The sequence below is a fragment of the Rhizobium sp. RAF56 genome, assembly GCF_052113965.1.
Taxonomy (GTDB): Bacteria; Pseudomonadota; Alphaproteobacteria; order Rhizobiales; family Rhizobiaceae; genus Rhizobium.
In genome coordinates this window covers 1-44869 of the sequence record NZ_JBFRDU010000039.1, presented here as the reverse complement: position 1 = coordinate 44869, position 44869 = coordinate 1, and the positions used below count along the sequence as shown (strand labels likewise).

Here is a 44869-nt window from a genome sequence, read left to right as displayed (position 1 = left end):
GCTCAACGATGTCGAGCCGCTGGCCTATCTCTCAGACGTCCTCACAAGGATCATCAACGGTCATCCAAATAGCCAGATCGACGACCTGCTGCCGTGGGCCTATGCCCCAAAACCCGAAATCAAAGCCGTGGCCTGAAAACACCGCTTACAGTGTGTCGCGGTAGAGCTCAGCAGCATATTGCGAGCCACGATCGGAATGGTGGACCGCGCCCGGCAGCGGCTTTCGTCGATCAATGGCTGCCATCAAGGCTGCAAGTGGCAGCCGTGCGTCGATGGACCGACCGATAGCGTAACCAACGATCAACCGCGACCAGGAATCAAGAATGATGGCGACGTAGATGAAACGGGTCGGCAAGGAGACATAGGTGATGTCGCTGACCCAAAGCTGGTGGGGACCGCTCGGGATGATGTCCTTCGCCAGGTTCGGGAAGATCGGGCCGTCGTGCTCACTGTCAGTCGTGGCGACGAACCGCCGCCTGATCTTCGGCCGCAGATCGTGTTCACGCATGAGGCGGCGAATCTTCTTGTGGTTCACTATAAGGCCTTGCTGTCGCAGGGCCGCACCGACGCGCCGGTAGCCGTAGAACTCGAACTCGTCGCAGATCGCGAACATCGCTTCGATGATGGCGGTATCGTCGGCCGTCCTTTCCGGGCGGTCGTACTAGGTCGAGCGTGCAATGCCCATCAGCCGGCATCCTTCGGTGACGGAGATGCCAGTGGCCCGGTGATCACGGATGTAGCCCCGCTTCTCGGCCGCGGTGCGCTTTTCAGAGCCCCCTTTAGAAACTCCAGTTCCAGCGCCTGTTTTCCGACGAGACGTTTGAGCGCGGCGATTCGGGCTTCGTATTCCTGGATGAGGTCGACGGCCTGAGCGTCTTCATCGAACGCGCCTTCCTCATACTTTCGGACCCAAATCCGGATAAGGGTGCGCGACACCTCGTGGCGTTTGGCCAGACCATGCAGCGTCTCGCCCGCGATAAACTCCTGCGCGACCTGCCGTTTGAACTCGATACTGTGACTACGATGTCTTGCCATGGGTTCCACTTTCGGAAACCCGACAACTCTGGTCAATTCGTCAAGCCTATTTGTCCACCCTCAGGGGCGCACTCCAGACAGGCACATCGATGGACACGTTGAAGACCCGACCCGAACAACATCGTGAGGCGACGACCTCCGAAAGGACCATGACCCGGCAAGGATGTTGCAGGCGCTTGACGACATCCGCAATTAAAGGGCCGATTGACAATCCCTGGGAAAAGGCAGTGGCGATGAACATGGAGACGACGGGTCGCTCGCTCTTTCCAGCATGCGCCAAGGCATTTCGCATGAAATGAACCCCGCAGCGTTGCCAAGAGAACCTTGGAGACGGCGGCCTTTAAGCCTTCATGTGCCTCCGAGACGACGAGCTCGCAGACCGCGCCCGGAAAATTTGCGCAGGAACTCAGTCCAAATCGGCTCGGCACCTCCCGGCGTCCGTCGGGGGGTGGTTCAGGCAAGCCACAAATGCTGCCGTAGCAGTCTAGTCTAGCGCCAATAGGCCTCGTCGGCGAGACTTGGAACGGTGTTTGCTTCCGACTCGGCGTCAGGTGCTGATTGAACGTTTGTGTAGTCTTCGCACAGTGTCATTAGCCAAGTTTCTGTCTCACCCGTCGCGGGATTACGAATCGTGCGCGCATAGGCACGGTCAGGGCTGCCCCTCCCCGCCGATGAAACCTCCATTTCTGGGCTGAAACTGAATGTCCCATCGACCGGCGGACCACAGCGGTCACGCGCGTAAAGCGCTTGGGCCAGCGGGATTGCGCCTATCTTATTGCGTGGATTGGTCCAATCTTGCCGTGCCCATTTTTCCCAACGGGCAAGGCCGAATTCGCGAGTCCAGTAGGTTTGTTCCATCTGCTGAGATTCCCCCTGCGAACGTTGACTACGGGCAACCTTTGCAAAGTGGTCGGAGACGATGGAGACCAGCCGTCGTCCGGATTTGTAGGTAACCTGAGTGACCGCCCACGTCGTCAAGGCCCGGCGATATTGGATGGCGCAGGGCCCCATGTGATCGGAGGCGGCACCTCTGAGTAGTTTGCTTTCGAAAACGCCATAACCGGTCGACCCGAGAGGGGGTACGGCGGTGGGCGCGATCACCCAGCCCCGGAAAAATCGCTCTGAAGTGTCGGAATGCTCCAGGCAGCCCGAGGATTCGAACACGGAGAGCATGACGGGGCTGTAGCTCCCCATGATGAAACCATAGCCGTTGTCTCGCCATTGGATCGACGCGCCATTTCCGGCTAGCGCATCGCCCGCGCAATTGTCGGATCGATTCCGGATCGTCGTGCTCACAATTCGCGTATTGCTACCACGAACTAATGGAAGGTTAAGTTTTGAAATCGAACCTTGGCGGCAATTTGCTGCAGGTGCCGCGAAATTGCCGAGCCGGTAGGGCGGTATTTCCCCGGGTTTTACATTGCGATGATGGCGACACTCGCGTTCGCCCGGAACTGCATTGACTATGCGGCCATCGGCTTCGGTGCATACATCCATGACCATGAAATCATAGATATCCCCCAGCGCCTCTTGAGCGTTCACCGGACGGCGAGGTAGAAGCACCATGACGCAGATGAATGAGAAAAATAGAAGGAGGATAGGCTGGCGAAATCTCATCGGTGTTTTCCGACCGCTCGATCATCCAAGTGTTCCAGCTGAACGCCTTCGAATATCAGCGTACCGATATCCCTGTCGCTGTGACTGAAGACTCTAAACTCATACGAGCATTGCTCCTTTACATCGAATTGCAATGTCGCGATGTCGAGATGTCCCAAATCCAGTTTTGCGGCGGCCGCAATACCGGTGGCGGGAGTATACACGTCGAGCGTAACCAACGCGGCGTTTCTGGGAGGGAGCGAGAAGAATCCATTGCGGCCGCGTTTGAACTTCATGAGGAATGTTACGCGCCATCGCCCCTCCGCCAAAGGGAGATGCGGGCCGAAAATCACATGTCCTTGTCCTTCCAAAGGCACTAGGCGCAGTTGGGATCTGAGTACGGGCGGATCGCGGTAGTTAAAAGCGTTATGTGGGATAAAAAACGGACGATATGCGAGGATCGAGGTCGTGAGTTTATCGCGCTCAGTATCGGAAAGTCCCGGGAGACGTCTATCTCTTAAAAGCACCGCGATGCAGGGATCATCGTCCGAAGCTATAGTCAGCGTCGTTCCACCCAAGCCAAACATCTCCACCTGCACAGCGGAGTCGCTCATGTCGAAAAATCCTTTGATATCCGCGATTGATAGCTTCTGGATTGCCCAATCGGGGCGCAGCGCCATCTCGGTTGTGAAGATGACACCTTGTCGTTCAGTGACCACGCTCACCAATTCGCGGAAGGCCGTTCGGGGATCATGGGAATTTGCGAGGTCAATTTGACGCGGAAGAATCTCCTGCAAGAGGGCCTCGCGAAAAAGGGCCGGCAAATCCGCTTCGTAACCGGCAAGGGGAGAGAGTTTGGTTTCCACGCGCGGACCACCAAAGCGATGGGGAAGCAAATCCTCGTGGAAGTATCCGTTCAATAGCAAGCGGTCGTCGCTGGATAACTCCGCCAAGGCATCGCGGATGTCGTTCACGTTCTTAAGTGCCGCTTCTAGGCTGCGGGCGGCGCGGGCAAGCGCCTGAGCGTCGCTCCCATACCATGGCAAGCGCTGCTTGGGCGGATCGACGCTAGCCTCCGCCAGGATTATTGCCATTTGTGGCCCGTCACCTTGTTTCACAAGACAATCTCTGAGAAGACGCCATAGAAATAGAAGTACTTTTTCACGCGGGGGTGGGACCAATGAAGACGCTGCCGACAACGCGTCTGGCACCATTCGGACATCCGCAAGATCAGTAGTTAAGCCCCTGCGAGCATAGATTGGATCTCCCCATACCAGTACGGGTATCCCAGCGAGTAGCGCCTCCAGGCCGACATTCGACGAATGCGTTGCGACGGCGTCCGAGAGATCAAACAGATCGTGAATGCTAACATTCGAGACGACACGAACCCGGTCAGAGCCAGCACTGCCTCGGCGATTCATTGAGGATTTGGGATGGGGCTTGAAAATTGCCCGCCAACCGTCCGGCATGCAGTCGATCAGTGTGTCGTAGATGGCATGCAGGTCTGGATAGCCGCGCAGGCTAATTGTGACATTGGCGTCGTGGGCGATTTGTCCAGGAATGAAAAGAATAGGTTTCGCCTGCTCTTTCGCCCACGCGCGGAGTTCGGCAAGTTCCTTCTCATCCGAGATCTGCGGATATTTAGAAAGCCGATTTTCCCTCCATCCGCGCGCGAACGCGGCCGTTTCGTCAAGCTCATCTTGGCCACCCTCAAAAAAAGATTGGCTTTTGGCGAACCGGTCGAAGCGGCAATCGCCGCGGAAGAAGTGTGGTGAGTAGGGATCCGCGAAGTGAAAGCCCGGGAAAAACGGGCTTTCCCAGTAGACGTAAGGAATACGCCTGTGGGCAGCCATCACGGCGAGAATGCGTGAAACCACTTCCGCCCCATGGGCGATGAAAACCACTTTGGGCGCAAGTCGCCTCATCAAATCATCGGCGATGAGCGCCAAGCCACGAAGATGTTGGCTCCACACAGACTCCATCAGCACCGTATCAGTTCTGATATCCTTCGCTGCTAGGCTGTGAGCGGAGAGGTCGATGAGATCGAGAGAAAAGCCAAACTTTTGGTGAAAGGCATAGTCCGATAGTCTTGGCGAGGCCTCGAAACCACCGGGAAGAAGGAAGACACTATCCTCGCCGTGCAACGCTTCTCCATCATCCCAGTAGGGAACAATTAGCGGGTCTTTGCCCGCGCCTCTAAGCGTATCACAAAGTAGACGAGTGTTCTCCGCCGACTCGGCGCCGGGCAGGCGGAAGACAAGGATTTTTTCCATCAGGGCGACCTAGCAGTATGCGAGCATGCATTTTCTCATTTGGAAGCCGGCATAGAAAGCATAAATCAATTCGCGGCTTATCCCCCTAGACAAGCCGACTGTAATGACACTCTTGGGCGGCTCCTGCCGAAATTTCCGTCTTCGAATAGTGGATCTACGCGTGATCGCGAATGCTAAAATAGACGAGCGTGGAGACAATCCACATTGCGACTGCCGCAACAAATACCAAAATTGTATCAATAGCTCCGTGCGGATATGCGGCCGTCTCCGGCATTCCGGGATGGACGTAAGTCGCAAGATAGATCTGGTTGTTGCTGGCCTGCATGCGCGCCGCTTCGTAGGCGGTCAGTGTCGATTGATAGAGCTTCATGGCGATGTCGGTATCGGCCTGGAGCTGGTCATATTTGGCGACCAGCTGCGCGTCGTCGAGCGTCCCGCCGTTTTCCGGCTCTTCGGCGCTGCCGATCTGAGCCTGCAACTGATCGATCTGCTGCTGCGCCGCGGCAATCTGGGTTTTCAGAAGGCTGAGTTTGGGTGAAGATGGGCTCATATAGCTGCTCAGCGAAGCATATTCCGCCTTGAGCTCGGCGAGGTTGCCACGCATCTTGGCAGTGAGCTGGATCTTTTCGTCGGCTTCCCTGCGAGCGTCGAGGGTTTTTTGACCCGCGCGCAGTTCCGTCTGCTGCGCCCGAACGTCCCTCAATCGCATTTCGGCGCGGTCGAGTTCCGTCTTGGAAAACGCCATTTGGCTCTGCCGCGCCTTCTCGGAAATGTCGTTGACCAATTTCTCGCTCAGGCTCTCCAATGCGGTCGCGATATCATAGGCATCTTTCGGGGTGAATGCGGTCACCTGCACCGTGTTGATGCCGGTGGCCAGATCATAGTTCGTCGACGCCCGGCGGGCCCAATATTTGGTGAGCTGTTCGACGGACGGGTCCTCTGAAAGGCGCGACAGGAAATCGATGCCGTCGCGACGATAGAGCTTTCTGAGGTCTACCGCCTTATCAACTTCGGTGATCGCATCGCGACTCAACGCATAATCGGAAACGATATAGCTATTCGACATGGCAACGGCGGCTTCCGCTGCCAGGGGCATCGTCGCACTCGCGCCATCGGCAGCCCGAACGGAAAAGCGAAATTCCGACATGTATTGCGGTGACGCGATGAATGCGAAATAGAGCGCACCAAGAATCGTCGGCAGAGCGACCAAGATGAGGAAGGAGAGTTGCGACCCGGATAAGCCGCCGATCTTGAACTTTGCGCGCCATCCGGCGGTATGCTCGACCGTTTCGCGTACGCTCCTTTGTGGCAACGAAGCGGGTTGAGGATTCGCCTTTGCCTTCACGACCCGTCTATCGGGACGAACCTCGTCGAGCCGCAAGAGGAGGGAGTTTTGGTCGACACTAGTGTCTCTTTGATCTTTGGCCTTCAACGCGTTGGTTTCAGTCAAAGCCGCCTCCTAAACAAGCGTGCGGAACGTGGCAATCAAACATCTACGGACTTCCGCTCGTTGGCTCAAGGTGAAACAGAATTGGAAATCGAGGCGGCCTGAACCAGCGGCGCGGTTGTTGAGCCGATAAGGGATGTGAATTTGCGCACTTCCGCCATGGACGAATTGGCGATGTAGATGAGATCGCGGTTGCGAACACTGAAGTTCTTCAGCAGGAAGAAGCCGTTAGGATCGGAAAGATCAATCTTATAGATAACATTGGCACTGTCACCGATGCTCGTGACGGGCCTTCCGGGCGCCAATTGACGCACTAGGCTGATCGGCTCGGCACGATAGACGAAGACGCCCTTGGCGTTGGCGCGATCGTCATTGAGGCCGCCCACCTTGGCTAGCGCCTGATTCAGATAGAGTTGCGCCTCGTCGAATTGTACGGACGCATTGGCCGCCGTGGCGCCGAACACGGTAAAGCTTCGAGGTTGACGGATCAGCGCAACCACATCCCCGGGCTGCATATAGATATTTTCGGCCGGATCGGAAAATAGCCGCTCCATAGGAAGCGTCTCCGTGCGAGCGCCACGTGTTATCTGGATCGCTAGTTGGTGCGCTTCGATGCGGGGGCCTCCGGCCATGGCGACGATGTCCAGAAGCTTCTCACCGCGCGGTGAGAGCGGAACAAGTCCGCTGTTTGCCACTTCGCCAGTCACGGTGACGGTGTTGGAAACGTTCTTGACGACACTGACGAGAACCTGCGGCTCGACCGCCAGTCCCTTAAGAGCGTTTTCGATTTCGACCTTCACTTGGTCAGGCGTCTTGTTCGCCGCCCGAATCGCTCCGGCATAAGGAACGGAGATGGTGCCGTTTTCGGAAACGGGCTGTTGGGGAATTTGCGTGCCGCCGGTGCCGCGAGTCGATGTCCCGGAAGAAAAGAGGCCGTTGTTCGCGGCTTCCCAGATAGAAACGACAACATTGTCTCCAACGCCGATTTGCGACGAGCTTGTTCTTTTCCTATTGCCGAATTTCGCCGACAGCTGTTGATCGACGCGGGCAGATAGGATCTGCGTCGTTTGGGGGGTAACCTCAACGACCGTGTAAGGCGCCGAGGTTGATTGAGCAGTGGCGAGGATTGTATCGGCGCTCGGCCCTGAACTCGACATACCAGTACACGACGTCGCGCAAAGACAGGTCACCGCTAACGACAAGCCGGAGAACAATTTTAAGTATTCCATAAAATATCCATTACGCATAGCGCTTGCCACGCGGCACCCGAACTAGGAACTCCAAGCAAGCTGAATATATCAAAGCCCAGGTCGCGACAATGCTCAACGATACAAAGAAAACCTTAATTTAGTTGTCCCCAACAACGGGCAGATTCTGTCAATAGGGGTTCGACTCCAGCAGCCCAGGAGGCACTTGCCACAGGCTGTCTTCAAACCGGACGGCTGGCTCGAGAGGAAAGGCTTGGAAGAGTGTATGGCCGCTATACTCAAGCGGATGCCAGTTGGCGTCAAGGAACCGCATGGCCGCATCCCAGTCGGTCCGCAGATGTAGGGGTTGAAGATAGCTCAAAACGCTATCAACACCGCCGCCGGTGTAGAAGTCGATCATTCGATGATCGATCGGACAGCTGCCATCCACTGAAAGGAACCCTGACGCGCCTTCGTAAGTCGCAAACCACGCGCAGGGAATGCCGTAAGCCTCAGCAATCACTAGGCCGTGCAGGCTCGTAGAGAGAATTCTGCGACAGGTAACGATTTCGCTCACCTTTTCCCGCAGTCCCTCGAGGGTCGCAGGCGCATAGGTGTTGATGATCCGGATACTGCCCGCGAGAGAGACAGGGATACCGTAGCGCGCCAAATTGGCACGCACCGAGGCGCCGGCAACGGCGCTATCAAGTTCAGAAATATGGACAATGACGCCGAGATCGCAGTCCTTCTTAACAGGGTCGAAGGGAAATATTCGTGGCAGGAACCACACTGGATCGCCGTAAACCTCAGGAACCGGCAGTCCAAGCTTGCGCAAGCCAGCGGCTGTACGCTTGCCGCGAACCCCGTGCACAATGAGCGTGGTGTCAGTGGGAAGTTGGTAGTCGATAATGCTGCCCGTCCAATTCCGCTTCAGGTCAAACCCCGTTCCCCATAGATGGACCTTGCCGTTGCGCTGGGCATGTCCAATCGTGCCCACCGCGGCCATGCGCTCGCAATCTTCCCCGAAGGAGGCGCGCTGGACGGCTAATCCCGACATCGCCGAAACGACGACCGCGCTGAGCGCGTCACCTAGGTTCGCATCCGGATGGCGTTTTGTGGTCCAGACCCAAGAGAGGCGAACACGCTCAGGGCCGAGACGCTGTTTCGTCAAAACTCCGGCGGCGACGGATCGTGTCTTGCGACGAAGAAGCCGTTTTACTTTGCCAAGAATCACAGGGACCGTCCCCATTGCCGGAGGCGTTTCATCAGCCATCCACCGACGGCGTCGCTGATGACTTCCCCATGGCCCTTTCGCATTGGCAAGGCCGAGATGATGGGGTGATCAAAGGCGCTCCCGGTTGGCCCTTTTTCCAGGAGGCGTCGCGGGAGCGGAAAAGCTTCGATCAGCCTGTCCTCTTGCAGGTATTTGGGTCGCCAAATGCGGTCGATCGTCTTTATCACGGCTTCCCAATCCGTTCGTTCTCCCCGAGGCTGATACCAAACATCCAGGAGTGTTTCCTCAAGGCCGCCATAGAGATCCACGAAGCGAAGGTCGATACCTTGCTCGCTTGACAAATCGATGCGACCGAGCGCTGCCTTCGCCGCTCGCGGCGAAAAATAAAGGCATGGAATGCCGTATGATTCGGCGAAGACCATTCCATGAAGGCTTGTGGATATTATTCTCTTGCAAGACAGAATCTCATCGAGGCGCTCGCGTAGGCCTGCCACCGAAACTCGCGTCACCGTATTGATGAGTCTCACGGAGTTCCTATCGTCTGGCGAAATCTGGTGCCTGACTGAGTTTGGTTTTGGATGAGCCTCATGCGCGCGGTCCGAGAGCTCAGAAAGGTGCAGGATGACCCCAAGCTCGTAGCGCTTTTCTTTAGGCGCTTCGTGAAATCGCGGTAGCAGCCATAGCGGGTCTCCGTAAACGGCCGGACCGCTGGCGTCCGGCCCCAGTATTCGCCGGCTAAATGGCCCGCGCGTGGCATGCACCGACACTTGGGTATCGCGAGGGCGGCTGTATGGAATTTTGGGTTGGTCTGTCTGATTGGGGTTGAGATTGGGTGACGTACCCGTACCCCAGAAACTGACGCTGCCGCCGGAAAACATATGGCCGATCGTGCCCACCGCAGCCATGCGCACGGCGGGCGATTTCGCGGCAACGTGGGTAATGGGTAGGCCGGAAAGCATTGAAACAATGACCGGCGACAGGGCGTCGCCCAGGTTGAGATAGGTTTCCTTGCCGCTTGCGGTGACCCAGGAAAGAGGGACTGCTCCGGAAGAGGAAACAACGTTCAATAATTCTCTCGACAATATGCACCATATGATTGAGTACTGTTGCGAACGCGGCGTTGGTCGTCGAGCGCCGGTCACTATTGCCCGCCCTATACCATGCCCTAGGGCCCTACAGAAGACGGCTTGATATCTTCAAACGCAGTTGACCGGCTTTAGATATTCTGGCAGGCCAAATCATGGGCTGAGGATTGCCTTTGCCCCTGTTCAAGGTTTAGGAAGTCCGCTAGCCACATTCAGTGCTCCGTGGCCTTGTCACTCAAAGGTCGTTCCTCTGCGAGCGGTCGGTCGTGCAGCGCAGACGACAGAATGGATGACATGCGAGTTCCTCTATGAGCATAAGCTTTGCCAACGTCCATAAGACGCTCCGCCGGAAAACAACTAGGACCAAGATATTCGAGGGCGCGAATGCCGAGTTCTCCGGTGATCGGATAACTGGCATTCTCGCTCCGCCCCGCAGCGGGAAAACGACGCTAATCGGTCTGACGACCGGGAGGTTACGACCGGACAGGGGGCGCGTGGAACGGTCCTCCCTTATCTCCTTTCCGGTTGCGGCAGGGGGCGTTTTCAATGGGGCGCTGACCGGCCGGGAAAACCTCGCTTTTCTGTGCCGCGTCTTCGGCTTCGATCCGGTTCCGATCATCCGCTTCGTTTTGGATTTCACCGAAATCGGCAAAGCGATCGACAAGCCGTTCAAGAATCTCAATCGCGATGAGCGCACGCGCTTGCTGTTCACGGCGTGCTATGCAATTCCGTTCGACGTGTATCTTGTTGACGAAAGTATCATTGGCGGAAGGGGCTCTTTTAGAACTAGATGCGAAGAGCTGGTTAGGGAGCGTATGCGCACGGCAGGCTTCCTGATCGTAACCTCTTCCCCAGCTTTGGTAAGGAAATATTGTGACGACGTGTTCGTCATCGACGAGTATCTAGTCCGACAAGCAGTCGACGTAGTGGAGGCTGAGGCGTGGGTCGGAGCCGACCGCTTGCGTGACGGCGACGGTGTTCTGGACATGGTTGCGGATGGTGGCGACAGCACCGTCATCAATCCGCGATAGGCGCAATCGGGAATTCGGCGGGTCCCATCGAGGAACGAAATTCGCGACTACCAATATTCAAATAGTGCGTGCATCGGAATTGAAATATGATCATTGCGTTTCAAATCACGAATTGGCTGCACCGCTCGATCGATGCTGCGGATAAAGCCCTTTGAGCCAGGATTTTTTACGGATGCCAAAGCCTCGGGTCATGATTGACGGCTACAATCTCGCAATGGAGAAGGGAACTGGGATCGCAACCTATGCGAGAAATCTTAGTGTTCAGCTCACACAACTCGGTCACAAGGTTGATCTGCTTTACGGGCTTCGTACCTTGGCAGGCAAGAATGACCTTTTAGCAGAGGTCGGCTTCTTCGACCCCTCACGTCGGCCGACAACGGCTCCAGAGGTCCTTCGCAGGCTGGCGACGTCGCCATTCGGCGTCAGGGCCAAGCAGGTGCCTATTACCGGAAAAATCATCGCGACAAACCTGAAGGAGAACTTGCCCACCCATGATCGCATTTACAATGCAAGCGACCTGTTCGGACTGTCCTATTCACATTTTCGCACGTATGGCCGCTTCCTGACAACAAGCTATGAAACAACTGCCGATGTCGCACACTGGACTTACCCATTGCCGGTAAAGCTCAAAAACGCCGCGAACATCTACACAATTCATGACCTCGTGCCGTTGCGTTTGCCCTACACCACCCTTGACAACAAGAAAGAGTTTTTCCGCATCGTGAAACGGATCTGCGACCACGCGGACCACATCGTCACGGTCTCGGAAGTTTCAAAACGGGACATCATCGAGTTGATGGGCGTTGATGCGTCCAGAGTCACCAACACCTATCAGGCGGCCAGTCTCCCAGCCCACATCGTCGGCAGGGATGAGGACGAAGTCATCAACGACGTGGAATCACTCTTCAGTCTGGAACACAAAAAATACTTTCTCTTCTTCGGCGCCATCGAGCCTAAGAAGAATGTCGGACGCATCGTAGAGGCCTATCTGGCGAGTCACGTCAAAGAGCCGCTCGTTATAGTCGGTCAGATGGTCTGGAAGAACTCCAGCGACTTGCGCTTGCTTGGAATAAAGTCTCACAACTCATCAGCAGGCGATGCCAACCAAGTCGCCGATGCGACAATTACGACCATTTCGAGAGCGTCTTCGATTGTTCGCCTTGAATATCTACCACTGGGGATGCTGACATCGCTCATCCGATGCGCTCGCGCCGTGGTTTTTCCATCACTTTACGAAGGATTCGGCCTGCCCGTTCTCGAAGCCATGCAGTTGCGGACTGCCGTTATCACCGGCAGCGAAGGGGCGAACCCGGAAATCGCGGGTGACGGCGCATATATCGTCGATCCCTACAATGTGGCCGCGATTACTCGCGCGATCAGGGAGCTTGCGAATGACGATCATCTGCTGCATCACTATGAAGAGCTTGGCTCGGAGCGAGCGAAATTGTTTTCGCCAGAGAAGTATAGTGAGCGCCTGGCAAACCTCTATGAGAAAGTGCTTTAGTTCGCCATATGCAATTTTCCTAGATGAGTGAACAGAAATCGCTCGATGAGCTTATTGCTCGCGCAAGATCCGCAGCGGATCACGCCCCGGACTCGCCCACCATCGCGCTTTTGCTTGATCTTTGCGATGCTGTTGAAAAATTGGTGGCGGATCAACGAGAAATGCGTCGGGAAGCGTTCTTAGACGGCATTCGCGGCGCAGCCAAAGCAATTCAAAGTCGGCAGGCAACGGGGAAGTCCGATCTAATGGTCGAACCCAAAGAAAATGCGGACGTCCTTGCGGCAGGGGCTGCCAGGATAGTCAATGTCACTCCGATTAGGATAGACGAACTTAGACGGCTGCGGCATAAGATCAACAGTGCTATCGAGGGCAATGACGAGATCGATGACGAGCTGAAGCGGATTTACTATTCGATCATAAGGGAAAGGGACCCATCTTCTTCCGATATTCTGCCTTCGGGTTCGCCGTCACGGTCGCTAGACGTGGCGACGTTCCTAATCGAGCGGGTATTACGGGAAGGGTGGTGGACCCTTGGCAATAGCGGCACGAACGTTCCCGAGAAGCCGCTCGCGAAGGTTGGCCGTTACGCGGGCCAAGATGCGAAGGCGCAGTCCGCAGCCACCACCGTCCTTACCCTTCTTTCCGCATGGGTGCTGACCTTGATAGAGGCCATAAAGGGAAAGTGAAAGGTTCAGCGAACTGCAACGGATGACGCAAAAGAGTAGCGCAGAATTTTCAATATCACCGCGTTTTATTCCCATTTCTCCAGATGGATTATGTTCATGGACCGTAGTAAGGGGAATCCCAAGGACCAAGGATCGTGTCCCATCAGGACCGAGTTTGGGGATAGTTTTCGTCACACTGGGTTTACAGAAGCCGAAGAGAATTTTAGACAAGATCGCGAATCAGTGAACTTCCGTACGATGCCCAACGTTGCAAGCCGATCTGGCCGTTGGAGGAAAGCGTGACCTGATGCGGGTACTCCTCGATGTCACTCGCGTCCTTGCGCATCGCTTCAATGAAACGCCGGATGGCATAGATCGCGTTGAGTATGCCTTGGTTCGCTGGCTCCTTGCAAATCACGGACCTGGCAGCGGCGACGTGTATTTCGTGATAACGGCGGCGAACATGCATGCCGCGCTGACGGGGCAACAGATGGCACGGATCGTTGCCGACATCGAACAGCGTTGGAGCGCGGGTCGCCGCCACGATGGAGGTTCGCCGGTCGACGCCCTAGTCCGTCATCTTTGTGAGCCGTTAGAGGTGGCAGAGACGCTCGCTGGCAGTAAAAGGTTCGGAACCGGGCGCCGGAAAAGCGGCGATGAAACCTTGCGTCCTCATGCGCATATTGGATTGGCACTTGCGAACGGTTGGCCGCTGTTTCGTAGGCTTCGTGCCGAGGCGCGATTGATCCGTACAGTCTATGTACACTCGTCCCATATCCAGCTCGAATATGGCCACATGTTCGAATGGTTAAAGGACGTTAATATCAAGGCGTCATTTTTCCTCCACGACATGATCCCGATTGACTTTCCGGAATTCTGCGGTCCGAGCTCGCGCGGCCAGCACATAAACCGCCTGAAGACCATCGCCGCCCATGCGGATCATCTTTTGGTGAATTCCGACTACACGCGAGACCGCGTGATGCATCATCTGCCAAGATGTAAGCAGCCGTTTCCAGGAATTTCGGTCTGCGGCCTCGGCACGGAGATTCGCGCCAGCGACTCACCGAAATTGAAGCCGATCGTGGCGAGGGTGCCTTATTTCCTCTGCTTGGGCACGATCGAGGGAAGAAAGAACCTCACCCATATCATTAATGTGTGGCGGCGCATTCTTGACGAGGAGGGACCGGAGCGAACGCCCCGATTGCTTTTCGTAGGCAAACGTGGCTGGGAATGCCAGAATGTTTTCAACGTGCTCGACCGAAGCACCGAACTCGCTCCCTATCTTGTCGAGGCTAGTGGCATGACGGACGCCGAAGTAGCAACCCTTGTCGATGGGGCCGCCGCCGTGCTCGCCCCTTCGTGGGTGGAGGGATTCAGTCTGCCGCCTATGGAGGCCATCTGCCGTGGCGCCCCCGTGGTCGCTTCCGATATCGCGGTCCACCGGGAGTTGATTTCCGCTCACGCATTGCTGCTTGATCCGGTGGATGGCAAGGCCTGGAAAAACGCGGTGCTCGATTTGGCCTGGAGACCGGAGGCGCGTAAACAGATAAAAATGCAGACAGCCGGTTTCTCGCAAAGATCCTGGGATGACTTCGCTGCCCAGTGTATGGCCGCGGTTATTGAAGCCTGCCAGAAGTGAACGGGCGGAGCGTATCTAAGACAATAGGCCTTAATCGAAAGTCTGATCTGCTCCGAAATTCCAAAAATTGAGGCGGCTACTGACGAACTCACTATTGGAGAAAGGATCAAACTTGCCTCAAAGGACGTTTGACGCTATCGCTTGCCTCTACACGGCCGAGAATCTCGTCTTCTCCCAGGATCAGAAATATTTTCCAAGCGCCGCGGCTGGTTATTCCCAATCAACTGTGCAGATTGGAAAGCGTCTCGAAATGGCATTCGGAATTCATGGTGCAGGTTTGATGAACATGTCCAATGCGAGCCAGTGACGTCGATGAGCCGTCCTATCGCCTTCCATCTGCTGCGCGGCGTGCTCGGTGCGATGTCCCATACTCCCCGTGGGATAGACCGGATCGATTTTGGCCTCGGGTCCTACCTTTTGGAGAATTGGCCGTCCGACTGTGTCGGGGTCATGCCAACCCCTTGGGGGATCCGTTACTTTTCGCGTGAACGCGTACTTGCCGCTCGCGACAGGCTTGCCGCTATGTGGAAAGAAAAACCCATGCCGGGCGGTGACCCCGCCTATTGCAGCCTGCGGCGCGCCCTGGCGAGCGGCGTGCCCGCACCATACCCCCAGGCGCGCAAAGGCGGTTTCATCACGGTTAAGGGGGTCCTCCGCATGCTGCAACTTGTCCTTGGCGATGGGCCGTCCCTCGGCTATCCGGTGAAAACGTTGCCTCCCGAGACGATCTTCCTTGATGCGGGTCATTTCGGGCTGTCGACGCCGCTGTTCCTCAAATGGCTGGAAAACCGGCCCGACATTTCGCCTGTTTTCATGCTGCACGACGCCATACCGCTACAACACGCGGAGCTGGTGGCCCGTGATACGGTTTTGGCGCATGAGCGTTTGATGGATGCGAGCGCTCGCTATGCCAGATGCCTTCTGGTGCCGACTCCTTCGGCAGGTGCAGCGATCGAAGCTACCCTCGTAGCACGCGGTGCGCGGAAAATTCCCATTCATCCGGTAATGCTTCCGATCGACGACATTTTTCGCGAAGCGGTCCCAGCAGCGGACCCGGTGCTCGATTCCCACCCTTATTTCGTCGTGTGCGGCGCGATCGAGCCGCGAAAGAACCATCTGCTTCTTGCGGAAGTCTGGCACCGGCTTGTGGCGCAGATGGGAGAAGCGGCGCCGCGATTGGTGATTGCCGGAGCGCCAGGCTACAACTCTGACAAGATCATGCATCACTTCGCCTGCGACTCCAGGCTTAATCGCCATGTCTTCTTCGTCGCCGGGCTTTCGAGCGCCTTGCTGGCGCGCCTGATGGGCCACGCGCGCGCGCTCCTCATGCCTTCCCTGGCAGAAGGATTTGGCTTGCCGCCGCTGGAAGCCCTGACACTCGGCACTCCCGCCATCCTCTCTGATATTCCGGCGCATCGAGACGCGGCTGGGGCTGCCGGGTACTTTCTACCCGCAAGCGACGCGGATTCCTGGACGAGTACGATCGTCCGGATGAGCCAAGATGGCGCCGACTATGACGATGCAAAAAGGCGTCTTGCTGGTCTGAAGACCCTCAACTGGACGGAATTCGTAACCAACATCCAGGCGGTGCTTGAGACAGTCAATTAGCGCGCGAGCCTTTCACAAAGAAACGCCGCTCTCGACCGCCGGCACGGCGCAGGAACTCGGGTACAATTAATGCGAGTCGTGAAGGCCAGTAGAGCGCGGAAGGAAAGCCGGAAATCCCCCGGTTCTTCTCCATTGCCGTCAGAATGTGTCGGGCGGCCTGGTCCGCGGTCCATTCGTGGGGGCGCGCGCCGATGTGGTGGGGCGCCATGCCCGTCGCGACGAAGCCGGGACAAGACACGACAACACGAATGCCCTCTTCTGCCAAGGCATCGCGCAGCCCGATGCCATAGAACAGGAGGCCGGCCTTGGCGGCGGAATAGGCCGGCGCGTCCGCCAACGGGGCGAATGCTGCAAGCGAGGAAACCAGGACGATCGTTCCTTGCCGACAGGCGCGCATGGCGGGCAGGACCATGTGGACCGCCTCGACTGCGGCAACCAGATTCGTATCGATGACGTGGCGTGCGACATCTACGCTTTCGATCACCTCTCCATGATGGCGCCCGTCAAGTATACCCGCATTGCCAACGAAGAGGTCGATCGGGCCGGCAGTCTCGATATCCTTGATGAACTTTGCCAATCCGGCGCGGTCGGTGATATCCAGCTCGCCAATGACAATATCCGCGCCGACAGCACGGCAGTCGGAAGCCACCGCGTTCAGTCGCTCCCGATTTCGGCCGATCAATACTAGGCGTCGACCCGACGCTGCGAGTTGGCGAGCGAGGGCGGCCCCAATCCCGCTCGACGCGCCGGTTATGACCGCGGTTGCGATGGTATCATGATAGCGCTTCTTTGCCATAAATTGGTATATCCTCACGTCCGTCAAATGTGAGTTTCATGGCGCAAGCCGTCGTCCAGCGCAATCACACCCCTTGTGTTTTTGACGCCGCTTGCGCAATGAGAGATCGAATTCCATGCACTGTGGAGGTCATTTTGGACGGTTATGCGCATAGCGTCAGCAAAACCATGACTTTGCATCGACACCTCATGGCATTTCGCCCGTCTCGTCGATCAGCGCTGATTGGCGGGTACCGACGTCCGTCCGCTAAGGATCGCCTTCATAAGTGCGTACGCCCGTCTCATGGAGACTGCGGCAGTCAAATCTCGCGGCGCCAACCCCGTCATTGTCTCCCGCATGGTTTTGCGCAATAAGTGACTGACAATCACCGGAACTCCACTCCTATCCAGAATGCACAGGCTTCTCTCTCTCTTATCGACATGCATCTTCGACGTAGAGATCAGGCGTGCGGTCGTTCGGCGGCCGGCAAAGGATGCCGTCTGATGTCGATTCAGCGCCGAATCCTATTCCTCCAAGGTCCGACAAGTCTCTTTTGGCGTGAACTCGCCATATCTCTGGAGGAACGTGGGCACAAAACATTCAAGATCCACGTCGCGCTCGGCGACCAGCTTTGGTGGTTCCGGCGAGGCGGCGTTGCCTATCGTGGCCGGTTCTCGCGTTGGCGCGGGTTCCTGGAGGCGTTTGTGGAGCAACACGGCATATCCGACATTCTATTCTATGCGGACCGCCAACCCTATCACGTCATCGCGCAAGACGTTGCAAAGGCAAGGAAAATTAATGCTATAGCCATTGAAAACGGTTATTTGCGGCCAGACTGGATAACGATGGAACGCGCTGGTATGAGCGCCTATTCGCTATTTCCCGACGACCCTGCGGCGATTAGGCAGCGCGCGGAAAATTTGCCTGAGCCCGATCTTGTTCCGCGTTACCGCCACAGCTTCGGCTGGGAGATAACCAATGAGATCCTCCACCATGGTTTCAACTATCTTTACCGTCCTCTGTTTCCATTTTTCCGTTCAGGACGGTACTACGACCTTTTCGCGGAATATCTGATCGGGCTGGCGCATCTTCCCGGAAAAAACCGGCAAAATAGGCGGGCCGAGGCGACGGTCTCAGCGCTCACCAGCAAGCGTTCACCATTTTTCGTAGTCGCCCTCCAGCTGCAGGGAGACAAGCAGATCTTAGACAATTCGCCCTTCGCTCATCTCAGCGAAATGATAGATATGGTTGTTTTGTCATTTGCCAAGAATGCACCACGGGACACACAACTCGTCTTCAAGCAGCACCCGCATGACAATGGTGCGGAGAACTGGAGCCGGCGGGTCCACAGGGCTGCGGCACATTGCGCGATCGCGGATCGAGTCAAATTCGTCGATGGCGGAAGCCTCGACAAGATGCTCGCGGCGGCGAAAGGCTGCACAACCGTCAATTCGACCGTTGGCCTGTTGGCTATCCGCGCCGGCTGCCCCGTCAAGCCCCTCGGTATCGCGATATACGACATGCCTGGACTGACGCACCAAGGGTCGCTCGATTCATTCTGGACACTGCCCGAGCCGATTGACGCTCTGCTTGCGCGCGACTTCAATAAAATGCTGGCGGCTACAATCCAGGTGAAGGGAAGTTTCTACGACCCGAAAGGACGCGAGGCGGCGATCGCAACCATGATTGAGAGAATTGAAGCCGGCCTCCCGATGCTCCCAGGAGCCGCTGGGGTCGAGCCACCCCGGCTCGTGAAAGCTCGGGAGCTGGGCGTGCGCATCCTGGAGAACCGCTGAGAAGCGTTGCGGTTGCACGATCCTCGGGCGCGCAAATTCGACGCTTTGCATGTCAACCAGCCGCGGCCAGAACCCATGCTCATTGACACCGTGAAAATGTATCTGATGTTCCTACTTCCAGAGGGACCGGGGATTACACCGCGGCCTTCTGTGTTGCCGTCAAGAGAGCTTCCGCATATGCCTCCTCGAACCAGGCGATGCGCTGCTCGTGACGACCGAGAAGCTGTTCGCCATCAACTTGATGGGCGTTCGCCTGTAGGCCTTCGCAGATCACGTTATCTTCCTTCATGATCTTGCTGGCAGCGTGCGCGACGATCGGTGGAACGATGCGGTCGAGGAACGGACGCAAAAGCCGGCTGGCAGTCTTTTGCACGACGTCGAAAGCGGTGGGGTAAACCCAACTATGTACCTTTGTGCGGTCGCGAGCCATCGGGCGATAGCGCAACGCCGATGCGTACCAATGGGGCGATCCGAAGATATCGCGTATCTGGTAGAACGAAATGAGAAAATTTGGGAAGATATTCACGATCAGATAGTGGCGGGGATTGTATCGCCCGGCCGCGCAGGCTCGTGCCGTTTCGGCGAAGCTTTCCTTTTCGGCGGTATGGAAGAAGGCGCTGTGGCGGCCGAACCGATGATACTGGACGTTGGCTGACTTGAGATAGCCCGACTTTCCAAAGCTTTTGGGATGGACGGCGACAAGGTGATAGTCATCGAGGCTGATGTGATGCGAAAACTTCCAATGCGCCCGGATCTCCTGACTGAAACGATAGGGCAGGTCGCGGGGCGATGCCAGCTTCTCAATCAAGGCAAAACCGTCGGCCAGAAATTCGCGCAAGGATTCCATCCCGTCGCCACGGAAACGGGCAAAAATCAAATCGCCGCAATGATCGACCTCTAGCTGTTCAAGCCTCCTCCCCATCTCCCGAGGGATGCGGTCGAACATCTCCCTGCACAGGGGGATACCGAGCGCCTGGCCGTCGCGATTGTAGCGCCAGTGGTGGAAGCCGCAGACAATTTGGCCGTTACCTCTCTCCTGCGTCCTCAAGGGATAGAAGCGATGGGCGCATCGATTCTCGAACGCGCGAATGTCACTCTCGAAGCGTTGCACGAATATCGAGCGGCCGCCCAGTGTCGTAGCAAACCAGTCGCCATCTTCGGGGATATCCGATGTGAAGCCGACGAACGCCCAAATCGTGGATAGGCGTTGCTGCTCGAATTTGAACGCGTTCTCGTCGGTGCTCGCGGCAATCCAAAATGGATGCCCAAAGTCGGGTGCCTGTTCCGCAAGCAACGGTTGCCTCCTTGGCTCGGCCGTGTTGACGCCACGGTCGTGATTCGCAAACTGGTTTATTCGTAGGACATCTTGATGCCGACGTCGTTCGAAAATCTCGACGTATTTGGTCCTTCACGCGCGTTCCGAAGTTCAACGGGTTCGCAATCCGCCGCGACATTATGGCCGCGCGGATAGGCGCTGGCCTTCGCGCGTATGCGGAACCCGACCGAATTCATCCAAACATTTGAAACTTCGGTTTCCGACTTAGGCATTGGAATGGTTTTGCGTTTCCTGTCGCTCAAACACGTTTGAAGGTCGGCATGGGTTGCTGTAAGAACGGCGACCAGAGTTTTGGTGGACGTCATTCATTTTGGCGGCGCGCCGGGGTATGTTTGGTCAAACCGAGGCCGGGTACTTCTTGGGCTCCGGCTCAGGCCGCGAACGGTCAGCAAGTGGATTTAATGGATGTATTTCGGTCTTTATGAGCCTGCGCCCGTTATCGAAAATTGCGGAGACGATTTTTTCATAGCAGCCCATCCCCAGCCGCTGCAAGACGCACCGAATATCGTCCAGATCGTTCTCGGCGCCCGCCACAGCCTCATCGGGAACTGGGTGGAAGAATACTATAGTTCCTGTATCGACAGTTTCAAGATTCTGACGCGTCAGGTGGTCTTTGCCAATACGCCCGAGAGCGTGAAATACGTTTTGGCGACACGCCACGACAACTATGAACGCAAAAGCCCGCAAATGCGGCGGGCGCTTGAAGTGTTGCTCGGCGACGGCCTATTCATCAGCGACGGCCAGGTCTGGCAACGCCGACGACCACTGGTTGCCGACATCGTGCATAAGAAGCGACTACCGGAGTTCGCCCCCAGCATGGAGACCGTAACGCTGGCGCTCACCGAACGTTGGCAAGCCTTGCCCGCGGGTCATGAGTTCAACATGATCGCCGAGATGGCTGAGCTGACAGCAGAGATTATTTCTCGCGCAGTATTCGGCCGCAATCTCGGCGCTGCAGCCGCGCGCAAGGTCGTTGATGGGTTCACCCGCTACCAGAAATCGATCGACAGCTTCAATCTGGGCTATTTTCTCGGCGTCGACGATGGATTGCCGGTGCTTCGGGGACCGAAGAGCCGCAATGCCGTCAAGCAAGTGCATTCCGTCGTGGAAGACGTCATTAACGCCCATCTGGAAGGCAAGGGCGACCCCGGTTCGATGGTGGACCTACTTGTCCGCCGCAACCAGCGCAATCCCGAGCTTGGGCTTGATGTCACGGCGCTGCGCAACGAAGCCGCGACCATTTTCATGGCTGGCCATGAGACTACGGCAACCACGCTTACCTGGGTTTGGTACCTTCTTGCAAATGCCCCTTGGGTCGAGCAAGCTGTTCATGACGAACTCGACCGCATCTGCGGCGAACGGCCGGCGACGATGGAGGATCTGCCCCGGCTTGACTTGTGCCAGGCCGTGATCATGGAAGCTTTGCGGCTCTACCCGCCGGTGCCGCTGTTGCCGCGCCAAGCCAAGGAGGCGGACGAGATCTGCGGAGTGCCGGTAGAAAAGGGAGCACTGGTGATGATTGCGCCATGGCTCCTCCATCGCGCCCGGGATCTTTGGGATCGGCCGACGCATTTCCTCCCGGAGCGCTTCCTCGGCGGGGCCAAGCCGGAGCCATATACATTCCTCCCTTTCTCCGCCGGGCCGCGGATTTGTGCCGGTTTGAATTTCGGCCTCAGCGAGGCGGTCCTGTGCCTGGCGATCCTTAGCCAGCGATTCCGCGTGTCGATACGGCCCGGCTACAAGGTTTCGCCGGTGTGCCGACTGACATTGCGGCCGGACGGTGGTCTGCCGGTGACTGTGACGCCGCGGGAGCGTGGGGTGCGCCAATGAGCACGTCCTTGAACCACCTAAAGGACGCATGGGAATACGCCGTCTATTGTCTCCTGCGCCTCGTGCCCGTCGACGCGGCTTCTGCAATCGGCAGCTTTCTCGTTCGAGTGAATGTACGTCGTTCAAGACCCCGGATCATCGAGGGCGCAAAGCGAAACCTGGCTCTTCATCGGCCGCAGTGGACCGAAGCGCAAATCGAATCCGGCGTTTACAACTTTCTGGATAATGTCGGTCGCTTTATGGCCGAATTTGCCACGCTTCATCGGCTTCTCGGTAAGGGGCGGGTCACGGTGGAGGGGGCTGAGCATCTCTTACCCTGCGTCGGCAAGGTACCCATCCTAGCGCTGGCGCTGCACACCGGAAATTGGGAGGTCATGGGGATCGGCCTGCGAAAGATTGGTGTGCGTTTCGCTACATTCTACGAGCCGCCCGAAAGCGCCGTGCAGCGTCGAATCGCGATTACGACACGGGAGGCCCTCGGATTTCAACTTCTGACACCTGACAAAGTAGGGCTTCGCCAAGCGATGGGTCTGCTCACCCAGAAGAAGCCCGTCGCGATCTTTGCCGACGAGGCAAAAGATGGCCGTGCGATGGCGCCGCTTTTCGGACGTCCCCCGCACAAGAAAGGAAATCTTAGTATCGCCGCACGGCTCGCACGACAGTTCGACTGCACCCTGTTTGTTGCGCATATCGAGCGCGTCGAAGGTTGCCGCTTTGTGATGCGCATAGGCAAACCTTGTCGCCTTCCAAATGGGGACGGTCGCACAATTCTGGACGACGTCGCCTATCTCAACGAATTGATTGAGCCCATTGTTCTCGCCAATATCGACTGCTGGTATTTCCTCGACGATTCCATCGATGCGATCGAATGACCGCGACCATCGGCGCGCACTGCTGTGATTTGCGAAAACGCAACATGAGGTTTTTTGTTACCAAGTTTGCACGCTACGCCATCAGCTCGCTTTGAAGCGGAAGGGAGCTCACATGCTCTCAACATAATAGAGTGAAGCAAAATAGGGCTATGGGCACGTATCAGCGCATAATTTCGATGCAAGCGTCGACGACGCCGTCGATCTGTTCGTTCGTATGCGTTTGATTGATGAAAAACCTCAGGCGCGATGATTTTTCTGGCACTCCCGGCGGCAAGATCGGGAATGCGTTGAAGCCAAGCTGTAGCAAGCGCTCCGAGACCCGCAGGGTCTTGAGCGTGTCGCCGATGAGAACCGGAACTATGCCGATGCCCCAGCTCTGACCGAGATTGAGCCCGCCTGCGCGCGCCCTCTCGTAAAAGCGCTTCGACAGTTCCCTCAGACACGCGACGCGTTCCGGTTCGCGCAGCATGATGTCCAACGCGACCGTCGAGGCGACAGCCGCCGATGCCGGCATGCCGACGCTGTAAACGAAGCCCGGCGCATTGTGCTTCAGGATATCGACGATGACCCCGCTTGCCGCCACATAACCGCCGCAACTGACAAGTGACTTGGAAAGCGTGCCGAGCCACATGTCGACCGCTGAGGGGACAACGCCTTGGTGCTCGAATATTCCTCTACCGGTGGCACCGAGCACGCCGAGGCCATGCGCATCGTCCATCATCAGTAGGGCGCCGTAGCGCTGCTTGATGTCGATGAGGCGCGCAAGGTCCGGCCCGTCGCCATCCATCGAGAACAATCCTTCGCTGACGATCAGAACCTGCTCGAAATTGTCCCGTTCATCTTCGAGCAGCCGCTCCAAGGCAGACAGATCGTTATGAGGGAAAAACCGCCGGGCGGCACCGGACAGCTGCGCGCCAACAACGATACAGTTGTGGATGACGGCATCGTGAACGATAAGATCCTTCGGACCCATGAGCGTCGCAAGGGTCGAAACCGCGGCAGCGTGGCCCGACACGTAGGCAATGCAGTCTTCCGACTCATAGACTTTGGCCAGGGACAATTCCAGGTCGCGATGAACGCCGCGCTCTCCAGCACTGATCCGACTTGCAGAAACCGACGTTCCGAGACGGGCGATTGCGTCGTTCACGGCTGCCAGAATTTCCGGATGGCCATTGAGCCCAAGGTAGTCATAGGAAGCGAAGTTGGTGATCGTTTTCCCGGAGATGACGGACGTCGCCCCGGCCTTGGATTCGTGCCGGCGATAATAGGGATCCTTGATCAGCAGCAGCTTCGCAAAATCGCGCTGCATCTTCATTTGTTGATAGAGCGGATGACTTTCGAAGCTGAGATCCCGATGCTTGCGGACATCGACGGCCGGTGAGTTCGAAACGTTGTGAGTTGACTTGCTATGCATCGAATCGAGCAGGCGATCGAACGCCACGTCAGAGATCGGAGCTTCGTAGTTGGATTTCACGATGCTGTTTCCTGGAACAATACGGAATCGAGACGCGACTTAAGTTCATGAGCTTCTTCGGCACTGACAGCTTCCGCTGAATGGGCCTCGATCAAGCGCATTATGCGGGCCTGCACTTTGTCGACCTCGTCCACCCGCGCACCAACGTCAATGCCCAGATGATGAAGAACGATCGCAGCTACGTCGCCAAGGCGGCTGCTGCTGATCCCGACGAGTGGTACCTGCGCCCCTGCCAGCCGTTCGATCCCAAGCTGCAATTCGAGCGCCATGAGAGAGTCCAGCCCGAGTTCGCCCATGGGCCGTGCAGGATCGACTTGGCTTTCGGGCATGCGGAGGATCTGTCCGACCTCGCGCCGCAACATGCGGGTCACGATCTCGAGCGCTTCTTCTGCGGTCTTTCCGGAGACCATGCTTGCTATATCGTCGCCTATTTCTCCGCCCTCTTGCGTTCGGATGAGGTTGAGCCCCGAGAAAGCTGGGCTGTTGATGAGTGCCAGTTTGCCGGCGGCTTCGCTCTGGGCGATGCTGCTATAGAACTGCACCGGATCGACCTTTTCCCCCATGACGAGTAAGCGACCTAACTGCGCGAGCGCCTCGGAAGCCCTTATGCCAACCACGCCTGTGGTCCGGCGAAGACGATCGGCCAAACTCTGGTCACGCGATACAATACCCGCGTCAGAAATGGCTCCCCAGCCGATCGCCAGGGCGGGCTTGCCTGAAGCTCGCCGCTGCCGGACGAAACCTTCGAGGAACGCATTGGCGGCGACATAGGCGCCTTGGCCGGGACTTCCGATCATGGTCGTTGCTGACGAATAAACGACGAAGAAATCAAGCCTGCGGTCGCCAAGCGCGGCATCGAGATTGAGGACGCCCTCGACCTTGGCACCGAGCACCCCACGTAGACGCTCAGGCGTAAGGCTTGAGATGAGTCCGTCGTCAAGAGCGACTGCCGCGTGCACGACCCCGCGGATGGAACCGTATTGGTTCGAGACGTTATCAATGAGCTCACGGACCGCCGTCAAATCACGCACGTCGAGAGCCTCGACGATGACCTTAACGCCCTGATCGCGCAGCAATTGCAGATCGGCAATGCACTCCGGCTCGACCCAACCGCGCCGGGAAGCCAAAACCAGCGTGGTGGCGCCCTTTGCCGCGAGCCAGCGCGCGGTCTTGAAGCCGAAGCCGCTGGTCCCGCCAATCACGAGGTAGACGCCGGCTTCGGCGGTGAAGCTCTGCGCGTCCATATTTTCACGGGCGATTCTTGGCGGGCGAACGATCATCTTGCCAATATGCTCGGCGGACTGCATTGAGCGGAACGCGTTACCGACCTCATAGGCTTCCAAGGCCTGATAGGTGAGAGGCGCAAGTTCGCGGCGCTCGAATGCTTTGGAGATGTCAGCCACGATGCTTTCAACCGTCGCCCTGTCGTGTGCCAACAACTCGTCGAGATCCACTCCTGAATACTGCAAATTCCGTACGAAGGGCCTCAGCTCTAGGAGAGTGTTGTCGAGAAAGTCTCGCTTCCCGAGCTCGATGAAACGGCCAAAGGGCTTGAGTAGCCTCAAGCTTGCATGCATTCCCCTGCCGGCCAGCGAATTGAGGACGACATCGACGCCGCCTATCGTCGAGGCAATGGCGTCCGCAAAGCGCTCTTGCCGGCTGTCGAAAACCAGCTCCGCTCCCGCGCTGCGTCCAAGGCGGCGGCGCATATCGTTCGAAGCAGTACCCAGTACGCGCGCACCGAAGAAGCGAGCAATTTGGATTGCCGCTTGCCCAACGCCACCCGCTGCGCCGTGAATGAGCACGTCCTCGCCTTTCTTTAGGCGGGCGCGCTCGACGAGGGCGTACCAGGCGGTGACGAATGCGACCGGGATCGTGGCCGCTGCTTCGGTGGTGACGCCATCCGGGATCGGGAAGAAATGCCAGACTGGTGCAATCACATGGGACGCAAAGGCATCCTTGGCAAAACCCATCACGGGAGTGCCGACTTTCAATCGGGTGACGCCAGGACCCGCGCGCACGACGACGCCCGAGCACTCGAAACCCAGTGACGCAGCGGTCAGCCCGGCGCCGAGGAGATCATCGTCTAGAATTCCCAGTCCGACTAGCACGTCGCGGAAATTGAGGCCGACGGCCGCCACTTCGATCTCGATCTCGCCTACGGCGAGTTCGCGGCGTTCCGCGATCTCCCACGAGAAGCTATCAACGCGACCGGGATATTCGAAATGGAGAACGCTGCGCGCGCCCTCGGGGAGGGAGCGGGGCCGCAGCAAGCCGCGGCGGACGCGCAACACCGACGCGCCATTGCGGTTCACCTGCCACTCGCGTTCGGACCCTGGCATGGTGACAATCTTTGCGATGACTTCGATGTCAGCGCCGGGCAAGACGTCGATCAGCCTCAGGTCAATACCGGGGAATTCATTGATAGCGACGCGCACGAAACCACGGATGCCGCTTTCCACGCCTGATTTGGCGGGGCAGCTGTTGGACAGGGAGTCGGTAATCACGAAAAGGCGGACCGCTCGTTTCGAAGCTTCTATGCTGACAAGAAGCCCTTTGAGATATTCGATCCGATATGCCAGTTGCTCGCTCGGAGGGCGATCAAGCGCATGGGGCGGCAAAATTAGAGTGGATATCGCCTCGTCGGGAGTAGCCTCCACCCAAGGGCGAAGAACCTTGTCAGGCGCGCTGCCGGTGGCCACCACCTCTATCAATTGGACGAAATCCGCAGCAAGCGATGCAACTTCGCTGTCGACAACGACCGCGATTCGGCTCGCGCCGGCAATGCCCCTGATTATGTTCTCGTCGAATTTCCGCACGCCGGTCCGGCCGAGAATAAGATGTCCCAGACCGTTGTCGGTCAGTGACTCTTCGAGATCCTGCAGGCCGGCCTTGCGCAGGCAACGCACGATGGATTTCTTCGTCGGGATTCGTCCGCGGACGCCACCGTCTGTCCCTCTTTCCAGCCAGGGCTGCCAAAGACCACGTAACATGTGAAGCGCGTTGTCCACGGCCGCCACGGCGACGATCACCGGTGCGGCGGTTTTCAGTAGACTGAGTGCCTGTGAGAGCATCCTTTCGTCGTCAGCCGCGAGCGGCGACGTAGCGAGGCTGATGAGGACGTCGAAAGCGACGGGCATGTCAAGCGCCTCGTCGTTGAGAACCAAGCCGTTAACCAGCGCGTCGGCGCGGAACGCCTGGCGTTGCGCTTCGATAGCCGCAGCGTTTGGAGATGCAAAGGTGACTTCGATGCGCCCAGCGTCGACAAGATCGCTGACGGCGCAGGTTAGGCCGTGTCCAAACGGCTCGATCGCGAGTACCCGAAGAGGCGTGGATGCGGCGTCTGCGAGCTGCCGCAAGGTTCGCGCCACTGCCTCCACTGTCGGACCAATCAATAGGGCGTCGCTTTCGAATCGTTTAAGCATCCATTGCGGCGCCGTCGGGAACTCCCCTTCCCGTACGATTCGCTCGGCATATTCCAAGGCATTGGCGGCGAGGCGGATCTCCATGTTGGCCGATGGAAAGCGCTGCATCAGAGTCGCGAGCAACGCGGCAGGCGAAGGGAACGGGAAAGTGGCATCGTCCGGCTGGCTAGGAATGGAGCCGAACTCGTTCAAAATGTCGTACAGGACCCCAAGATAGGCCTCGGAATTCGCGGCAACCCGGCCGGATGCGATCAATGCCTCGGGCGATACGCTGACACCGTCCTCTGTGAGGTGAGAAACAATGCTGTGGGCGAGTGATACGCAGAAGGCGCGGATAAGGAGCCACGCCGGGGAGATGGGCACATCGACGTTTCGCCGTTCCGCGCGGATAGCATCGAAGGCGGTTGACAGGTCTGGGCGCGCGAGCCCGACCACATCCGTGTGGAACGTCCGGTCGGGAACCGTCGCCTTGGCAAGATAGACTGCCCGCAAGACCACCGCCTCGATCGACGCGACGAGCGTGCCATCTTCGCTGAGCAGCGAAATTGCCACTGTTTTGAAGCGGTCGGTCTCGCTGGTCAAAAGCGTGATCGCGCGGCGGATCGGAATTCCGTGATCCCAAACGCGAACCTTGCGGAACCGAACCGGCATATACGCCTTGGTCTCACCGTCCTTTTGACGGCGTGAGATGAAAAGCCCATGAAGTGCCGCGTCGAAAGAGATGGGATGCAATACGTATTCTTGTACGAAGCTGGCTTCGGCTGCGGGCGGCTTCAGCCGCGAATCCGTCGTCACCTCATCGCGCTCGATCCCCTCTACCAGCCGGAATGCCGCGCCATACTCAAGACCCGCCCTGGCCGCCTCCGCATAGACTTCAGAATATGTATTGCTGATAGTCCGTGCCGGAACGGGAGGTGGGAGTGTTGCGCCTTTCTGGCTGCGCAGCATGCGCAGCGTGCCGCGCGCATGTAGAACCCAATCGCCCTTAGCAGGCGTAAACCGCTTCCGGCTCAAAATTTCCAGGGTTTCAGACTGTTCCGCCCAACGAGTGGAGACCTCGCGGATTTCACCAGGGTGGACGGCCAACGCCTTGAATACGTCGAATTCATAGAGTTCCAGCGGCACATTGCCATAAAGCTCGCGGCCGACTTGAAACGTCATTTCGACCAGCGCGGCCCCAGGCACAACAACGGCGCCGTCGACCAGATGATCCGCGAGATAGGGGACGATCGACGAATCCAGCAAATTGCGCCATTCTGGCGATCCGTCAGACATGCGGTCGCCGAGCAATATGTGGCGCGGGCCCGCGCTGACCATCTTGCCGTAAGCCAGTAGGGCTTCCGAGGTTCCGCCCAGATTGAAATTGTCCCGCTGTAACGGATAGGCTGGAATTGCCAACCTGTTCCGTCGGCGCGGTCCGAAGATCTGTTGCCGATCGAAGGGCAGACCGCTGCTAACGAAACGGGCGATCATTGTCATGATCGGGTCGCCGGTAGCCGGATCCTTGTCCGAGAGGGTCCCGGTTGTCTGGCCTTCGATGCCCAGTGCTCGTAGAGTGTCCTTGATCGCGCCGGCTAGGATCGACTTCGGGCCGATTTCAACGAAGCAATTGATGCCGCTTTTATGGGCGTACGCGATCGCGCCGCGGAATAGAACCGGGTCGCGGACATTGCTCCACCAATAGTCGCCGGCTAGTGCCCTGCCATCGATGCGTTCGCCGACGACTGTGGACACAAAGGGTATCCTTCCGGATCGAGAGGTAATGGCCGAAAGGTCCTTGATAAGAGGGGTGCGAATCGGGTCCAGCACCGAAGAATGGAACGGATACTCGATATCGAGCGTGACCGTCGCAATCTTATGCAGGCGGCAGGCCCTCGAAAATTCGGCGATAACCTCGACTGGACCGGATACGGTGGTAGAGAGCGGGCTGTTGAGCGCGGCGATCTCCACACTCGACATATCGAAGGCGGCCGTCAGTTCCCGAGTCCGCGCTTCGTCCGCGGCCACGACCAGCATCGTCCCTTGGCCACGAACGGCCTCCTGGTGCTGACTTCGGAGATAGATGACGTTGACGGCCGCTTCCCGCGACAGTACGCCGCAAGCCTCCGCAGCGGCTACTTCGCCCACACTGTGACCGAGCACTAGATCGGGCCGTATCCCGAACTGCGATAGAACGGCCACAATCGCCGACTGGATGGCAAAAATCAACGGCTGGCTGACAGAGGTCTGGGCCAATCGGTCAGCCTCCAGCCCGTCGTGCAACGTGGCGGCAATAGACCATCCCGAAAGGGGCTCGAAGAACTGGTCGATGTCGGCAATTTCGGCACGGAAAAGTGCCGAAGCCTTATAGGCTGCCTGTCCCATTTCCTTGAACTGGCAGCCGTTGCCGCTAAAGACAAACCCGACGCGATTGCGTTCCCACGACGCCGACGTGACGATCCCGGTCGGTAGGGGTTTGTTCTGTTCGAAGGCATGCAGGGCCGGCAACACTGCGGCAGGTTCGGCCAGCGGCACGGCCAGTCGGTGTGGCAAGATATCCCGGCAATGGCCAAGCGCCGCGGCGAGTTCCGCCGCTTTGGCACCTTTGGCCAGCATCTCGCTCACCTGACGCACGCGCGCCTGCAGCGCCTCCCCCGTCGCAGCCGAAACCAGCATGAGCTGCGCGTTGTTCTGCTGCGGGGCGCCGGGGAACGCAACGATGTCCGCGACAGGGTCGCCTTCTGCGATAACCACGTGGGCGTTGGTTCCGCCAAAGCCATAGTTGCAGACGCCGGCGATGAGGCCCCGCCTCGCATCAAGGGCGACGGCCTCTTTGGCAACACGCAAATTGAGGTCGTCGAACGGGATCGACTCGTTCAAGTCTTCGCTGAAGAGAGATCTAGGAAGAAGGCGGTGCTGTAGGGCGAGGCTCGATTTCAACAACCCCACCAAGCCGGATACGCATTCGAGGTGACCGACGTTCGACTTGGCGGAGCCTATCATTAGCGGGCTTGCGCGGTACTGACCGAGCCCTTCCCCGATCGCGGCCGCCTCGATGGGGTCGCCAACCTTAGTGCCCGTTCCGTGCGCTTCGACAAAAGCAAGCTTCTCGGGGTTGAGGCCTAGATCGGCATAGAGCGTTTCGATCAATTGCCTCTGCCCGTTGAAAGAGGGCAGCGAAATGCCAGGAGTCCTGCCATCGGAATTCACGGCCGAGCCGAGGACAACGCTGCGCACGTGTTCGCCGTTTGCGCGAGCATCCGTCAGCCTGCGAAGCAGGATGACTACTGCGCCTTCTGAACGAACGTAGCCGTCGGCCTGGTTGGAAAAAGGCCGTGAAAGGCCTGTCGGCGATAGCATCCGGGCCTGAGAAAAGCCGATGAAAGGCGCTGGCGAGAGAAGAAGATTCGCCCCGGCGACAAGGGCGAGGTCGACACGCTTCTCGCTCAGTGCTGCCATCGCCTCGTTGAGCGCTACGAATGAAGAGGAACACGCAGAATCGACAGTGAAGCTTGCGCCACGAAAATCGAAGGCGTGCGAAATACGGTTTGAAAGGATCGAAAGGGAATTGCCAGTCATATAGTGGCTTCCCATGACGGCTGGGTCATGGGAAGCGCCGCTCTGGTAGTCGACGGTCGAGGCGCCCACATAGACACCGACATTCTGACCGGAAAGCGACGAGGGCGGAATATCGGCATCCTCGAAGGCGCTCCAGGCGACTTCGAGCAGCAGCCGTTGCTGGGGATCCATCTGACGTGCTTCACGCGGCGATATGCCGAAAAGGGCCGGGTCGAAGGCGAAGGGATCCTCTAAATAGCCGCCGGCAAAGCTATAGGCGAAACCTGGCTCTGGCGATCCCGGACGCAGGAAGCGACTGATGCTCCAACGGCCCGTCGGCGCGGTCGCAATGGTGTTCTGACCGGATTTCAGTACATCCCAAAATGCGTTGAGATTCGCCACGCCCGGCAAACGGGCTCCGGCCCCAATGATCGCAATTTCAGCAATGACTGATTTAGCAGCAGTTTTCACTATATAATATTCCTCGAAATACCTCAAACTTTGAAACAGGACTATGCAAATCCCCTCAGCATCTCGTCATGCTATTAAAGATTAATTTTTTGCAAGGGGTATGGCTGCAATTACCCACAAAATTATAAAAAAAGACAAAAACCATTCGAACGCCTGTACTTGATACATAAAACTCGTTGGGCGCACGCCAGCAGCAGGTAGTTTCTACCGTCATTACCCCGGATCGTTTTGTGATGAACTTGTCGCCAGTGTCCTCGACATCCACGACGATGACCTCGATTCCGCGCGGCCGCACGTAGCGGAGCGTGTCGTCATCAATCGTCCATGCTGCAACACGCTTGCGTAACGCGTCAGAAATGTTTTTCTCGTTTCCGCGAGTCAGCTCTGGCATCTTGCGGAAGGCACAGTAGACTTCACGGCCGTCCGCCAAAACGTGAATGCCGCCATCTCGACGGCGACCGCTCTTCACGATCTCCTTGGCGAACTTGGGTCGGCGGGGTTGGGCTCGCACCATCATCTTGGTAGTTCTCCATTGTAGTTCCTTACTTGTAGAAACTCGAGATTGGGGATGCGTGCTGGTAGTGAACAGCCAGTCATTCGTTTGAACTATGCCGGGCTCGCGTAGCCAAGCGCGCCTACCATCGCAGCCTTCTCCCCCGACATGGCGCACGACTGGTTTTTGCGTTGGTCCGCGGACCACGCTCAAGTGTCGCTCTGAATGGAACCGTGAGTGCTACGCCGGCGCCTCTGGAGGCTGTGCGAACAAGAAGTGCCACCGCCCCGTGGCGGGGGTTGTGGCACAAGATCCAATTGGTGCCTGCTTATTGTTGGCGGGTATATCAAGTTTGGAGGCACGCGGCTTGCTCTGCGCAGCCAAAGATTTGCGCTAAGCTGCCACTAGCCACATAGTGCCATGTCGCTCGATCAGCTAGGTATTATGGCCAATTCACGTAAATCGGGAACGGCGCCCCATATGCTCGACAGCACCTTTCAAAAGCTTGCTGCCGCGCCGACGGCCATGGGGTTGGCTTCTCGCCTGGCGCTTTCCCTGATCAAATAGGAAAACATCGATCCGCTGCCGCTCCTTCAACGAACCCGCGCAAGCTGCGCTCGATGAGCGAAAGCGTATCAGTACTGCATCAGAGTTAGGCTGCCTCGGTGAAGCGTCACGCTCGCTCAACGACGAGTGGCTCGGTCTCACTCTGGTGAAGCAGGTCGCTGCGAGAAGATGGAATGCGCCTACTACGTCGCAGCATGCTCGTCGCATCTGTTCAGTGACGCTCTTCGCCGCATCGTGCGATATTGTCAGGTCAATCAGCCTACCACCGCACCTTCAGAACGATCATGCAGGGCCGGGGCTCGCCAAGCGCGCTGGTGGCGGCATCGTCCGGTATGCAATGAGAGCTCTTGTCCCTAATGCTATTGAAGACGCTTGCGTCCGAACTTCATCGCTTCACCGGAGGTATTTTCGATTTGCTGTGGCATTCTAGTATCTACCTTTAACGGATTCGCGGTGCCTCCGCGACAAACCAAGTCCATACGTGAACTTCAACTTGCCGCTCCGTGTGCGCCAATGCTGGAAATTGACACAGCGGTGCGTCTCGCCGCGTCGGTACCTGTCGAAGAGCCAAGTGAACATGCCAGGGGTGTAAAAGCTGTCGATGGAGGTAATGAACTTGTCGCCACTTTCCTCGACATCCACGGCGATGATTTCGATGCCGCGCAGCCGCACGTAGCGGAGCGTGTCGTCATCAATCGCCCATGCTGCTACGCGCTTGTGTAACGCGTCAGAAATGCATTTCTCGTTTCCGCGAGAAATCTATGCTTGCCTGCGATAGGCACAGTAGACTTCGCGGCCGTCGGCCAACACGTAAATGCCGCCGTCTCGACAGCGACCCCTCTTCACGATCTCCTTGGCGAACTTGGGTCGGCGGGGTTGGGCTCGCACCATCATCATGGTAGTTCTCCATTATAGTTCCTTACCTATAGCAACTCGAGATTGGGGATGCGCTGTAACGGCCAATAAAATTCGTAAGCGATGCGAATTTATCGATCGAAAGTTGATGTCCTAGACGTCCAGTAGGATTTTGACGTATCCACAACCGTCGCGACGAAGCGCTGGGTACATTTCTCGTGTCGAGCAGGTCATCCTTAGCCCGATCACTATGGATAAGACTCTGGCAACTGCGGTTGAGATCTCACTCGCAACCAGTCCGTAGTTCCGCGCCCAGCTGGGGTGATATTAGAGCCACGGCGGGAACCAACTCCAGTGCCCACATGTCCTGTTTCCGCCGTCAGCTTCGGCCATGAGGGCGAGAAGCGGGTAATCCACTTGTTCTGTCGGGAGCACCACAACCTCGATTACGTGCCGAGGGTATCGGGCCGTGCGTTACTACCGCCTTGTCTGCTACCTCCGCCAGTTCCAGGTCTGCTCGAAGGCCAAACGCCTCATAGACGACGAGGAGTTCGTCGTGTGGATCTACGGCGAGGACCGGATCCTGTTCTGCTACGTCGGCCAGGAGGACGCTGTCTATCCGCTGCCAGCGCCGGAGCAGACGAACTTCCAAGGCGATCGCTTCACCTTTGCCATCGACGAGATCGACCCCGCAGGCGAGGCTGAGAAGGTCGGTGGCGCCAACAACATCTACGCCGCCCAGGCTGCCTACCAGGAATACCTGCATCACCTCAATCCGAGGTCGGTCCTGCAGCTCCGGCATCGCGGCCGGGTCATCAGAGAGCAGAACGCCCTCGGTGACGGCCAGGAGTGGATCCTCAGCAAGAGAGGCAGGGATTGATTACTAGCGCGCGCGCCCCAGTTACCCCTCACGTAAGGGAAACTGCCATGATCCTGTCTCCGATGCTGCCCCAGCCCTATATCGACCGTCAAATCGACTGCGAGATGGCGATCGCGATGGATGTCCACATCCTCATTGACCTGGCCGTCAAAGCGGGCTGGAAGCGCAAAGAGGCAATAGCTGCCGTCGCCAGCGTCATGCTCAACGTAATGGCTGTTGAGACCGAGAACGAAGAGACCAGCTTCAGCGTGGCCACGGCGCTAGGCAAGGTTTTGCATTAGCCTTTTTGGCGGCTTCCGACGATCCCCTTCCCATGCTAGGCACGCGTCGACGAGCCCGGTCGTCCTGGAGCGGTGACCCCGACTTTACCCCTCCTCAGTCAAACGCTCACACCGGCTCACGTGGACACACCTATAAGGGCGAGTTTTTAGCATGCAGCTCGCCCTTCTCTTTCCGAACGAGCATTAAGGTTCGCGTCAGCCTCCGGCGCTAGCGTTCCCCGCATTAGGAATGCCCTAATAGGCGCGACCGGGCGCTTGTTGAGAGGAGTGTGACTCTCTCCTCTCTTCTTGTCACGTCACACCGGATCTTGAGGACGCACCTTAGGCGAGCTTCTCCTCAGCTCGCCCTTTTCTTTTAGCGACGGGCAAGGTCGCCCACTAAGGCTTTCCGACAGCTTCTTGCGCTAGCCATGCCTATGTTAGGTTGTAATGGGCGAGGCCGGGCGCCTAGAGAGGAAGATCTGCCCGAACGTCCTCTCTTCCGCTTTCTCCCGTCACAACCGGATCGGTGGCGCACCTATAGAGCGGGCCTGTCCCCGGCTCGCTCTCCTTTTCGACCCAAGAGGGCGGAGCATTCGAGGCCATGGCAGCGATCGCCAACCTGGCCCTCAACCGGTGTTCTCCGACGAGGAGAACGAGCAGACGAGCCTCGGCGTGGCCGTCGTGCAGCGCCAGGTCGAGCACTAGCCGAAAGAGGTAGGTGCTGGAGTTGAACGTTAGCCCCGCTCCGCCGTTACCATCGGGATAGCTTCCTATTTGTTGAGAGTATGGCTATTGGGCGAGACCGGTCGTCCGATCGAGAAGTCGCACGTCACACACCGGTGCTGTGGACGCACCTAAAGAGCGAGCCCGTCACCCGCGGCTCGCCCTTCTCTTTAAGGTTCGCGTCAGGTCTCTGTGCCAGCCTGCGCATGTTTGCAACGCCATGGAGCGCCACCGAACACTCTTGGTGCACCCACCTAGAAGAGCGGGCTCGGTCCCCCTCGGCTCGCTCTTTCTTTCCCCACCCTCGGAACCAATGACAGAACGGCCGGTTGTCGTAGTGGGCCGCGGGCTGGACCAACCTCCGCCAAAACATCATCGCACCCCAATTTGCGAGATGTTCGCGGCCCACCTCGGCTCCACTAAAGATTGCGCCAGGAAGGCTGCAGGCCGGATGTCAATGACAAATACACGCCTACGAAAACCATGAAGACGAGAACGGTGTATACGGCGACCTTATGCCATTTGGCTTTGAGAAGGTTGACCCCCGAGACACGCCTCGCAAGCCACACAACCAGCACCCATAGCGGAAGCACCAGGAAAATAACCCCTAAAGCGATGCCGCTCAGCCAATCCTGGAAGCTCATTCCCGCTCTCCAATAAGCTGCACACCAATGTTTACGTCTCAACCTAAAGGACGTTGCGGATGTAAACATAGGCGCCCGAAAAGGCCCATTTCCGGCCAGGCCATGTTGACGTCAGGCCACCAGAGGTAAACAAAAACGTTGCCTACAACCTCATTTTCAGGCCCAAACATAACCAATAGTTTCCATGTTGTTTACCTAAAACCCCTGAAATCGGGTTTTTGCCCAAAAGCGTCAACATACGACAACATACGAGACGACAGCTTCCCTCATCGTTCAGTGACACAGAGAGACTCACACACGCGATCCTGCGCTCTCTGACGATAAGAGCAGCATCACCGACACCCTCGCTCTCACAGCGCTCTCTAGAGAAAACAGGTAAACGTCGACCGGGCAAAGGAGTAAGCGTATCCACGCTCATCCGGAAATCACTAAGACGACCGAGACGCTCAGCTACCTCCAACAAAGAGAGAATAGAACAGACCTATAAAGGACAGCTGTTCACCACCGGGACAGTGAGAGCGAACCCATAGAGAGCGCTTAGGTGTGGGTGAATGCGTAGAGAACGAATAGCGGTAAAAGGTGAGGAAGGAGGGATGCGGCCGCGCCGCGGTTATCCTCACTTCTCCACGGTTGCCCATGGCCTCCCTTGGCAATCCGTCCCGATCCTCGGCAATGCGTCCCGCAAACACCTTCTTTACAACCAACTAACCCTGCGTCAGACATTGCTCATCAGTTTAGACGCGACCGGGCGTCCAGCGCGGGGTTGTCGCTTTCCCCTAGCTGAGTTGCTGACAACGCCCTGACCGGATCTCGAGGCGTCACCTTAAAAGGACGAGTTCGATTCGCCGGCTCGTCCTTTCTTTTTCACCAGGCAACGGGGAATGGCTAGCTCCGCATGTAGGGGTAAAGGGGCAGAGGGGCACCCAAGGAGGCAGAGGCGCGGAAACGTTCCGGAGGAACGGAGCGCCTTAGCACCCATGGGTCGCAGGAGCGCCCTCTTGTCCGGAGGATCTCCTTTTATCCGGAGGAGAGGACGTCTATCCGGAAGAGATTCCCCTTCCCATAAAAGTCCGCGTTCTCTCTATTATTTACTACTTACCTATTACCTATGTAGATATTAATAATAAGAGAGAGTGAGGACGGGAATTCCATCTCGTTTCTGGTATTATTCACATGCTCCGGAATGGAGTCCGCGCCGAACACTGTACCTAGGTTTTCCAACGGTCGGTTCGCCGTCGCCGATCCCGAGTTGCAGTCCATCGCCGCGTAGATGCCGCGATCCACATGTGAAAACCCTACCGATTGTTTGGAGTTTTCACTCTCCGGAAGATCGTAAGCGATGTAGGAGATTTTTACAGCTGTTAAGCGACCACGCTTTTCCACGCTCTGGCAATATTCCTTCCGCGTTCAGGTGATGCATTAGCAGCGACGGCGTGAGGGTTTGCCGCGGATTAAGCGTGGTCCCAAATGCATCCACGACCGGACGCAATTGCTCTGCCCGTCGCTCTGCCTTTGTCTTATTTGCTGAAGCGCCCTTCAATGCATTGCGGATGTCCGGCGCTTGCCCTTTCGGGGCGGCGCCGGGAGGCCATGACACCGACGTAGCGAATTTGCGTGAAAACGCGTCCCGGACTAAAGCGAGGCGTTCCGGTGCTCCGAACTGCTTCCACGTCTTTCCGCTTAAGCAATCGAGCACATCGATATCCAAATTGTCCAGATCCTCCACCGCCGAGGTGACATTCGCAGCAGGGGTCCTTCGCAGGAGCTGCCAAACATCGGCAACCCATACCCCAGTTCCGGCGTCTCGAGCTTGGGCAACTGCTCGTTTGAAGGTGAGGTTTCGGGTAAAGGTTGCGGCTCGATATGTTGTTATTGCTAGCAACCTGTCCGGCGGCTCCAAGCCCATGTTGCGAGCATATCTATACATGATCGCAGACTGCGTTCGTAAAACGCTGATCCGGCTCAGCTCATCATCAGACGTTGGCATCCTCGGCACGTACGCGAACAGAAACGCGACTGATTTTGGATTATTCATTTCGACTCCTGAAGGCCGGCGGTTATCTGGCCTTAGCGCCCCGGTAAGCTTCAGATCAACCGGTTTCAGAAATATGCAGGGTAGCTCGCGACGGATTGCGTAAAGCCCTTCGACAACTCAGCCCATCAGTCAGGGAGACTCTCCGGCACGCTTGATACGTCGACTGCGCTAACCAGCGCGCCAAAAGCGCGGAGCCAGCCGGTGAGCTCCGATGAGTCAAGAAACGTGCATTGGACGTAAGCTGTAAGACTTCCGACCGCTTGGCGCGACTGATATGGGATTGGAAGGGGCTTGCCCTCAGCTGTTCGAGTTCAAAGGCGCCAGTCTTTAAGATGGATGGCTCAGCTTCTGGAAGCCGTTCATGGGTCGAAGCCAGTTGGCGAGCTGAGGTCCGGCACCTCCCAGTGTACCCCACCCGTCTTCGCTCTCCATCTACGCAAGAAACGTCGCCTGGACCCCGAATGGCAAGCCCCAGACGCGGATCCGGAATTCAGGCCCGTCATTCCTTACTGTCGAGGAATTGGGGAATGGCTCGCTCCTTGTATTGAGGTATCCCCACAGAGAGATGCCTTGGGAGCGAAGTCCTAGGTTGGGAATGGAGCTCCGTTGGGGATGCCTTCTGTGCTCACGGATATCCCCGATACTATCCTCCCATATCGCTCTCCCCTGCCCTGGATGGACGTACTTAAGATCCGATGCGATCTAGCAGAAGGATGGATCAGTTGGGAATAACCGATAAGAGCGATCACCTTCGCTGTTATGATGTGGGCGCTCCTGTCTGGAGGGAGCTGCCGCCGCCGCGTGCGTTCCACCGCTTCGTAAAAGACTCAGGCTAGCGTTTCTTTTCATTTCGAGTTCCCAGCGCCATTCGCAATCGAGAAGCGAGTCCACAGCTCTACATAGCCGTGGAGCACTTTCAGCTTCCCGGTTAACTAACCCTCGCGCTCGTAGGATTTAAATATATGCGATGCGAAGATGCATAAATAACTTCTATAGAATCAATTAACAATAAACAGAATCAAATAAATACGTACAGAAAGAATAAGTAATAAGTTACTTAGAATTGTAAGTACAATTAAGAAAGTCATGTTTGACAATTGACGAATAATCAGTTAGAAGCTCAAATCAATGTAAGTATTAGTATGTGGAGTGTGCAACGACGCTCCTTCTCGGTGGGTGGCCGGAGTCTCGAAATTGGCCGTGGTCAAACAGGAGAAATCGTTCGCGAGGCGCTGTTTCCGGACCGAAAACTTCGAAACCATTCGAGGGGGCCGATATGCCAGTCATCGCAGTGTCAAATCTGAAAGGCGGAGCCGGGAAGTCGACAACGACGCTGGTTCTCGCAACAACGCTGGCGGCCCAAGGCGCGAGCGTTGCCGTCCTTGATTGTGATCCCAATCGTCTGATCCAATCCTGGAGGAAAGGGAGTTCCAAGAACCCCGTCATCATCGACGGGGAGATCAACGAGAACAACATTAGCCGGAAGCTAGATGACTATCGCAAGCAGGCGCAGTTCGTGTTCGTGGACATTGAACACACTGCCACGCGCCTGATATCGCCCGCACTGGCGCGCGCTCGAATGGTCATCATTCCGATGCAGGCAAGCCCGATTGATGCCGAGCTCGCCGCCAAGACAATCAACCTGATCGAGGAAGAGGGGCAAGTTCTCGAAAAGGCGATCCCTTACCAGATCCTGTTCAATCGCAAGCCGCTGACGATCGCGACGAAACTCGAAAAAGCGATCGTAAACCAACTGCAGGAGGGCGACGTTCCGACCTTCCGAACCCATCTCAACGAGCGCGCCGCCTTCAAATCGCTGTTCTATCACCAGCTCGACCTAATCGAGCTCAGTCCGAATGTAGTGAATGGCCTTCCAGCAGCGCGTGAAAACGCGCTCCGCCTGGCCGAAGAGCTGGTAGACCTCATCGTCTCCAAGGGGGCACATGACAGCTAGAAATCTCGGGTTCAGCAAGAAGCTTAATTTGATCCGGCCGGACGCTCAGGATCCGCCGAAAATATTCGACCAAAAAACTGAGAACGACGAGGGTCGCAGTCTTCGAAGAGTTGAAACGGTGGATAAGATTGGACCCCGCAAAGAGACCGGGCCGTTTGCCAGCCTCTATCTCCTGCTGCCACTCACGAGCTACAACCGCTTTGCCTCTTGGGCGATAGAGAACCAGCTGAATTATTGCGAGGCTCTCGAGGACCTGTTGGATAGGGCGAACGTGGAATGACGCGTCCTCGTTCACTGCGTGAGCGCGAGTGATGCTGCGCACGGTCGTCGAAGATCTATTTCGTCAATTTCGAGCTCAACCACGGAGAAAGCTACACTGTCACAGTTGGATTTGCAGATCTGGCACATATTGAATCTGGCACATATTGAAAAAGGCCCTTTTTAGGGGTCTCTCAGATCGAGGGCTCTTAATCGGTAAGGATGAGGCGTCTTTAATTGTGCGCTTTGTGCTGGAGCAGATCGAAAAAAGCGGGTTGCGGGTTGTACCATTGGAGCCAACGGGTGAAATGCAGCTGGCAATTAAGCACGCGCTCGATAAAGGGAAGCGGATGTCCATACGGTGGGTAGGGCAGCGCAGGAAACAAAGATGGCGTTACAGGGCTGCAATCGAAGCCGCCCCTAATTGGCGAAAAGGCTACGAAGACGGCATGAAATCGAGCGGCGGGAAACCATATGATCCATCCGCGCCATAGATCACAGGACTGTCGCTCGCTATATAGATAAGGATGCGGCGCTGAGCGCCGCATCCGGTTAGTCGTTTACATAAAGCCCGGGATCAGGTCTGCCAAAGTCCGGCGAATTATGTTCACCTCCTCCATCCGGTCAACATTGTCCATCATTTCGAGCTCAAAACGCAGCCGATCGATCACAGCGATCGCTGCATTGCAACTGCCACGTAGCTCCTTCTCTTCGACGCTCATTGCGTCCCAATCGTCGTAGTCGTAAAGAATTGCGCCATTGCCGTTGCGATCGATGCCATGACCCTGACTATCGCAGTGGGGATAGTGCGAAGCCACATCACGGAAGAAGGCAGCGCTTTTCGGATCTAAATTGTCGTTTTCCCGGGCAAACATTTCGAAAACGTTCCGCATCGGCATCAAAATACCGTCGCAACCACCGATCTTCTTCTTAATCTCCCCCGGATACGGAAAGTAAAAGCAAGTTCCAGTCCCGTATGGTGTGAGGATATTTTCGCTGTTCATCTCTAGTCCTTCCAACGGAGCGGCGGAATGCCGCCCGGTTTGGAAAGCAGAGCGACCATCGAACTGAAAAGTCCCGTGGACGCAGTTGGAAGGTAAAGCGAGCATCAAGGTATCTCCGATTTCGTCTTGGATCATTTATAGCGGTCGGATCGTCAGGTAGCGAGGAAACCTCCCGTCGCGCGAAACGCAATTTTTAATAGAGGGCGTCGTCGCGTTCCGCTGACAGGCTGGCCCTTTAAGGGCGATAAAGTCCGCTGAACTCTGCCGGCGGACTTATCACACCTAGTTGCTACGCTTCAGGGGCCTCACACATCACATTTGAGAGGATGCGCTGCAGCTCGAGCTTCGTTGCCTTCTGAAGACCGAGCCAAGCCAGCTGCGTACGAACTGAGGGAGGTGCCATATCGTCATCAGTCGCAGGGTCGTCTTCAACGAGCATACCGCAGCTAGTGGCCGCATTCCTATCAACGTAACGCTCGCTGGCAGCCCTTACCATCTCGAGAAGTGCAGGGTTCAACGTCATTATGCCGCCTCCATCACGTCGGGAATTTCGTCACTAGCTTCTTCAAACTGCTCAAATGCAACATCAGACGAAACTACGGCGCTTTCTACGGTGTCGCCTACCGCACAAAGCCAAATTCCTACGAGCAGATCAGTCAGTGCCTCCTGTATCTTGAATAAGAGTACTTCCAGGTAGCTCTTCGACAATTCGAGCCAACTGACGGTTTCCTCAATGAGTTCACAATCAGCGGCGTCCAAGCGACTTCCTTCAAGAAGGAAGTCGCATGCTTCCGTTGCCACAAGGGAGATTTCGTCAATAGAACCCTCGAGAAATTCAAGCTGGTTCAAGCGCTCCCGAATGTGGTAGCGAAGAGCCGCGGTCAACCGACCATGTGCAACAAGATCAACAAACTCTCCCTTCACCGGGAGCAAGAGCTTCCCAACGGAGGCCCTACGCAATTCAAAATGGCCCCGGCGCTCCTCAATGCGGATGCGAAGAGCGGAGTTCAACCGACCTCCTTCCAGCTCCCGTGCAGTGCACGTTGCTGCAGGTCCCGCGATCATGTTATTTACGGTTGTCATAACAATGCCTTTCAGGCTCAGATGTTTTGATATTGCGGGACGGCCAAAGCAGTTTTCCAGGCTTCCTTTGGCCGTTCCCATTTCGTCGGCTATTCGCCCGTTACCCTCCACTGTGGGAGGTTCCACTTGACCTGCTTGTTATCGAGCTGGTCGAGCATCTTCTGAAGTCGCACCAAATCTCCCATGGCCTTTCTTCTGAGGCCGGGGTCGGACAGGTCTAGTGCTTCGATCTCACCAATACGTGCTTTGATCTCGGACGCCTTGTACTCCGCGATCATTCGTGCGAGCTCCTGGGCCGCTAGTTGTAAGCCATTCATGATCACTTCGGCCTTGCCGAGCGACCGCTTATAACCGGCAAAGCCATAGTAGCCTTCACCATTGCCAAGCCCGAGCTCAACCTCGCCCGAAAACGAGGCAGGATCGCTATCGTCCCTGATTTGCGGCAACGGTAGCCCCATGTAGTCAAAGTAGCGTTCTAGGTCTGTGAAGTCGGTATCGTGCGGCTCATAGGACTCGAAAAACGGGCGCTGGAAGACGTCATCTAGAAGCGTTCGATCCTTATCTTGCTCAGCCTGTTTCTGGCGCTGGCGGTAGCGCTTTGCCTTTTCTGCGTCTGAGAGCGCCATTTGTATTCCTCGTTTTGGTGTCGGTAACGGTTTACCGTCACCACAATTGGATTGCAAGCATTTTTTTTCGCTCTCGATGATATGTGCCCTTCTTGCAACACTGACGTGCCATGAGGATCGAGCCGGGCCCTCGGAGCTCCCGTGAGCTAACCAACGGAAACGAATCTGCTAGCCCAGATTTTAAGATGAATCTCGTTACCTCGAAGAACGGCTAACAAACCGCAATGGCCCACCGCAACGTGGTTACGATGTACAGAAACTCTCAAGGTAACGACCCGGTCGAACTGCAATACGTCGAAACGACTCTCAGGGGCACAGACTCGATTTAGGGGCCGGACACTGCTGACTCCTCAGATCGCGCTCAATGATTATAGGTGCCGCGCTGTGGTCGATTGGCTGGATGTCGAACTCACCCTTGGCTCGCCGACCCAATTTCAATGGATAAATCGGAATGTTAAAGAGGTTGTCGGCCGAAGAGGATGGATCGAACCCCTAGACCCCGGCGCCGGCGGTAGAGCAACCGATTTTCGAATGCGCCTTCAGGAGCCGAATTTTCGGGAAGCTAAGGAGATCGTTGAAAGAGTAGCAAACCGATGGGGGCTGTCACGATCGCCCTCAATTGCCGGATTGGAACTTAGTATCGACTTTTATCCAAAAGAGCCGAGCGGAAAAAGCCGTGCGTTGATGCACGGGGTACTGACGCGGCATTTCCTACCTCCGCCCGGGGCCCTCGTCACAGATCATGATTGGCCAGGCTTCTTCCCCGGCCCTCATGATCGGCGGAACTTCATAGTCGGTCGCAATATGTCCGACGATTCTCTCGATCTATGGCGCCGTTTACAGCCAGCGACAGATCTCCAACCATTTTATGATTCAACACTATACGTCGGCCGGGAGAACCACGAACTGGCTTCTTGGCGCATCCAGAACAAGGTCGTCGACCAACAGAAAGTGTCTGCCGGAACCACAAGAGTTCTCGAGGAGGATGAGAAGAGAATCCGCATCGAAGTAACGCTTGGGAGGACTGGTTGCCGGTCCGTTGGCTTGGACAGGTTCGACGTGCTGCGAGACTTTCGTTTCATGCACCTTCAGAAGTTCTTTCGATTTATGCTGCCAACGTTTGGACTATCCGAGAGAGCGTCGTTGGCGCGACCGGCGATCCGCGAGCGTATGGTCGAATATTCGAAGCACCGGTTTTTCGCTGCCGGCGTCTTGGGGCTGCAAATCATGGAAGCCGCAAGAGAAGAACTTCGGCGAGACAATCTTCCGAACATCAAACGTCAGCATCGACTTATGGGAACAAGGATGCCCTCCGGCTATCGTGCAGGCACGGGTGCTGCGGGAACGTTGCTCGCCTTTGACCACCTGAACAAGGCGGTGGAGCAGGCGCTGAGGCATCTGCAGGAGAGGGTGTGGAGGGAGATGAAGGACTGATAGGTAGATGTGGGAGGGTGAAGCAAGTTATTAGGTCCATATTGACCCTCCATCGCGGGCACTCGGTGCCTTAGAGCCTGACTCGAAAAGAACTCAATAAACATGGTACCTTGCGATCCTCCGCGTGAGAATGCGGATATGGGCAATAAGCATCCAGGCTTCAGCGGAAGCGATTGATTTTTCCCAATCCTTGGCCAGTCGCCTGCATCGGCCAAGCCAGGCGAATGTAC

Annotated in this window: 31 protein-coding genes and 3 pseudogenes; 14 read left to right on the top strand and 20 right to left on the bottom strand. The window is 56.9% G+C overall.

The window, feature by feature from the left end; all coding sequences use genetic code 11:
• Positions 1-136: transposase domain-containing protein (locus AB4048_RS24115; protein WP_442204525.1), on the top strand; the 136-nt coding region annotated here is incomplete at its 5' end.
• A 9-nt stretch (positions 137-145) separates the two neighbouring features.
• Here the strand turns inward: AB4048_RS24115 and AB4048_RS24110 are convergent.
• The 9 genes and pseudogenes from AB4048_RS24110 to AB4048_RS24070 all read right to left on the bottom strand — a co-directional run.
• Positions 146-640, bottom strand: a pseudogene (locus AB4048_RS24110) (IS3 family transposase); the annotation flags it as partial.
• Between the two features lie 44 nt (positions 641-684).
• Complete coding sequence (locus AB4048_RS24105) at positions 685-1035, bottom strand: transposase (RefSeq protein WP_442204524.1); 351 nt, start codon at positions 1033-1035, stop codon at positions 685-687.
• Between the two features lie 214 nt (positions 1036-1249).
• Positions 1250-1461, bottom strand: a pseudogene (locus AB4048_RS24100) (transposase); the annotation flags it as partial.
• 63 nt (positions 1462-1524) lie between these two features.
• Complete coding sequence (locus AB4048_RS24095) at positions 1525-2652, bottom strand: hypothetical protein (protein WP_442204523.1); 1128 nt, start codon at positions 2650-2652, stop codon at positions 1525-1527.
• On the bottom strand, positions 2649-4904 hold the full coding sequence (locus AB4048_RS24090) for a capsular polysaccharide export protein, LipB/KpsS family (RefSeq protein WP_442204522.1): 2256 nt from the start codon (positions 4902-4904) through the stop codon (positions 2649-2651). The genes AB4048_RS24095 and AB4048_RS24090 overlap by 4 nt, the downstream gene beginning before the upstream one ends.
• A gap of 154 nt (positions 4905-5058) precedes the next feature.
• The gene (locus tag AB4048_RS24085; RefSeq protein ID WP_442204521.1) at positions 5059-6354 is read right to left on the bottom strand and encodes a hypothetical protein; all 1296 of its coding nucleotides are present in this window, start codon (positions 6352-6354) and stop codon (positions 5059-5061) included.
• A gap of 65 nt (positions 6355-6419) precedes the next feature.
• Positions 6420-7580 (bottom strand): polysaccharide biosynthesis/export family protein, encoded by a 1161-nt coding sequence (locus AB4048_RS24080; RefSeq protein ID WP_442204520.1) that lies wholly within the window; start codon positions 7578-7580, stop codon positions 6420-6422.
• A 148-nt stretch (positions 7581-7728) separates the two neighbouring features.
• Positions 7729-8811 (bottom strand): polysaccharide pyruvyl transferase family protein, encoded by a 1083-nt coding sequence (locus AB4048_RS24075; protein ID WP_442204519.1) that lies wholly within the window; start codon positions 8809-8811, stop codon positions 7729-7731.
• Positions 8769-9839 (bottom strand): polysaccharide pyruvyl transferase family protein, encoded by a 1071-nt coding sequence (locus AB4048_RS24070; RefSeq protein WP_442204518.1) that lies wholly within the window; start codon positions 9837-9839, stop codon positions 8769-8771. Before AB4048_RS24070 ends, AB4048_RS24075 begins: the two co-directional genes overlap by 43 nt.
• Before the next feature lie 512 nt (positions 9840-10351).
• On the opposite strand from AB4048_RS24070, the gene AB4048_RS24065 reads away from it, so the two are divergent.
• From AB4048_RS24065 to AB4048_RS24045, 5 genes are all read left to right on the top strand, one after another.
• Complete coding sequence (locus AB4048_RS24065; protein WP_442204517.1) at positions 10352-10888, top strand: hypothetical protein; 537 nt, start codon at positions 10352-10354, stop codon at positions 10886-10888.
• Between the two features lie 151 nt (positions 10889-11039).
• Entirely contained in the window at positions 11040-12392 is a 1353-nt protein-coding gene (locus tag AB4048_RS24060) for a glycosyltransferase family 4 protein (protein WP_442204516.1), read from the top strand.
• A 23-nt stretch (positions 12393-12415) separates the two neighbouring features.
• Complete coding sequence (locus AB4048_RS24055; RefSeq protein ID WP_442204515.1) at positions 12416-13078, top strand: hypothetical protein; 663 nt, start codon at positions 12416-12418, stop codon at positions 13076-13078.
• A 247-nt stretch (positions 13079-13325) separates the two neighbouring features.
• Entirely contained in the window at positions 13326-14696 is a 1371-nt protein-coding gene (locus AB4048_RS24050; protein ID WP_442204514.1) for a glycosyltransferase family 4 protein, read from the top strand.
• A gap of 522 nt (positions 14697-15218) precedes the next feature.
• Complete coding sequence (locus tag AB4048_RS24045; RefSeq protein WP_442204513.1) at positions 15219-16304, top strand: glycosyltransferase family 4 protein; 1086 nt, start codon at positions 15219-15221, stop codon at positions 16302-16304.
• Here AB4048_RS24045 and AB4048_RS24040 read toward each other — a convergent pair.
• On the bottom strand, positions 16297-17100 hold the full coding sequence (locus tag AB4048_RS24040) for an SDR family NAD(P)-dependent oxidoreductase (protein ID WP_442204512.1): 804 nt from the start codon (positions 17098-17100) through the stop codon (positions 16297-16299). The genes AB4048_RS24045 and AB4048_RS24040 overlap by 8 nt on opposite strands.
• A gap of 482 nt (positions 17101-17582) precedes the next feature.
• Here AB4048_RS24040 and AB4048_RS24035 point away from each other — a divergent pair, with 482 nt between their 5' ends.
• Positions 17583-18875 carry a capsule biosynthesis protein gene (locus tag AB4048_RS24035; RefSeq protein ID WP_442204511.1) on the top strand — a complete coding sequence of 431 codons (1293 nt, stop codon included), beginning with the start codon at positions 17583-17585 and terminating at the stop codon, positions 18873-18875.
• A gap of 133 nt (positions 18876-19008) precedes the next feature.
• On the opposite strand, the gene AB4048_RS24030 is transcribed toward AB4048_RS24035, so the two are convergent.
• Entirely contained in the window at positions 19009-20169 is a 1161-nt protein-coding gene (locus AB4048_RS24030; RefSeq protein ID WP_442204510.1) for an aromatic ring-hydroxylating oxygenase subunit alpha, read from the bottom strand.
• Between the two features lie 447 nt (positions 20170-20616).
• Here AB4048_RS24030 and AB4048_RS24025 point away from each other — a divergent pair, with 447 nt between their 5' ends.
• Both AB4048_RS24025 and AB4048_RS24020 read left to right on the top strand, forming a co-directional pair.
• Positions 20617-22041 (top strand): cytochrome P450, encoded by a 1425-nt coding sequence (locus AB4048_RS24025; RefSeq protein ID WP_442204509.1) that lies wholly within the window; start codon positions 20617-20619, stop codon positions 22039-22041.
• Positions 22038-22913: a lysophospholipid acyltransferase family protein gene (locus AB4048_RS24020; protein WP_442204508.1), complete on the top strand. Its 876-nt coding sequence runs from the start codon at positions 22038-22040 to the stop codon at positions 22911-22913. Before AB4048_RS24025 ends, AB4048_RS24020 begins: the two co-directional genes overlap by 4 nt.
• A gap of 160 nt (positions 22914-23073) precedes the next feature.
• On the opposite strand, the gene AB4048_RS24015 is transcribed toward AB4048_RS24020, so the two are convergent.
• From AB4048_RS24015 to AB4048_RS24005, 3 genes are read right to left on the bottom strand one after another with little or no spacing between them, the layout of a single operon-like run.
• Positions 23074-24387, bottom strand: coding sequence for an aminotransferase class I/II-fold pyridoxal phosphate-dependent enzyme (locus AB4048_RS24015; protein ID WP_442204507.1), 1314 nt, complete (start codon positions 24385-24387; stop codon positions 23074-23076).
• Entirely contained in the window at positions 24384-31820 is a 7437-nt protein-coding gene (locus AB4048_RS24010) for a type I polyketide synthase (protein ID WP_442204506.1), read from the bottom strand. The genes AB4048_RS24015 and AB4048_RS24010 overlap by 4 nt, the downstream gene beginning before the upstream one ends.
• Positions 31821-31875: 55 nt before the next feature.
• On the bottom strand, positions 31876-32337 hold the full coding sequence (locus AB4048_RS24005; protein ID WP_442204505.1) for a hypothetical protein: 462 nt from the start codon (positions 32335-32337) through the stop codon (positions 31876-31878).
• Between the two features lie 1056 nt (positions 32338-33393).
• Here AB4048_RS24005 and AB4048_RS24000 point away from each other — a divergent pair.
• The 3 genes from AB4048_RS24000 (at position 33394) to AB4048_RS23990 (ending at position 34896) form a co-directional block, all read left to right on the top strand.
• On the top strand, positions 33394-33603 hold the full coding sequence (locus AB4048_RS24000) for a hypothetical protein (RefSeq protein ID WP_442204504.1): 210 nt from the start codon (positions 33394-33396) through the stop codon (positions 33601-33603).
• 601 nt (positions 33604-34204) lie between these two features.
• On the top strand, positions 34205-34615 hold the full coding sequence (locus tag AB4048_RS23995; RefSeq protein WP_442204503.1) for a hypothetical protein: 411 nt from the start codon (positions 34205-34207) through the stop codon (positions 34613-34615).
• A 47-nt stretch (positions 34616-34662) separates the two neighbouring features.
• On the top strand, positions 34663-34896 hold the full coding sequence (locus AB4048_RS23990; protein WP_442204502.1) for a hypothetical protein: 234 nt from the start codon (positions 34663-34665) through the stop codon (positions 34894-34896).
• Positions 34897-36020: 1124 nt separating this feature from the next.
• On the opposite strand, the gene AB4048_RS23985 is transcribed toward AB4048_RS23990, so the two are convergent.
• Together AB4048_RS23985 and AB4048_RS23980 are read right to left on the bottom strand one after the other, a co-directional pair.
• Positions 36021-36245 carry a hypothetical protein gene (locus AB4048_RS23985; RefSeq protein WP_442204501.1) on the bottom strand — a complete coding sequence of 75 codons (225 nt, stop codon included), beginning with the start codon at positions 36243-36245 and terminating at the stop codon, positions 36021-36023.
• 1315 nt (positions 36246-37560) lie between these two features.
• Positions 37561-38280 carry a hypothetical protein gene (locus AB4048_RS23980; protein WP_442204500.1) on the bottom strand — a complete coding sequence of 240 codons (720 nt, stop codon included), beginning with the start codon at positions 38278-38280 and terminating at the stop codon, positions 37561-37563.
• 1276 nt (positions 38281-39556) lie between these two features.
• Between AB4048_RS23980 and AB4048_RS23975 the strand changes: the two genes are divergently transcribed.
• Positions 39557-40234, top strand: coding sequence for an AAA family ATPase (locus AB4048_RS23975; protein WP_442204499.1), 678 nt, complete (start codon positions 39557-39559; stop codon positions 40232-40234).
• Positions 40235-41052: 818 nt separating this feature from the next.
• On the opposite strand, the gene AB4048_RS23970 is transcribed toward AB4048_RS23975, so the two are convergent.
• The 3 genes from AB4048_RS23970 to AB4048_RS23960 form a co-directional block, all read right to left on the bottom strand.
• On the bottom strand, positions 41053-41631 hold the full coding sequence (locus AB4048_RS23970; RefSeq protein ID WP_442204498.1) for a hypothetical protein: 579 nt from the start codon (positions 41629-41631) through the stop codon (positions 41053-41055).
• Between the two features lie 387 nt (positions 41632-42018).
• Complete coding sequence (locus tag AB4048_RS23965; protein ID WP_442204497.1) at positions 42019-42660, bottom strand: hypothetical protein; 642 nt, start codon at positions 42658-42660, stop codon at positions 42019-42021.
• An 8-nt stretch (positions 42661-42668) separates the two neighbouring features.
• Positions 42669-43205 carry a hypothetical protein gene (locus AB4048_RS23960; protein ID WP_442204496.1) on the bottom strand — a complete coding sequence of 179 codons (537 nt, stop codon included), beginning with the start codon at positions 43203-43205 and terminating at the stop codon, positions 42669-42671.
• A 384-nt stretch (positions 43206-43589) separates the two neighbouring features.
• Here AB4048_RS23960 and AB4048_RS23955 point away from each other — a divergent pair, with 384 nt between their 5' ends.
• Positions 43590-44639, top strand: coding sequence for a hypothetical protein (locus AB4048_RS23955; protein WP_442204495.1), 1050 nt, complete (start codon positions 43590-43592; stop codon positions 44637-44639).
• Between the two features lie 93 nt (positions 44640-44732).
• On the opposite strand, the pseudogene AB4048_RS23950 reads toward AB4048_RS23955, so the two are convergent.
• A pseudogene (locus AB4048_RS23950) lies at positions 44733-44869 on the bottom strand (IS5/IS1182 family transposase); the annotation flags it as partial.

Excerpts from the sequence above, each read along its gene's own strand:
- AB4048_RS23960 (WP_442204496.1), bottom strand. The coding sequence starts at position 43,205 with ATGGCGCTCTCAGACGCAGAAAAGGCAAAGCGCTACCGCCAGCGCCAG.
- AB4048_RS23985 (WP_442204501.1), bottom strand. The coding sequence starts at position 36,245 with ATGAGCTTCCAGGATTGGCTGAGCGGCATCGCTTTAGGGGTTATTTTC.
- AB4048_RS23975 (WP_442204499.1), top strand. The coding sequence starts at position 39,557 with ATGCCAGTCATCGCAGTGTCAAATCTGAAAGGCGGAGCCGGGAAGTCG.
- AB4048_RS24045 (WP_442204513.1), top strand. The coding sequence starts at position 15,219 with ATGTGGAAAGAAAAACCCATGCCGGGCGGTGACCCCGCCTATTGCAGC.
- AB4048_RS23965 (WP_442204497.1), bottom strand. The coding sequence starts at position 42,660 with ATGGGAACGGCCAAAGGAAGCCTGGAAAACTGCTTTGGCCGTCCCGCA.
- AB4048_RS24025 (WP_442204509.1), top strand. The coding sequence starts at position 20,617 with ATGTATTTCGGTCTTTATGAGCCTGCGCCCGTTATCGAAAATTGCGGA.
- AB4048_RS24040 (WP_442204512.1), bottom strand. The coding sequence starts at position 17,100 with ATGGCAAAGAAGCGCTATCATGATACCATCGCAACCGCGGTCATAACC.
- AB4048_RS24020 (WP_442204508.1), top strand. The coding sequence starts at position 22,038 with ATGAGCACGTCCTTGAACCACCTAAAGGACGCATGGGAATACGCCGTC.
- AB4048_RS23970 (WP_442204498.1), bottom strand. The coding sequence starts at position 41,631 with ATGATCCAAGACGAAATCGGAGATACCTTGATGCTCGCTTTACCTTCC.
- AB4048_RS24095 (WP_442204523.1), bottom strand. The coding sequence starts at position 2,652 with ATGAGATTTCGCCAGCCTATCCTCCTTCTATTTTTCTCATTCATCTGC.
- AB4048_RS23990 (WP_442204502.1), top strand. The coding sequence starts at position 34,663 with ATGATCCTGTCTCCGATGCTGCCCCAGCCCTATATCGACCGTCAAATC.
- AB4048_RS24055 (WP_442204515.1), top strand. The coding sequence starts at position 12,416 with ATGAGTGAACAGAAATCGCTCGATGAGCTTATTGCTCGCGCAAGATCC.
- AB4048_RS24035 (WP_442204511.1), top strand. The coding sequence starts at position 17,583 with ATGTCGATTCAGCGCCGAATCCTATTCCTCCAAGGTCCGACAAGTCTC.
- AB4048_RS23980 (WP_442204500.1), bottom strand. The coding sequence starts at position 38,280 with ATGAATAATCCAAAATCAGTCGCGTTTCTGTTCGCGTACGTGCCGAGG.
- AB4048_RS24105 (WP_442204524.1), bottom strand. The coding sequence starts at position 1,035 with ATGGCAAGACATCGTAGTCACAGTATCGAGTTCAAACGGCAGGTCGCG.
- AB4048_RS24005 (WP_442204505.1), bottom strand. The coding sequence starts at position 32,337 with ATGATGGTGCGAGCCCAACCCCGCCGACCCAAGTTCGCCAAGGAGATC.
- AB4048_RS24080 (WP_442204520.1), bottom strand. The coding sequence starts at position 7,580 with ATGGAATACTTAAAATTGTTCTCCGGCTTGTCGTTAGCGGTGACCTGT.
- AB4048_RS24090 (WP_442204522.1), bottom strand. The coding sequence starts at position 4,904 with ATGGAAAAAATCCTTGTCTTCCGCCTGCCCGGCGCCGAGTCGGCGGAG.
- AB4048_RS24000 (WP_442204504.1), top strand. The coding sequence starts at position 33,394 with ATGCTGGAAATTGACACAGCGGTGCGTCTCGCCGCGTCGGTACCTGTC.
- AB4048_RS24075 (WP_442204519.1), bottom strand. The coding sequence starts at position 8,811 with ATGGCTGATGAAACGCCTCCGGCAATGGGGACGGTCCCTGTGATTCTT.